This window comes from Bacillus sp. mrc49 (assembly GCF_002803435.1).
The window spans coordinates 346,028-403,698 of record NZ_PHNG01000709.1 but is presented as its reverse complement, the minus strand read 5'-3'; the positions used below and the strand labels follow the sequence as shown (position 1 = coordinate 403,698).

The following is a 57,671-nucleotide window of genomic DNA, read 5'->3' as shown; positions in this document are numbered from 1 at the left end:
AGCAATATATAAAATTGGCCCACCACTATGGGTTTGAACGAATATTCACGTGCTTATTATCGGTTTCAAAACCTTACGAAGTCGTCATGGAAGAATATAAAGATATCATTTCTTATGCGAAAACGCTGGATATGGAAGTCATCCTTGATGTTGCGCCGGCTGTTTTTGCCAACTTTAATATAAGTTATGATGATTTAGGATTTTTCGCAGAAATGGGAGCGGACGGCGTTCGTCTGGATTTGGGCTTTGATGGCTTGAAGGAAGCTAAAATGACGTATAACCCTTATGGATTGAAAATTGAACTGAATATGAGCAATGATGTCGAATATTTAGCGAATATTTTGTCGCATCAAGCCAATAAGAATCAGTTGATTGGGTGTCATAATTTTTATCCGCAAAAATTCACGGGACTGCCTTATGAATTCTTCATCTCCTGCAGCAAGCGTTTTAAAGAACATGGCATTCGGACAGCGGCATTTGTTACTTCACAAACGGGTGACATAGGGCCGTGGAACATCAACGATGGATTGTGCACATTGGAACAGCATCGTGAACTTTCCATTGATGTACAAGCCAAGCATTTATGGGCCACAAACTTAATTGATGATGTGATCATTGGAAACGCTTATGCCAGTGAAGCGGAATTGAAAATGCTGGGAGCTTTACAGCGGGACATGATCGAGTTGAAAGTGGAGCTCCATTCGGATGCATCTCCCATCGAGCATCAAGTCACCTTGGATGAGATACATATTCGCCGTGGGGATATTAGTGAGTATATGGTCCGATCAGTTGAAGTCCGGAAAAAATATGGAAATGAAAATTTTACGATTCGAAAAAGTGTTCCACAGCAAAAAGGGGCCGTTTTCATCGGCAATGATTCCTTTGGAAAATATAAAGGAGAGCTTCAAGTCATTTTACGGGATATGCCCTTGGATGAACGGAAGAACCTCGTTGCACAAGTAGTGGAGGAAGAACGGTTTTTACTGGATTATATTAAGCCATGGAGCTCATTTAGATTGATTGACTAAGCTGGATCAAAGTTTGACAGGAAACAAATAAAACAATGTAATTATGAGGAGGAAAATGGAATGAATATACTATTATGCTGTTCTGCAGGAATGTCAACAAGTCTATTGGTTAATAAAATGGAGAAAGCCGCATTGGAAGAAGGCGTGAATGCGAAAATCCAGGCAGTGGCCACTACCGAAGTAAGAAATCATATTGACGATGTGGACGTGATTTTGTTGGGGCCGCAGGTTCGTTACTTACTTAATGATATTAGGAAAATCGGAGATGAAAAGGGCGTGCCGGTAGATACGATAAATCCGATGCACTACGGATCATGCAATGGCAAGGAAGTGCTGAAAACAGCCATTCAATTAATTTCCAAATAATTCACTTCGAAGAGATGAGAGGGTGCTAATATGGCGAAAACGAAAGAGGCGTTATCTGAACTATCTTTTCAATTGATCCTCCATAGCGGAAATGCCCGAAGCTGCGCAATGGAAGCCATCTCCTTGCAAAAGCAAGGCAAATCCAGCAATGCACAAGAAAAGCTGAAAGAAGCGGAGCAAGAGTTTGTCGCGGCACATAAAATCCAAACCGCCTTGATCCAAGCGGAAGTGAATGGTGAAAATTTCGATATTCCCATGCTGCTGATTCATGCTCAAGATCACCTGATGACCTCCATGACAACAAAAGATTTAGCGATGGAAATCGTGGAATTGCATGAGAAAATACAAAAGGATCATTAAGTGAGGGTTGGCGCTTGATCGTTCAAAAAGTCGCCGGAAAATGATCTGATCTGAGCCAATAATGTTAGACCTATAGTTTAAGCAGCTTCTAAGACCTGAGTTCGGTTTTCTATCGGACTCAGGTCTTTTAATATTCCCTTCATACGTTCGTGGTTATAGGAATGAATATAATCATCTAATTCCTTTTCAAAGTGATCCATAAAAAGCAAATTTGGAATTTAACATGCCAAAGAAATTTTCCATAACTGCTGTTGGCTTGGTTGGAGCAATGGTTAACAAGTAAAGGAAACTTGTCCCAAAACGTTCAAGGATAATTGGTGGGGAACGGACTCGAAGAAAAATAGCTGCAGCCTTGAAATTCAATGTTAATCGGTGGTCTATCTAGATCTAGCTGATAATGGCTATGGAAAGGAACAAAGATGAATTTTTACCAAAATCTGTAGTTGGTGCAACTTCATTGACATGAATCAATAATAATATATAATACAGATAGATGATATCTCTAATTGAAAATCATAAATGAATTTGAAGAATAGGAAGGAAATGAGGAGAGTGAAAGAAATCAAAACTCAATTAAGCCTATAGGACAACGTTTTTTTATCATTAATTATAGATAATGTAGATATCTAATATAATTTTGATAGTATTTAAGAATTTATCAAGATATAAAGCCCATATTGGTTCGGCTTCTGGGAAAATAAAAAACAAATGAGGGAAAAAACAATGTCAAAAATTTTATTTGTAAAAATTAACGATCGTCCTGAGGATCAAGCAATTAGTGTGCAAATGTATAATAAATTTTTAAACACGTTTAAAGAAACGACACGAAATGAAGAGATTATTGAATTAGATTTATTCAATATCAATCTTCCGTATTATGGAAATGCAGCTATTACTGGAGGATTCAAGCGGAGCAAAGGGTTAGAGTTATCAGCGGAAGAGGCAAAAGCTACAGATATTGTTGAACACTACTTAAAGCAGTTCTTGGATGCCGAAAAGGTAGTTTTCGCTTTTCCATTATGGTATTACACAGTTCCTGCTCCATTAATAACCTATATTTCTTACCTTTCCCAAGCAAGGAAAACTCAGGTTAGTAACAAAAAAGTTGCTATTTTATGTGCTCGTGGTTCGGATTACTCTTCTGAACATATGGCATCAAAGGAGATGGCCGTAAATTTTGTAACTAATTGGCTTCATTACCTCGGCATTACTGAACTTGAAACGGTCGTGATTGAAGGTCATACACAATATCCTGGTCTTTCACAAGGAATCATAGAAGATGGTTTGGACATGGTAGTAAAGGTTGCCTCCGATTTCTAATAATGAAGAGAAGGGACTTGGCAAAAAGATGACTCATTCATTGAAACCTGCATTGGTCGTCATTTTAAGATAAGTTCGGCAGGAGGGTCAGCTGCCATATTCAATGTGGTTAAAAAATCTGAAAATATGATGTATTACGCTCTTTGGGGTATGATCCAGTCCTATATAAATATGGATCAATTGAATTGTCTACTGAAGGAGATGAATAAATTTTTCTCATCCGTTTACACCCAAGTGTTTGAAAAGGTAACTTGAAACGATGTTTTTGATAACATCTTACTGGCGATTAATGAAAGAACGGATTTAGCCAAAAAATAGAAAAGATGTTGCCAAAAATATATATAGCAAAGGAGTGTATGGTACATGAATTTCAATGGATTTGATCAAACTGATTTTGACACGTTTACAATAGAAGGACTCGAAACTAGAATGGAAGCAATAAAAGATCGTATTCGGCCGAAGTTTCAAGCGATGGGCGACACACTGACGGATGAATTGTCAATATTGGCTGGAAATGAAATGTTTCTGCATATTGCAAAACACGCACGACGAACCGTTAATGCTCCGAAAGACACTTGGCTAGCGATATCAGCAAACAAACAAGGATATAAAATGCTTCCGCATTTTCAAGTAGGCTTATTCGATGACCATGTTTTCATATGGCTTGCATTCATTTACGAATTACCTAACAAGAAGGAAATTGCGAGTAATTTTCTCAAGGAAATTGATAGTATTCGGGAGCTGATTCCGAGTGATTATGTCCTATCAATTGACCATATGAAAAAAGAATCCGAATCAATTTTCAATCTAGGTGAAGAAGGATTGGAAAAATCGTTAGAGCGCTTTCGAGACGTGAAAAAGGCAGAGTTCCTTGTTGGTCGCCATGTTCAATCTAATGATCCAATCTTGAAGGATGGTGATAAGTTCATTTCATTAGTTGGTGATACATTCAAGACATTATTTCCACTTTATAAAATATCGCTTCTATAAAAAAACGCTTACTACTCGTTTTGAAAGGCTGGAACCAGCCTAAAAAGGGCATATCAAAAGTTGTATCGGCGTACTACAGACCTACACACCATGAATTACAGAAAAACGTTAAAGCATACGGTTAAAAATACAATGTAAATGGGAAACTGTAAAGACATGGCTTCTATGGGACTTTTAACTTTTTGAACAGTTTCCTGAATATATAAGCAACATAGCCAAAAGCTCGTATAGGTACAGGGTCTGGCATCAGTAATGCATTACCATTATAGATATAAAGAACAATCTGTCTGATATATGTTTCATATCTGAACTGTAAATCACGAATGGTTTTAATCCTATGTGACAAAAACTGAACAGATTAAGAAATTCAGTTGTGAAAATTAGGGATATCAACACATCGGTTAAATTTTTTCTTTTCTTGATCATATCCAAACTAGGACAATGAAAATTGATTTTAGACCCTAATTTTTTTAGTCGGAGGTTATTTACATGCAATTCAGCAAAGGAGTCGAATACGCTCTGCATTGTCTATCTTATTTTGTAGATTTACCTACAGGGAGGTCCGTCGGCGTTAAGGAACTAGCAACATTTCAAGGGGTTTCTGAAACGTATTTATCAAAGATCTTTACTAAATTAAAGAAGTCGGGCATCGTACGTTCCATGCCTGGCGTTAAAGGTGGGTACGAATTAGCTAAACACCCAGGTAAGATTGATTTTTGGGATGTTATAGAAGCAATTGAAGGAGAGCAGCCTTTTTTTCAGTGCGCAAACATCAGGCAAAAGTGCATCTTGTCTGAGGGACAAGAAGTTCAAGACTCCATTCATTGTGGACCCTGTACAATTAACGTTATTATGTTAGAAGCTGAGGAGAAGATGAAGGTTTATCTCAAAAGCAAAACCATCTTGGAGCTTAATGATACTTTAAAATTGAAATTGAAGGACAGACATTCAGAGGGAGTAGATTGGTTCCGAAAAGCCCTGGAACATAGATAGGGGGTCCTGTTCACATTTTACCGAGTTTCTGTACTACGGGAGCCTTAAAATTAGCTGTACTGACTTAAATGAATTTTTTTACGTTTAATTACGGATAATAGGTATCTGTAATATATGCAGTGTAGGACTATTTAATAAAGAAAAGGTAGGGAAGAAAATGAAGACTGAATCAGTAAATACCGTTGTAAATGCGAAAAAGCAATTTGATGAGATTGCGCTGCAATTTGAAACATTTAGGATCCTTAATGAAGAAGGTATAGTCATCAATGAAGATGCTATGCCAGATCTTACTGTAGAGCAATTAAAAGAACTAATGAGGCGAATGGTGTACACACGTATTTTAGATGAACGTTCAATCTCTTTAAACCGTCAAGGCCGATTAGGTTTCTATGCACCAACAGCTGGTCAAGAGGCTTCACAGATAGCTTCTCAATTTGCTCTAGAAAAAGAAGATTTCATTTTACCCGGATATCGTGATGTTCCACAGATTATTTGGCATGGTTTACCGTTATATCAAGCATTTTTATTCTCTCGTGGACATTACCATGGAAATCAAATGCCCGAAGGTGTTAACTGCTTAGCGCCACAAATTATTATTGGTGCTCAGTATATTCAAGCTACCGGTGTAGCTTTAGGTTTCAAGAAACGCGGGAAAAATTCAGTCGCAATTGCTTATACCGGTGATGGTGGTGCATCACAGGGCGATTTTTATGAAGGAATGAACTTTGCAGGTGCGTTCAAAGCACCAGCGATTTTCGTTGTTCAAAACAACCGTTATGCGATTTCGACTCCAGTTGAAAAGCAATCTGCCGCAGCTACTATTGCACAAAAAGCGGTAGCAGTTGGTATAGCAGGTGTTCAAGTTGATGGTATGGATCCACTTGCGGTGTATGCAGCAGTTCGGGATGCGCGAGAACGGGCAGTTAAGGGTGAGGGCCCCACTCTCATTGAAACGTTAACATACCGTTATGGACCACATACCATGTCCGGCGATGATCCGACACGTTACCGTACAAAAGAAATAGATAATGAATGGCACGAGGTAGATCCTTTAGTACGCTTCCGTAAATTCTTAGAAGCAAAAGACCTTTGGAATGAAGAAGAAGAAAAAAAGGTAATCGAACAAGCAAAAGAAGATATAAAAGCTGCAATACAAAAAGCCGACCAATACCCAAAACAAAAAGTTACTGATTTGATCGAGAATATGTACGAAAAAATGCCAGGTAATCTACAAGAACAATATGAAATTTATAAAGAAAAGGAGTCGAAATAGACCATGGCTCAAATAACGATGATTAAAGCAATCACCGATGCAATCCGTACAGAGTTAAAGAATAATGAAAATGTTTTAGTTTTTGGTGAAGATGTTGGTGTCAATGGGGGAGTATTCCGCGCAACGGAAGGCTTACAAAATGAATTTGGTGAAGAGCGAGTTTTCGATACACCTCTTGCAGAATCAGGTATAGGCGGCCTTGCCATAGGTTTGGGTCTAACTGGTTTCCGACCAGTCATTGAGATCCAATTCTTCGGTTTCGTATACGAAGCGATGGATTCCCTAAATGGACAGCTTGCCCGCATGCGATATCGGTATGGCGGTCGTTGGACGGCTCCAGTCACCATTCGTGCACCTTTTGGTGGGGGAGTTCATACACCCGAGTTTCATTCTGATAGTTTGGAAGGGCTCCTTGCTCAACAGCCTGGATTAAAAGTCGTTATACCATCAACCCCATATGACGCGAAGGGCCTGTTGATTTCGGCGATTCGGGATAACGATCCAGTTGTATTTTTAGAGCATATGAAATTGTATCGTTCTTTCCGTCAAGAGGTTCCGGAAGAAGAGTATACGATAGAAATTGGTAAAGCGGATGTGAAACGGGAAGGAACAGACCTTTCGATCATTGCCTACGGTGCGATGGTTCACGAGTCAATAAAAGCAGCCGATGAACTCTCAAAAGAAGGGATATCAGCAGAAGTTGTAGACTTAAGAACGATTAGCCCGTTGGATATGGATACGATTATAAAATCCGTTGAAAAGACGGGTCGTTGTATAGTCGTTCAAGAAGCTCAGAAACAAGCTGGTATTGGAGCTCATGTGGTCGCTGAAATAAACGAGCGCGCAATCCTAAGTTTAGAATCTCCAGTATTACGTGTCTCAGCACCTGATACTGTGTATGCATTTACTGAGGCGGAAAACATTTGGTTACCGAATTATAAAGATGTAATCGAAACAGCTAAAAAAGTTATGAACTTTTAATTGAAACGTAGCCACCATGTATCGTAAAAACAATTTCGCCTTGCATAGCGTATTTAAGGATATAAAAAAAGGAAAACAAATAATTGTAGACGGAGGATTGGATATGTCAAAACATATTTTAATTTTAGGCGCCGGGTACGGTGGTTTATTATCAGCCATGGCAGCCCGTCAACACCTAAGCGTGGATGAAGCAAGGATTACGGTAGTGAATCGGTTTGCCACACATCAAATCATTACAGAACTGCACCGTCTAGCCGTAGGAGGCCTTAGTGAACAAGCAGTTGCCCTCCCACTTGATAAATTGCTTAAAGACTACAATGTTGTTTTAAAAATAGCGGCGGTAAAAGAAATTAGACCAGACCGCCGTGAAGTATCTCTTGAAGACGGAGCAATATTAAGTTACGACTATTTAGTGACTGCTCTAGGAAGCGAAACAGCTTACTTCGGTATCCCTGGTTTAGAAAAGCACAGTTTCGTACTTAAATCAGTAAATGATGCAAATCGATTACGTGCCCACGTAGAAGGTTGCATCGCTGCATATAGCAAAACAAAAAATAAAGCGGACGGTACGATTGTGGTTGGCGGAGGGGGCTTGACTGGTATAGAACTTGTTGGAGAATATGCTGATAAAATACCAAGTTTATGCTTAAAATACGGCATTGATCCTAAAGATATTTCTCTTTACTGTGTAGAAGCTGGCCCTTCGATTCTTAAAGGCTTCCCTTCAGAATTAATTGAACGCGCTTATTCAAGTTTATCGAAACGTGGCGTTACAATCGTTACTGGTATACCAATTGTAAAAATGGATGGTAGATCCGTTGAACTTAAAGACGGCAGAAAAATTGAGACAAAAACAATGATATGGGCTGGAGGAGTCCAGGGGATCTCTGCAGTAGCTAAATCCGGTATGGAGGTGAATCGGGGACGCATACTCGTAAACGAGTTTTTACAGTCTACATCTCACCAAAATGTATTCGTTGCTGGTGATAGTGCTATCGTATTGGGTACAGACGGAAAGTCATATCCACCAACTGCTCAATTAGCTTGGCAAATGGGTGAAGTTGTGGGTGTGAACTTAGCTAGGTCCATACGCGGTGGTGCTATGGAACCGTTCATGCCTGTATTCTCTGGCACTTTAGCAAGCCTTGGACGTAAAGATGCAGTTGGTACAATCGGTGGAAATAAAACGCAATTAAAAGGATTGCCGGCAACATTAATGAAAGGAGCTAGTGATGTTCGTTACTTAACTCATATCAAAGGATTATTTAGCAAAGCATATTGATTATTCATTTTCACTTTTCAATTCTATCCATTTTTTAAAAAGAAAAAAATTCCAAAAAAATAAGCTATAGAGGTGTAAATTATGCGAAGAGTGGTTATTTTAGGAACGGGTCCAGCGGGATTAACAGCAGCCATTTATTTAGCCAGGGCCGATATGAAGCCCCTTATCATTGAGGGGGGTCAACCAGGTGGCCAATTGACAATGACTACGGAAGTGGATAATTATCCAGGTTTTGTGGAGGGGGTGATGGGTCCCGAACTCATGGGAAACATGAGAAAGCAAGCTGAGCGCTTCGGTGCCGAATTTAAGACAGGATGGGTGAATAGTGTAGACCTTTCTAGTGGGCCCCCATATAAATTACGTGTAGAAGGATTAGGCGATATTTTAACACAATCTCTAATTATATCTACAGGCGCTTCTGCAAAGTTCTTAAACATTCCTGGGGAAAAAGAGAATATTGGACGAGGTGTTAGTACATGCGCAACCTGTGATGGATTTTTCTTTAAGGATAAAAAGATAGTCGTTATAGGCGGCGGAGATACAGCGATGGAAGAAGCCCATTTTCTTACAAAATTCGGTTCGGAAGTACGTATTGTGCACCGGAGAAATGAACTAAGAGCATCAAAAATCATGCAAAATCGAGCACAGCAAAATAAAAAGATCACGTGGAGTTTAAACAAAACACCAATTGAAATAATGGCGAACAACAAGAATGAAGTAACAGGATTGAAGTTAAAAGACAATGGAACTGGTGAAGAGGAGATAATTGAAACAGACGGTATTTTCATTGCTATTGGCCATTTACCTAGCACTGGCTTTCTAAAAGGGCAGTTGAATACAGATGAAAATGGGTATATTATTGTAAAACCTGGTTCCACTCAAACAAGTGTTCCAGGTGTATTCGCTTGTGGGGATGTTCAAGATAGCAAGTACCGTCAAGCCATTACAGCAGCTGGAACAGGATGCATGGCCGCTTTGGACGCAGAACGTTATGTAGAAGAAAGTGCAGTCCATGATTGGAGTAAAGCATGATAAAAATACGACGATCGAGTAGCGAAGGTAATGATAGTATTCAGCAATAGGTTCGTATTGATCTATAATGAACATATGACCCTTAACACATGAAAATTATTAGAAGCTATATTCCAAAGCTGACAGGTATTTAATATGAAGGCTCTGATAAAGAGTTTCGTTGAAATTGAGGGACTCCAGTCTAGGTGTCCCTTTATCCGCCGAATTCCTATTCCTTCTTAATCTTCAAGTTGCACAAAGCTTCGACTTGCGATATATTTCCATATGCTGAAGGAGTTTGTCTTTTTCAAGGAAACGATTCGAATACTTTAAACGGATTTGTCTTTGTTAATCTCCTTTATAGCCATTCGGTAACATTCACTTTCATTATTATATTTTCATTTCTCCTTACCTGTAATGAAAAATTTACAGTTCGAAATTAAAAAAATATGACAGTTTAAGTAATGAACAATAAACTGTCATATTTTTTGTTTAGAGATTACCGACTAAAGGAATGTGACGATAGCGATACTTTTTGTAACAATAGATTCCTTTAAAATCTTTGAGCTAATTCTTTTGCTTCCTGAATTCCTTTTTCTTTAATTTCCTGTGCACGATCAGGATATTGATTGTGTCCTTCGATAAATATCCCTTCCAATGAAGGGACACCGAAGAATCCCACAAGTAGGTTTTTAATATAACGGTGTCCCATTTCCAGATCAGCTGTCGGTCCTTCAGAATAAATGCCGCCACGCGCTTGAATATGCAAGGCTTTTTTATCTGTCAATAAACCGACTGGTCCGGTTGCCGTATATTTAAATGTCTTTCCTGCTACTGCAACGGAATCAAGATACGCCTTCATAACAGGAGGGAAGGAGAAGTTCCACATAGGTGTAACGAATACATACTTATCAGCGGATACAAATTGTTCACTCAACTCTCCAAGACGATTGACTTTTTCTTTTTCCTGATCGGAGAGTTCTTCAAATCCTTTTCCTGTTTGAAGTTTTCCCCACCCACTGAATATATCGGCATCTAGTGCAGGAATATGCTCCTTATATAAGTCGATATGAACCACTTCGTCGTTAGGATTACTCTGTTTATAGGCTTCAATAAAAGAGCTTCCCGCCGCCAAACTAAAAGATTGTGTATGATCAAGTGGATGTGCTGTAATATAAAGGACTTTAGCCATAATCAATACCTGCTTTCCAAAGTTTATAAAGTAGCCTCGATCTTTAAAATCAAAGCCCTATCATTTATTCTGCTTCACCAACAAGGGTGAATCGTTCATTCACATGTTGTGGATTTTCAATCTCATCCACTACGGCGATGGCATAGTCAGCATAACTAATGTAGCTTTGCCCTTTACCATTTAAAATGACATGATCTTTTCCTGACTGATAGGAGCCGGTTCTTTTCCCTTCCGGATCGAAGAAACCTGCAGGGCTGATATAAGTCCATGTGATGGAATCTGATTGCTGCAACTCCTCAAGCTGTTTCGCTGCGTTGGATGCAGTCGGATATACAAAGTCCGGGAAATCTGGTGTATCCATAAGTCTTGTTGTATGGGTTTCATCAACAAAGAGGCTCCCGGCACCGCCCACGACGACCAGTTTTGTCTGTGGGGCTTCATTAAGGGCTTTAATCAATACTCTACCAGCATCTACATATAAATGTTCCTCGGCTTCTGGTGCCTTATAGGTATTGACCACTACATCAAAGGATGTAAGATCTGATCCGGTTAGCGCAAAAATATCTTTTTCAAGCACATTAACGTTCGTTTCGGTAATTTTTGAAGCATTTCTCACGATTGCCGTTACGTCCATTCCTCTATCTTTCGCTTCTTTCATAATAAGATTTCCAACCTTGCCGCTTGCTCCAATGATTCCAATTTTCATCCTTTATTCCTCCCAAAAGCATTGTTTGATAAAGCATAGTCATATATTATTACTTTAGACGTTACTTTGTAAGTAGTGATTTTTAAATAACATAGTCACAAAAACAAGACCATCAGGAAAAGGAGGTAGTTAGCATGGCTCGTACATCATTTCAGGGGGAAATCCCCAACGAACAGATAGAAGTATGCCCTGTCACGCATGCTCAAAATGCAATAGCAGGCAAATGGAAAATAATCATATTATGGCATTTGAAAGAGACAAGGCGGTTTGGTGAGCTTCAAAGATTGGTCCCCGGAATTTCTAAGGGAATATTGACAAGTCAATTAAGGGAATTGGAAAAAGATCAAATGGTCATAAGGAAAGTATATCCAGAAGTGCCCCCAAAAGTAGAATATTCGCTCGCAGACGCAGGGAAAGGTTTCATGCCCATACTAGAAAGTATGGGTGACTGGGGAAAGAAATATGCCTTCAACAGCAAAAATTCTTAATCCTGCGATACTTAATGGAAAAAAATCAAGCAATCGTGCTCTCGTGACATTTTTGTCTCAAGAGCTTTTTTTGTTCTTCGGTGAGATGTTTATCTTTTTTGTTGATAAAGATAGGTATGTATTTTATAATGGTTGTAATGAATTTTTCGCCATTGAAAATAGGGGGTTCGTACATGCTTAACACGGTCGTTTTATATTTACCCATAGGTAGAAAAACATTTGATATTGAAGCAGCTGAAATATATCGCAGGCAAAGTATGGATTGGTTGGAAGAAAGCTGCAGCCATCTTGTAGCACCAGAACAAACCGTGACTTCCGTTGAGGATCTTCAATATTTTTTAGATTCTATAAAGGATGTGAAAGTCGACACGGTTTTATATCAAAGTGTTACATTTGCAGATGGGGAGTTCATGGTCAAAGTTTTGGAATATTTCAAGCAACCTGTGATCGTTTGGTCAGTACGCGAACCAAGCGTTGGGGGGCGTTTGCGTCTTAATTCATTAACGGGTGGGAACAGTACAAGCAATGTCCTGCGTAATCATCAACATCCTTTTGCATTTGTATTTGGGAATCCGGATGAAGAAGATTTAAGAAAGCGTTTACTAAGACAATTTAATGTTATGCGTGTATTCAAGGCATTAAGTGAACTTAAAATAGGTGTTGTAGGTGAATATCCACCTGGTTTCTTCTTCTCACAAGCGAATGAAGGAGAATTGCAAACAGCACTTGGTGTTACACTTCATAAGATTGATTTGCAAGAGGCATTTGCACAATGCGTGGAACTTCCAGAGCAAGCATGGATCGGTGAAATTGAACGTGCCGAGAGACAGGTCATTGGGTTGAACAGAAATGATGAAACCGTAACAAAATTCGCTCAATTTTCAACATACATCAAAAAACATATCGAGCAACAAGAATTGGACGCATTAGCGATGCGGTGTTGGCCGGACTTTTTTAACGAGTTGGGAGCAGCACCATGCTCGACGCTATCCCAATTCACGGAAGACGGAATGGTAACATCTTGTGAATCGGATATTCACGGTTCGGTTTCCATGTATATTCTACGTGAATTAGCTGGTGGCAATGCCCCGTACTTAGGCGATTTAGTCCATGTGGATGAAAAGAAAAATTCGGTTGTATTTTGGCATTGCGGTGCCGGGGCATATTCACTGGCAAACCCTTCTACAGGGGCAACAGTCGGTGTACATCCAAATCGTAAAATAGGGTTTGCCATGGATTTTGGTTTGAAAGCAGGCGTAGTAACGATCTTTAGAGTAAGCCATACACCTGAAGGCTATCGTTTTTTGGTAATGAAAGGAAATGCATTGGATGGAGAACAGCCTTTTTCAGGGACTTCAGTGGAAGTTGAATTAAAAACAGATGTAACGGACACACTTTACAAACTTATGCATGCAGGCTACGAACCCCACTTCGCGTTAGTTTATGGAGATGTAACGGAACACCTAATTGAATTGGGACGAATGCTTCAAATAGAAACCGAAATATATGTCTAAAAGAAACAGGATCGCCCCTTATAGCAATGGCTGGTTTATGATATATACTTTATCGTAAAGACTGGCTAAAAGGAGTTGGACAACATGAAAAATATGATAGATGCCAATAAAAATGTGGCTCTTTATTTACAGGTGAAAGACATTTTAGTCAAGCGCATTCAGGAAAAAGTATGGAAAGCAAACGCTTTAATACCAACCGAACAAGAGTTGATGCAAGAATTCGATGTTAGCCGTACTACATTAAGGCAAGCGATTTCCATTCTTGTTCAAGACGGATTATTGGAGAAGAAGCAAGGAAGAGGAACAATCGTAAAGCCCCAACCCCTTATCGGCGGGAGTCTAGGAAGACTGAAGGGATTAGCGGAAGAAGTAACCGAGAGAGGTTTAACCCCCAATTCAAAATTACTGCGTGCAAATTTCACACAAGACTTATATTATGAAACATCAATGCTTCAACTGGCAGAGGGAGAAGAAGTTTTCGTGATTGAGAGGATCCGTTTCGCAGATGATGTTCCTATTGCAATTGAACGCTCATGCTGGCCCAAACATATTGGAAAAATGTATGAAAAACATGACCTGAATAGTGCAAAATTTTATGAAATCTTAGAGGGAAATGGAATTTCGTTAAAACGGGCGAAAGAAAAAATCTGTGCAATCAACGCAACGATTTACGAAGCTGATTTATTGGGCATTCGCGGCGGTGAAGCTTTGCTTGAAATGACAAGGCTAAGCTTTGGATTCGATGATAAACCACTTGAGTTTACTATAACCAAATATCGAAGTGATAAATATCATTATGATATTGACCTTTTTAGGTGATTCTTAATAGAGCGGGGGAGTGGAGAAATGACGAATTCAACACAAGTTAAGCAACATGGTTTATTAGTGGCGGGTCATTGGGAGAAAACGTCAGAAACAATGATGGTATTAAACAAATATACACAAGAACCGGCTGCTGAAATCTCGGTAGCGACAAAAAAACATGTGGATATAGCTGTAAAGAGTGCGAAAGCTGCGTTAAAACAGAATTTTTCACCGTATGAACGATATGAGGTATTAATGAAAGCGGCTCAATTGTTATTAGAGCGCCGCGAAGAATTTGCCAGGATCTTAGCGATTGAAGTTGGAAAGTCCATTCGTGAATCACGCGGAGAAGTGGATCGTTCAGCTCAAACCTTACAAATATCTGCAGAGGAAGCAAAGCGCATCCACGGAGAAGGGGTTCCTGTTGAATCAGCTCAAGGTTCAGAGAATCGCATGGCCTTCACCATCCGTGTTCCTGTTGGCGTCATTGCAGCTATCACTCCGTTTAATGCACCGATCAATCTGGTCTGCCATAAAATCGGTCCAGCACTTGCGTCCGGTAATAGTGTAGTCTTAAAACCTGCTGAAGTCACTCCAATCTGTGCCATTAAACTGGCATCCTTATTGGAGGAGGCTGGGCTACCAAAGGGACGCCTTCAAGTGCTGACTGGAGATGGTGCAAAAATAGGTGAATGGTTACTGGAAAATCAAGATGTTAACATGTTTACTTTTACCGGAAGCCCTCGAGTGGGAGAATTAATCCGTTCAAAGGCAGGCTTACGTAAAGTGTCTCTTGAATTAGGGAATAATTCAGCGACCATCGTTCATAAAGATTCGGATTTGGAAAAAGCGGCAACTTTAGTTTCACAAAAAAGCTTTAATAATGCAGGACAAGTTTGTATATCTGTCCAACGAATCTATGTTCATAAAGATATCTATGAAGCTTTTGTTGCGAAGTTAATAGAAAAAACGGAAGAGTTTGTAGTAGGCAATCCATTGGATGAAAAAACAGATATTGGACCGATGATTCGTCTTACTGAAGCGGAGCGAGTGGAGGCATGGGTGAAGGAAGCGGTGGAACAAGGGGCCCGGATTGAGGTTGGTGGCAAACGTGACGGCGCCTTCTATTTGCCTACCATTTTAACGAATGTAAAGGATGACATGAAAGTTTGTCGTCAAGAAGTGTTCGGTCCAATTGTATCGATTGCCACATATGAAGAAATAGACGAAGTGATCGCTAAAGTAAACGATTCTGATTATGGATTGCAAGCGGGGCTCTTCACGAACGATTTACAATTGGCCATGAAAGCAGCTCGTGAAATAGAAGTGGGAGGACTTATCGTTAATGATGCGTCGGCATACCGGGTCGATCATATGCCTTATGGCGGCGTGAAGAAAAGCGGGAACGGAAAAGAAGGTCCCCAGTATGCCATTGAAGAAATGACGGAAGAACGTATCATCGTCCTGAATTTATGATCATGATAAGGACCTAGAGCCGTAAGGATCTAGGTCTTTCCTTTAGTAGATGACAAAACAAAAGGTAATGAAGGTGACAACAATGGAGTTTTTAACTATCCTCCTGCCGGTTTTCGGTATTTTTGCGATTGGGTTTATTGGACAAAAGAAAATCGGCTTTGATACAAAGACAATCTCAACAATGGCACTTTACTTAATGTCGCCAATTCTTGTATTTCGAACTTTTTATACTACCCCATTTACTATAGACTACCTATACCTTACTTTTTACACATTTGCTCTTTGTTTTTCCTTGATTGCGGTTGTGTATGTCATTTCTTATTTTCACGGGTATTCTACTCCGGAAACATGCGGGATGATCTTGGCTTCGTCCTTTATGAACAACGGAAACTATGGTACCCCTGTAGTTCTATTACTCTTCGGTGCCACTGGTCTAAAATCTGCCATTGTGTTAATGGTAATACAACAGGTGGTGATGTGCACTGTGGGCGTGTATTATGCCGCAAAAGGGAGTCCGGATGGTAATGGGATACGCTCAGCTCTTCGGGCAGTTCATCGCATGCCCATCGTATATGGCGGGCTTTTAGGTGCTCTTTTTCAATTGCTGCATATCCCACTAAGCAATTCCGTACAAGAGGCCGTCAACTTAGTGGCTGATGCCGCAATTCCTACTGTAATGATTGTACTAGGCATGCAGCTTGCCAACATTTCAATAAAACATATGGCCAAAGCCAGGATCTCTTGGTCGCTCCTTATCAAGCTTGCAATATCACCTGCAATAGCGTATGTGCTAACTCTTTTCTTGCCGGTAGATGAGATGGTTAAACAAATCATGATCATCATGGCTGCCATGCCAACTGCTGCCAATACGACGATGTACGCGCTTCAATTCAATACCGAGTCAGATTTCGTTTCTAGTACGACACTTATCAGTACTTCGTTAAGTCTTGCCACATTGCCTATTATATTTATGATTGTTTTATAAAGTGATAGTTCCCATAGATGTTTTCATTCAAAATGCAGGCAAACCTGATAAAAATCGAGTTTGCCTGCATTTTTTCATATGTGTGCACCATTTGGAGGTTGCTTTTCGCTCTGAATGAAAACGTAAGTGGACTCCAGATTGCCAATAACTTTGGAGGATCTGTCCGAAATCTAAAAAGGCTTTTTTCGCATGCTTTATTGCTATTCGCTAAGTATTGCCGTATGGTTGATTTCCCCTCCAATGCTCAGCTTTCAAGAGGGCGGGCGAGGAGAGGAAGAGGAATCGAACGCAAGGCAGCGATACTCCTGCGGGAAATGCGTGTCCAATTCCAATTTCCTAACCAGAGATAATTTCTTTTATAATGAAGAATTGTATGATTAGTCTACCATTGGCTTACCTGTATAATTTGGTGAAGGAGAGGTAGCCAGGGTAGGAAAACCTTTAGATATATCGACATCCGTCCCATATACGTCCTCGAGTAAAAGTAGGATTACTTCGCAGACAGTACTATGTACGATGCCTTTTAGTGTGTTGCACTCAATAAATGAAGGGGGATTTGGAGAGTGTCTTTATCAATGCTAGTTCCTTCTATTATAAGGTGCTTGTCAGTGACTTGCCATTTCATAAGCGATGGAGAGGATGGATAGTGGGGGCTACCCCTAAAGTTCAAAAGTAAGAAATATGAAAAATGCGGCCCTACCCGTATAAAGGGTAGGGCCGCATTTTTCATGCTCCTCTGTATTACAAGGTTCTTGTGACCATCAAACGATTAAATGGCGGATGCACCGATTCAATTAATTAGAGACAGTCGCTTTCTCATTATGAACTCTCTTTAACAATTCATCAATGTATACTACTTTTCCTGTTTTAATGGATTCTTCTGCTGCAATCCCGACGACAATGGACCAAAAGCCTTCTTCAACAGTGGCAGTGGTGGTTGAAACGCCTTCCATATTATCAATGAAGTATTTGTGTTCATAATACGTTCCGCCATTATGTCCACTGCTTTGGATAACAGATGGATAACATGGAGTGGAGATTCTTGTAGGTTTACTTTCACCACTTAAAACTTCCAGATGTGTATTTGGTCGATTCACCGGTAAAAAATCATCGTTTTCATAGGCTCTTAGTCTTCCTTCATCTCCACATATCGTAATTTCTTCATAGAACATAGGAGAAAACATGCACAAATTAAAATTCGTGTTCACACCGTTTTCATAGACGATATTGACATTTGCATGATCGATTACATCAGATTTTTGTTCTTTATATTCAAAATCATTAAAATTGACAGCGCTTCCTCCGGTTGCATAAACGAAAGAGGGCTTGGATTGGGCAAATAAGTTTAAAAGGTCAAAATAATGACAACATTTTTCAACGAGCGTACCGCCTGAATATTTAGAGAATTTATTCCATTGGTTTACTTTATCCAGGAATGGAACTCGATGTTCTACAATGCTGATTGTTTTAATATCACCAATTGATTTTCGCTCGATCGCTTCGTGAATTGATTCGTTGTAAATCGCTTTGTAACGATATTGAAGGCCGATTTGAAAGATCCCTTTATAGCCATCGGCAAGTTCTTTAATTTCCAATGCATCATTTAAATTAGTAGCCATTGGTTTTTCTAGTAAAATATGCTTTCCAGATTTGACTGCTTCTCTCACAATCTCAAGATGGGTATAATTCGGCGTACAAATAATTAGTCCATCTACTTGTGAATCATGACAAGCTTCCTCAAGAGTCCGATACTCTACTAGATCATGTCCAGGGAAGTTTTCCGAGAACATCCTTTTCGTATTTTCAATACTTTTCTTATCTAAATCATAAATGCCATGAATGGTCGCTCTTCCCTCTAGCATGGTAACTTTAATATGCTCATGGCCTATCATCCCGGCACCAATTACGTTAAATTTATATTTTTGTTTTTCCTTTTTAAAAATGTATTTATCTTCTTCGGATAAGTAATCAACATTTAAAAAACTCGAGAAAAAATTACTGTTTAATTCTTTTCTTTTTGTACTCATATCAAAAACCTCCATGTAATTTTGTTAATCATAAATAGGTACTACCCGTTTTTTCATGTTCTTTCGAATTTCACTGGTAATCTATAAATATGGAACTAGCGGTAACTCGGGTAAACATAGTTACCTTTAAATAAAAATCAGTATCTTTGTTCATTATAAGAATACGTTTACAGAATTACAAGGGATGATTATAAAAAAAAGAAAAATTCTGAAAAAAACGTTCCTGTGCCGCGAAAGAGGTTTTAGGAACTCTGGTATGAATTATTTATAGAGGTTAGTAGATTTGAAAGCAGTCACGGCCAAGAAGATTGAATTTTTCAAAAAAATGAAAAAATATATGGAAAAGGCTTGCTATTTTGTATGCGTTTTCATAATATAGTAAAACATAATAACTTTTTCAAAAAGATAGTAATGTTAGAAATGAGTTTTTCTAAAACGATGGAAGGGGGCACAGGCCGTGGAAGATTTTCAGCTGACAAGAACGTGAAAGTTGAGTGTGCGCATTTCTTATGAAGGGTTAGTGACGATTAGATAATTGGCATTTCTTTAATTTTAAAATTGGTATTTAAAAGGAGAGAACGTATGGAACAATCAGTCGTTCAAAACATGGAACGTCCAGTTGATACTTCTAAGAAATTAAAGCTTAAGGAAAAAATAGCGTACGGAATGGGGGATGTAGGAAATAATTTTTTATTTGATCTAGGTCAAATCTATTTACTTAAGTTTTATACGGATGCACTTGGACTGCCATCAGCAACAGCTGGGTTAATCTTCTTAATTACAAAAATATGGGACGCTTTTGCCGACATTACTGTAGGCACATGGGTGGACAATCGAAAAAAAATTGGTCCAAAAGGAAAGTTCAGGCCGTTTATCCTTTACACGGCAGTACCGTTAGCCCTTATTACAATCGTTAGTTTCACCAATCCTGATTTTTCACTCACTGGAAAAATGATTTGGGCTTATGCAACCTATATGGCATTTGGTACCATTTATAGCATTTCAAATATTCCTTACGGTTCAATGGTTCCTGCCATGACCAAAGATCCTGTAGAAAGAGCGGAGTTGGCTGCGTTTAGGCAAGCAGGATCAAACATGGGCCTATTGATTACTACGGTTGGATTCATGCCTATCGTTTTACTTTTCAATAGTGAATCCACTGGATACATAGTGGCGGTATCGGTATTTGCTTTTTTAGGTGTACTATTTCAACTATATTGTTATAAGAATGTGAAAGAAAGATATGTGTACGAGAAGCCAAAAGAAGCTCAGGTGAAACTGAGTGAGAGTTATAAAGGGTTGTTAAAAAATACCCCTCTTTTGATACTTTGTTTAGTGAACTTGTTTACTTTTTCAGCTTTCAATGTAAAGCTCGCAGTACAAGTATACTATTGCCAATATGTATTGAAAAATGTTTCAATCGTCCCTTACATGGGCTTTTTCAGCATTGGCTGTGTGTTTATAGGTGTAGCACTAGTTCCGTTCATGGTTAAAAAAATCGGAAAGAAATACACGTACATTCTTGGTTGCGCAATTTGGGCAGTTGGCGATTTATTAGCTTATATTTTTGCTGATAATGCCGTAATATTTATCATTTTAGCTTGTTTTGCCTTCTTTGGAAGTGCATTTGTCAATAGTTTGAACTGGGCATTCGTTTCTGATGCGGTTGAATACGGGGAATGGAAAACAGGCAATAGATCGGAAGGCGTGGTTTATTCATTCTTCACTTTCTGTCGCAAATTATCTCAGGCTCTAGCAGGTTTTATCCCGGGTATTGTTTTAGGGCTAGTCGGGTACGTTCCCAATGCCGTGCAAAATGCTAATGTGGTAGAAGGGATTAGAGGACTTATGTTCATATATCCAAGTACATTGGCCATGGCAACCATTATTGTAATGGCATTCTTTTATAAACTATCAGATGATAAATACAATAATATCGTAAAAGATCTTAATGAGCGTAAATCAGGTATACCTATGTAAAAAGAATCAAGTACATGACTGCCGGATTAAACTGTGATGATTTAAGTTGAAGGGCCCGTAATGTTGGTATAGTGTAGCCTATTTTACATTAAAAAACGAACGGGCACTTGGCATGAAAAATAACTTTACTAGAATTTGTAAAGAAAAAGCTTGAAAGATAGAATACTTTTTTTTATTATAGAATCAAAGGTAGTAACATTTATTAAAAACGTAGATATGTTTAAATGACATGAGGAGGAATAAACTATGAAATATTTTTTGGACAGTGCCATTATGAAGGAAGTGCGTTATGCTTATGAAAATTGGGCCATCGATGGGGTAACGACGAATCCTCGCCATATCATGTCCAGCGGTAAACCATTCCTTACCGTGTTAGATGAATTAGGAAGCGAATTTAAGGGCGTTGAGAACTTTCCTATTTCAGTGGAGATTAATCCTCATTTAGACGATGCAAAAGAAATGGTTGAAACAGGAACGAAGATTGCACAATTGTCTTCCAATTTCGTCATTAAAATTCCGTGTACAGAACCAGGTTTGATTGCGGCGAGGGAATTTGAAAAAGAAGGCATCCCTACGAATGTCACGCTTGTTTTTTCTCCTTCCCAAGCCTTGCAAGCTGGAAGAATCAAGGCTAGTTTCGTATCGCCTTTCGTTGGATGGAAAGAAAATAGCGGGGATGACACGACTCAATACATTCAAGATATCGCAAATATCTATAAAAGGTATAATTTCGAAACCGAAATTATCGTGGCCGCTTTGCGGAATGGCAAACAAATCGTGGATGCCGCGAAAGCCGGGGCTCATATCGTGACCTGTGGCTTCGATGTTTACAAGGAAAGCTTCCATCACGCATTTACAGATTATGGATTGGATAAATTCCGCAATGCCTGGGACAACACGATTACGGAAGCACCAGTATTGAAATGATAATAAATAACGTTGAAAGGTTCCTCATGGATTTTAATTTGAGGGCCATTAAAATGGAGGAAAGGAGCTGAGTGACCTTGTCAAAGTATGAAGCGATTAGAAGTTTAAATAAACATATTTCCATTTTCCATGTTGAAGATAGCAGGTTTGCACCATACGGTAAAATAATCATTGGATATAATTTTCAAGAGCTGCAAACATATATGAAAGAAATGGAGATTCCTCAAGATCATAATATCTATATACCTTCAGTTTCCGATATGGAAAATACGAGCGTGAAAGAACGGATTCAAACTGCCTTTTATGGAGAAATGCCGATTCAAATTGGATATTGTAATGGCCCGAACTCAACGCTGAATGGTTTAGAATATCATAAAGGCAGTGAAATCAACATTGCGGTGACAGATATGGTTCTTCTATTGGGAAGGGTACAAGACATTCACGACAATAGCTATCTTTCTCCTAATGTAGAGGCATTCTTTATACCAAAAGGAACGGCGATAGAGTTATATAGTACAACCTTGCACTTTGCCCCATGTAAAGTAAACGAAGAGGGGTTCAAGACAATCGTTATTTTGCCGGCCGGCACAAATGAGCCATTAAATCAGGAGATAAAAAAAAGAACGGAAGAGGATAAACTATTATTCATGAAAAATAAATGGCTGATTGCTCATCCTGAAAGCAAACAATTGGCAAGTAAAGGTGCATATGCCGGAATAAATGGTGATAATATCTCAATTTTCCATGAAAAAAATAAAATGAAAATCAAATGACTAACTTCATAGCTGCAAAAGAGGTGGGAGCTTTATGTCCCGCCTTTTTTATGTTCTCCAAAGCTTTCTATAAGGAAAATCCGGAAGTAGGCCGAATTAATTCAAGTGGGGTCGGAAAAATGGCGAATACGGACAAAGTTATTCCATGCAATACCGAGATAGCGGCGAAGACGACCCGAATATTCGAGAACAGGATCAAGTCTTGCGAAGGCAGCAGGGTTGTTACTCAATGGAGAAAAATGCTATGGTGGATGGATGAAGTAAGAAAACATGGAGAAAAGAAGTGAAATAAATGGCTGAACCATTAAAGGATTTATATAGCGCTGCTTTCATCCGTGAATTCAGTGAAAAAGTGAGAAGCGTCCATCCCCCCTTTCCTGCTCAATCTTTTCGAGAAGATGTGATGAACGAGGAATGGGATGAGATGAAGTTGAAAGAGCGAATCAGGCATATTTCGCTTACACTGGGAAGGCATCTTCCGAGTGATTATCAGGAAGCCCTGAATATCTTATATCAATTGGAAAAAGATTGTGAAGGCTTCAGATATTTATTTTTCCCGGATTTTGTAGAGGTGCATGGGTTGAATAAGGAGAATTGGCTCCTGTCGCTAGAAGCCTTGGAGCGTTTTACCGTTAGGTCTTCTTCTGAATTTGCTGTGCGTGCATTCATCCTGCTTGAGCCCGTGTTAATGATTGCGAAGATGAAGGAATGGGCACAGAATGAGAATGAGCATGTCCGCAGGCTAGCCAGTGAAGGATGCCGGCCGAGGCTGCCTTGGGGACAATCTTTACCGATGTTCAAGGCAGATCCGCAGCCGGTGCTGGAACTGCTGGAAAACCTGAAAAACGATCCCTCGCTCTATGTTCGTAAAAGTGTGGCCAATAACTTAAATGATATTGCCAAGGACCATCCGGCTGCCGTCATTCAAATTGCCAAGCGCTGGCATGAGAGCGGGGACGACCTTACGAATTGGATCATCCGGCGAGGGTGCAGATCACTTGTCAAACAAGCGGATCCCGAGGTGCTGGCGATGTTTGGGTACGCGGATGTATGGAGTGACCCGACGATGGTAGCTGCGGCTTTTATTGAAAATGAGCCGGCTTCCATTAAGATCGGGGAGACGAGTGAACTTCATTTTGGCTTTCAGGTGGGAGCCATCAGTACGGTGAAGCTTCGGATTGAGTACGCCATCGATTTTGTGAAAGCGAAGCAAAAAACGTCCCGAAAACTGTTCCTGCTGGCAGATAGGAATTTTGCAGCTGGAGAGGGCGTTGATAGAGTGAAAATTCACAATTGGAAGGATTTAACCACACGCCGTCATTATGAGGGCTTCCATAAGATCTCGCTTCTTGTGAATGGAGTGGAAGTTGCAGAAACGAATCTCACGCTTACATTGTCATGAGCAAAACTGCTGTATGGCCCGTAATGCGAAAGAAAACCGAATGATTTTCAAACCTTTTCCCGGCGGAATTCGGGGAAAGGCTTTTTATTTTTTCAAAGGATATAGGATGGTTGAAAAAAAGTGGTTGACACACCTGTACGTACAGGATAAGATGAAAGCGTAACCAAATCTTGTACGTACAGGTTTGGGGGACTAATATATTTTACTTTCTAAGGAAGGGAAGTACTCAAATGGGTAAATATACAGAACCAGCAGGGGATTTGCTCCAATATGTCGGAGGGAAAGAGAATATCGCCACCGTCACGCATTGTGCGACTAGAATGCGATTCGTACTGAAAGATACAGCAAAGGCGGATGTAACGAATATTGAATCAATCAAACTAGTAAAAGGAACCTTTACACAAGCCGGGCAGTTCCAGGTCATCATCGGCAATGAAGTATCATCCTTTTATAATGAATTCGTTTCGATAGCCGGCTTGCAGGAAGCATCGAAAGAAGACGTGAAAGCGGCAGCTAAACAGAATATGAGCTGGCTGCAGCGCTTGGTTGCCCATCTTGCGGATATTTTCACACCGCTGATTCCAGCCATAGTCGTCGGGGGCCTCATTCTTGGTTTCCGCAATATCATCGGGGATATTAAAATGTTCGATGATGGCACGAAGACGCTTGTGGAGATTTCCCAATTTTGGTCAGGGGTCCATGCTTTCCTTTGGCTGATTGGCGAAGCTATATTTCATTTTCTTCCAGTTGGGATCACGTGGTCCATTTCGAAGAAAATGGGCACCACGCAAATTCTCGGAATTGTCCTTGGTTTGACGCTCGTTTCTCCGCAGCTTCTTAATGCATATGCAGTGGCAGGGACAAAAGCAAGTGACATCCCGTTTTGGGATTTTGGTTTCGCCCAAGTCGATATGATCGGCTATCAAGCCCAGGTCATTCCGGCGATACTGGCAGGCTTCGTTTTAGCTTATTTAGAGCGGTTCCTGAGAGATCGAGTGCATAATTCCATTTCCATGATCGTCGTTCCATTTTTTGCTTTGCTTCCAACCGTGATCATTGCCCATACCGTTTTAGGGCCTATCGGCTGGAAAATCGGCACAGTCATTTCATCAGTTGTATACTCTGGTCTGACTTCATCGTTTGGTTGGCTATTCGCTGCCGTTTTCGGCTTTGCGTATGCACCGCTTGTCATCACCGGTTTGCATCACATGACAAACGCAATCGATTTGCAGCTTATGAGTGAATTGCACGGGACGAACCTTTGGCCGATGATCGCTTTATCGAACATTGCTCAAGGAACGGCTGTACTTGCGATGATTTACATCAATAGAAAGGACGAGGAGGAAAGACAAGTGTCGATCCCAGCCACAATTTCATGCTATCTCGGGGTAACCGAGCCTGCCATGTTCGGGATTAACTTGAAATACGGCTTCCCGTTCCTGGCCGGAATGATTGGTTCAATGTTTGCAGGCATCGTATCCGTCGGATCTGGTGTGATGGCCAACTCCATCGGGGTTGGCGGGATACCGGGTATCCTTTCCATCCAGCCAAAGCATATGGGAATGTTTGCAGTGGCGATGCTGGTTGCCTTCATCGTGCCGTTCATTTTGACCATCGTCTTTTCCAAGCGGCCTCAAATGAACTTGAAAACGAGAACGAAACCAACGAAATTAAATGCGTAACCATGCAAAGGGGGAGGAGTCTCCCTCTTTTTTTATCATACTGGCAAAAGGTCGTTTGAAATAGCAGAGGAGGATTTTACAATGAAGGATTTTAAAAAAAGCACCGTGTATCAAATTTATCCGAAATCATTCAAGGATTCCAACGGGGACGGCATCGGGGATATCAATGGTGTGATTGAAAAAATGGATTACCTCGAGTTACTTGGAGTTGATTATATTTGGCTGACGCCATTTTACCGTTCACCGCAAAATGATAACGGCTATGATGTAGCGGATTATACATCCATCGATCCAGCGTTCGGGACAATGGCTGATTTCGAGAGATTGGTGAAGGCTGCCCAATCAAGGAATATGGAAATCATGCTGGATATGGTATTCAACCATACATCCACAGAGCATGAGTGGTTCCAAAAGGCATTGGCAGGCGATAAGGCGTATAAGGATTATTATATTTTTAAAAAATCGCCCGACGGCGAACCGCCTACGAATTGGATTTCGAAATTTGGCGGCCCAGCATGGGAATATGTAGAAGAATTCGATGAATATTACCTTCACTTGTTCGACCGTACACAAGCTGACCTAAACTGGGAAAATCCTAAAGTGAGGCAAGAAATCTATGATGTTGTTAACTTTTGGATGGAAAAGGGTGTGAAAGGGTTCCGCCTGGATGTCATCAATCTCATTTCCAAGCCCGGCTTATTCGAAAATGATTTGGAAGGGGACGGCCGCTGCTTTTATACGGATGGCCACAAAATCCATCAATACCTTAAAGAAATGAATGAAGAAACGTTTGGGAAAGATGAAAAAGTGGTGACGGTAGGAGAAATGTCATCGACGACGATCGATCATTGCATCCAATATTCCGCTCCTGATGAGAAGGAGCTGTCCATGGTATTCAACTTCCATCATCTCAAGGTGGATTACATGGATGGGGAAAAGTGGTCCATTGCCGATTTTGACTTCAGGATGTTAAAGGAAATCCTCAGCAGCTGGCAATACGGCATGCAAGAAGGTAACGGATGGAATGCACTCTTCTGGTGCAACCATGACCAGCCACGAATATTGTCCAGGTTTGGGAATGATGAGAAATATCAAAAGCAATCGGCCAAGATGCTGGCAACAGCGATCCATATGCTCAGGGGAACGCCTTACATATATCAAGGCGAGGAAATAGGAATGACGAATCCGAAGTTCACCGACATTGAACAATATCGCGATGTCGAATCGATTAATTATTTCAATATTTTAAAAGAAGAAGGAAAAGATGAAGAAGAAATAATGGAAATTCTCCAAGCTAAGTCCCGTGACAATTCCCGGACCCCGATGCAGTGGGAAAATGCGGAGCATGCAGGCTTCACGACGGGGACGCCATGGATTGAAGTCCCAGATCATGCAAAGGCAATCAACGTTGAGCATTCACTGAGCGATCAAGATTCGATTTTCTATCATTACCAAAAACTAATATGTTTACGGAAGAAACATGATATCATTGCATATGGGGAATACCAGGAAATCCTTGGCGAACATCCCGAATTATTCGCTTATATCCGCAGTCATGAAGATGAGAAGCTTCTGGTCATCAATAATTTTTATGCAAAAGAAGCGTTTTTCGAGATGCCAAAGGATGCAAACCTGACCGGCTTCAAGTCAGAGCTTCTAATTTCCAACTATGGCGATTCAAAAGAGCTTGCTGATCAATGTGTGCTGAGGCCCTATGAATCGGTGGTCTATTTGTTGGAAAAGGGACAGCCGGTTAACAAATAATATTGTGGTGATGAAATGAACAGCAAATACCTATCACTATATGGTGATATCGTTACAAAGATTGAAGAAAAAACTTTTTCCGCCAATGAAAAGCTTCCTTCCGAAAGCAGCTTCATGGAAGAGTATGGTATTTCAAGGGATACTGTGAGGAAGGCTTTGAATTTACTCGAACAAAATGGGTATATTCACAAAATCAAGGGCAAGGGATCTTACGTGCTCGATATCAACAAATTCAATTTTCCTGTGGCAGGATTGATTTCCTTTAAGGAAATGGCGGAGAAGCTGAATCTGCATTCCAAAACGATCATTCATACGCTGGAGCTTGAGTCCCCGGACTCAAACATGATGAAGCATCTTGACCTAACGAAAGATCAGGATATATGGAAGGTTTTTCGGATTCGGCAAATCAATGGCAAAAAAATCATCCTTGATAAAGATTATTTCAATAGTGAGCTTGTCCCTAAGCTGACAAAGGAAATCAGTGAGGATTCGATTTATCGATATATCGAGGGAGAACTGGGGCTTCAGATTGGATTTTCGAATAAGGAAATCACCGTGGAGCCATGCAGTGACGAAGATAAACAGCTATTGGATATTGAAGACTATGATATGGTCGCCGTCGTGAGAAGTACTGTCCATTTAATGGATGGAAGTTTGTTTCAGTATAGTGAATCCAGGCATAGGCCGGATAAATTCAAGTTCACCGACTTTGCACGGCGGACTTGGTAAAGACTTCAGCCGTATATGCCCAATAGTTCAAGACAAAAGGGGGTTCGGAATTTAACATTTCCGAACCCCCTTTTTACCTGTCAAATTCCGCCTTGAGTTGGCCATTTTGTACCTTTCATCTAGCTGTTTCATTCAGTTAGAGATGATTTCTTTGTTTGCTTCGAAGAATGGGAAGCGTTCAATAAAGCAACTCCGCCAATGATTAAGATTAACCCGCCTAACGTAAGTGTACTAAAGGGCTCATCCCAGAGAATAACGCCTATCAACGCAGTTAAAGCGGTGCCGATTCCAGACCAAATGGCATAAGCCAAGCTTAACGGAATCGTTTTAAGACATAAGGATAGGCAATAAAACGCCGTTCCGAAGCCCAGGATAACCCCTAATGTCGGGAAAAAATTAGTGAATCCATCAGATATCTTAAGCATGGTCGTCCCAAATACTTCGGTTATGATGGATATCCCCAGTGCAATGTACCCTTTCATTCCATTACCTCCAATATAATTAAAAACGTTATTGAGAATCACCAGCAGCAAGCTTCAAAATGACGACTCCGCCAATGATCAAAAGTAAACCTATGAATTTTTTCAGATTGAAGCTTTCTTTATAAACGATTACCCCCACTAAAGCTGTTAATGCGGTTCCAATGCCGGACCATATCGCATACGCCGTTCCAAGTGGAATGGTCATGAGGGATATGGATAGGCAATAAAAGGCTAAACCCATTCCGATTATGACACCCAAGGAAGGGAAAAACCGTTTAAATCCGTTCGATCCTTTTAACATGGAGCTGCCAAACACTTCACTTACAATCGCTATTGCCAAAAATGCATATGGATACAAAATGATCTCCTCCTATATTGCTGTACATGAATTTTTAAATTACTTCCTCAAGCATCTTATCATCTAAGGTAGCCATATAAAAAGTCTCTCAACAAAATGTAACATCTATTATTGTTCAGCATGTCACAGCGGTTCACATGCAATCTTGCTTCCCTATTCCTTTTCGATGCTGTTCAAGGGTAATCTATCATTTCCAAGAACTGAATGGATATTCCATGCTTTTTGCTGCAGCTCTGCTTGAAGAAGCAAGCTAGTGCTCAATATATCACATAATAGAGTGCATAAGAGAAGGAAACACCAAATGAATCAAAACTGTCTGAGTGGTGTTGTCAACTCCGATGTGATGAAAGCCTAACTCGTGCTGCAAACTTTGTTTGTAAAAAAGGTCAAAAAGGGGTTCTTAGGAAATTTGTCGAATAGAGTTTATAAACGAATATCAAGGAGTGGTTTTTCTTATGGAATTTATGGTTAACAAAAACTGCCTTCATCAAGCTCTTTCAGCTGTCGGGCATGCAATTTCCACAAAAACGACACCATCCATCTTAACAGGGATAAAGATAGTCGCAAATGTGGATGGATTAATCCTCCTAGGCAGCAATTCAGACATTATCATCGAAAAAACCATTCCAGTTACGCTTGGCGGTGAAAGAGTATTGGAGGTGTATGATAAGGGAAGTGTCGTCTTACCAGCAAAATATTTAAGTGATATCATCCAAAAATTATCCGATGACATCCATGTTAAGCTCAACGCAAACCATTCAGTAACGATTAAATCGGCTGAAATCGTTACTGATCTTAATGGTTTCAATTCGACAGAATATCCTGATCTTCCGTTCATTGATGATTCCGCATTCATTGAGGTACACAGTGAAGGATTGCAGGAAATCATTAAGCAGACGGCTTTTGCCGTATCCAAAAGCGAGTCCAGGCCTGCTCTGGCAGGAGTCAATATGACATTCAAGGAAAATTTGCTTTGTTGCGTGGCGACGAATTCGCATCGCTTGGCGTCAAGCGAGCTAGCGTTAGAGACCAAAATAACTGGTTCGTTCATTGTCCCAAGTAAGAGCCTGAATGAGCTGACCAAATTAATGAATGATGAAGCGGGTGTCGTACATATTTTTGTTTCAAAAAGTTACGTCGGATTCAAATCAAGTCATATTTCACTTTTTACAAGGTTGATAGAAGGCAGCTTTCCTAATGTATTGGAAATGCTGCCAAGAGATTCGAAAACGACCGTCATCATGGACACTAATAAACTATTAAAAGGGGTTGATAGAGCCTGTCTCTTTGCAAGGGATTGCCGAAATAACAATGTACACTTAGATCTCTTGGAGGGCAATAAATTACAGATTTCTTCCAATTTAACGGAACGAGGCAAAATAAAAGAAATCCAAACTATCAACGGCATAAAAGGTGTAGCAGAGGTAAATGTTTCACTTGATGGATATTTCTTATTGGATGCCTTGAAGGTGATAAAGGAAAAAGAAGTCAAACTAAGCTTTGGCGGTGCCATGAAACCAGTCCTAATCGAGCCTGTCGATGGTTCTTCACAGCTTCATTTCATTTCACCTGTAAGATCACCATCAGCTTGATGGGTACATAGAAGAAAGTAAAAGATGGATACCGCCAATTTTCGCCACGGTATCCATCGTATAAATAATCAACGAGCAGTTACTAGGTTAATGCTGGCAGCTTTATTTCGAAGGAGAATGTCGAGCCTTGTTCACTAGTCTCTTCAAGCCAAATGCTTCCATCCATCATTTCCGTCAATCGTTTACAGATGGAAAGGCCAAGCCCCGTCCCTGTTTTGAATGTTGCCGGGCCTTTTGGATACACTTGATTGAAAGGCTTAAAAAGGCTCGCTACTTGATCATTTGGAATACCGTTTCCTGAATCCTTTACATGGAAAGATAAATGGATGAAATCAGGATTGTTTTCTCCAGTCATTAAGGTGACGGAAATGTTAATGTTGCCATCATCCGTATACTTAATGGCGTTTTCTATTAAATTTACAAGGATTTGACGGATTTTATGATCATCGCCCAATAATACCATCGGAATCTCCGGATCGATATCACTAAGTAATTTCATTCCTTTTTTATCGGCTTCAGCTTTGAATGATTTGAATACTTGTTCTACACAGAAGTGGATATCAAAAGGCTGGATGTTCATTTCCATTTTACCTGTATCCATTTTAGAATAATTCAATATATGACTTACCATCGTAAGCAGCGCCTTGCCGCTCGTTTCGATGATTTCCGTATATTCTTTTTGTTCGTCCGTCATTTCAGTAGAATGCAGCAGCTCCGTCATTCCCAAAATTCCGATCATGGGATTTTTAATTTCTTGACTGAGGACAGCCAGTAAATCGGATTTATCCTTACTGAGTTTATCAATTTGGAGTGATGCCAAACGCAGCTCCATTTCATCCATGACGATCTGGGCAAGGGACCGGAGAATTTCCAGTTCTTGTTCCGTGATGGCACGCGGCTTATAATCAATGACACAAAGCACGCCAAGATTATGGTTGTCATGCGTATTCAAAGGGATGCCGGCATAAAAACGGAACCCGTTTTCTCCTGCCACCAAAGGGTTTGCAAGCGATCGTGGATCTAAACTGGCATCTTTAAGTATATAAGGAACATTGTGAAGTATGGCTGAAGCACAGAGACCTGGCTCCCTTTCGATTTCCTCCACATCCAAGCCATGATGGGACTTGAACCATATCCGATCCTCGTCGACAAGGCTGGTAATGGCGATAGGTACATTCAGGAGCTGTGATGCAAGGGCCGTAACCCTATCGAAAGCGCCATCCGGCGGTGTATCAAGTATTTGATACCGCTGTAGGGCATTTATACGTTCTTTTTCATGTGGGGTAATTTCCATCATGTTCAATTAATTTTCCTCCTATGTCTCAAAGATTGCCATGCGCACAGTAAAGTGGTTCATGACATGAGACATTCCTATGCAGCATATACCATGATTTCATGGAGAATGACAAAAGCCCTATATTTGATGGAAGACTTATCGTCCATTCATGCATTCTTATACTGATGCTCCCATTATATCATTTAATAGGCGGAGCGGTTCGAATAATGTAGGACTTGTCCTTTACTACCCAGCCCGGAATGCTAAGCAATAAAAATCAATACCTTTTCTTAGAAAAGAGAAAAAACAACATGATGGACAACTTCAATGAAAGACTTATTGTGCGTAAAATAAGTAGCTAATAAACCGTAATTGTTACATTCCGGATTTCAACTTATTCTTTATTTAGGCATGTTTTTCAGTATCCATTTTTTAATCAGCTTGGCCACTTGGGGTGGAGAAGTGCTGGATGTATCTATTACTGGGATGGGAGGAGAGGATGTTTGAGCTTCCTGAACCAATTTTTCAGATAGTACATTCATATATTCGATGCTATTTTCCGTCCATTTCTCCCGTGCCGCTAACCGTTCTGTGCGCGCTTTGTCATTACAATAAAGATGTAGATAATGCACAGGACCAAAAAAAGGGAAGTGATCACAGATTTCTACGTTATATGGGTCAGGTACATGGCCAAACAAAACGGTATTCCGCCCGGAATATGCACTATAATAGGCAATCTTTAACCAATTATCACAAGCTTGCTGATAATTTTCATCATTTACAATAAGATCCATATCAAAAACATTTACATTTAAATCAACCATGATTTTCTGTAGTTCCAATGAGGTTGCCGATTTACCGGAACCACTGATGCCAGTCACAATAAAAATAGGGTACGTTATGATCATCACCTTCCAATTTGTTAAAGGGAATGGGTTACTGATATCCCATAAGATAGTTACACCTTATGTATCATATGTTGATGCTCTGGAATTGCATCTTTCGTATACCTAGAGCGAAAAAAAAGCTTGAACGCTTTTTCCAACTTTAAATGGGGGCAGGGCGATAATCCATAATAAAAAACCCCGGATCGGGGTTTTGTTTGTTAATATCTGAACCGGTTCCTCGTAAAATTGCCTGGGGGAGCACCAACCAAGCCTTGGGGGGCATATCCATTCATGCCGTTACAACTATGCGGAAAAAAATGTTTATACGTGATGACATGTTTATTTACGGTAGTGGTATGTGCGGGGTGAAAAACTGGAATGACAGTATTAATGATATTCGTTTTAACATAATGTCTTGTTGGGGAAGCTTGAGACGGATCGTACTGTACAGGCATGGTCTGGGGCGGGCAATATTGCGGTGGGCGCTGGCCGCCATGTGGGTGCCCCCATGGTTTATTATACATTTCAACACCTCCCGTAATTTTTTTGGTCATTATTAGTTTATGAAATGAGATGGCAAAGGGACTAGTATAAACGCCTTTTTCTGAAAAATGTCTGTAACGTTGCTGAATATACGATTTCGTTTATAGGGTTTTAGCAATGGCCAACCATTTTCATCGCTTGCTGAACAAATGACGTGTATCGCTCCCGCATGATTTTTTCTTTGTTTTTTTCCAAGCCCCATTCAAGAAACGAAGATAACCGTAATGCCGCATATAATTGCCAGAGTGGTAAGTTGGCCAAATTCAGGTTTGGCATCATGGATACATAGAGGTCGGTGAAGTCATCCATTGCTGCCGCTCCAAAATGAAATAATATTTCAAGCTGGCTATTGGCAAGGTCAGCCAAAGGATCACCTAAGGCTGCGTCTTCCCAGTCGATTACCGAAGCGAGGGTATCTTCAAAGAATAATATATTTCCTGGCCAATAATCACCATGAAGGATTACATCTCTATTCAATGAGGGAACTGGAATGGCTGATTTTAATACATGGAGCATCAAGCTGTTATTTAAGGTTTCATCCATATTTGACCCTTTTTCGTGGATCATTTTTTCATACAATTCTTTTTGTTTAGGAAGAAAAGAGAGCTCAAGATGTTCACATTCGAGACGATGAATGTGAACTAGATTGGCTGCGAGCTGGAAAATATAATCCGCCAGGTTGGACGGGGCAAACTCCGGCCCGCCCTCCACATATTCAATAAGTAAACATGGCTTGGTAAAAGCTCCCCCAGCTTGCTCAAAATAATAAGGTGTTGGAACGGGCAACCCTTCGTTTGTCAATATTTCCAAAAGCCTGTACTCATCCGCCGCAATATGGGGGTTGCGTTTTAAGTCATTCTCGCCATGCTGACGGACGATCATTTGTACGATTCTTCCTGTAGGTTGTAATACTTCCAACCTTGTAACTTGTGCGGATATTCCCCCTTTTAAATCCCATGAACGAATAAGCTTGTTTGCTTGATCCAACTTCTGCACCAATTGTTCAAACCTAATCGTTTCATATGCTCTGAAGTCCATCACTGCGACACTCCTTTTCGACTGAACGATAGATTGTAAGGTAACCTGACTGACAAAAGCATGGTAGCGTATTCTTTTATGTACTTGCTACTTTTCCGGGCAATATAATGGTAACTTCGGTCCCGGTGCCTACATCGCTTTTAAATTCAATCGTACCTTGATGTAATTCGATTATCCTTCTGCAAATCATCAGTCCCAATCCAGTGCCCTTTTCTTTTGTGGTATAAAAAGGTTCGAACAATCTTTTGAGTCTGTCGCTCGTAATCCCGTTACCTTTATCCGTAATATGGATGAAAAATTTTTCATCGGATGCCTGTCCCAAGGAAATCTTGATCTCTTCTCCGTTTTCCTCAGTAGCTTCAATCGAATTTTGGATAAGATTAATCAATACCTGCTTCATTAGATTTTGGTCGCATACAGCCGTAATTTCCTCCGATTGAGAGTCAAAATTGATCCTGATTCCTTTCAAATTTGACTGTGGTTCCATGAATTTATTGACATCTGCAATAAGCGAGTTGATATTGTTCGTGCTGACTTTCATGGTTTCATCAGGTTTTGCGATAAACATAAATTCATTTACAATGCTGTTGATCCTATCCAATTCCCTCATCATGATTCCAAGATATTCATGTATGCTCGCGTCATCAACACGTTCGCTTATGATTTGGGTAAATCCAATGATGGAAGTTAGCGGGTTGCGGATTTCATGAGCTATACCAGCAGCCAATTCGCCCACTACAGCCAATTTTTCAAGCTCCAGAAGCTTGTTTTCATTTCTTTTCTTATCTGTGATATCGATTGCCGTTCCGATGACCTCGGTTACTTCACCATTCACCATTAAAGGATTCAGTGACGCAACGTAATGAATATCACCGACTTCGCCTTCATAATTCACCGTTTCTCCATTCCATGCTGTTTCATAAAACCGTTGTTTTATAAGAGCTTGTTTCATTGGCAAAAAGTCAGATAATTTTTTCCCGATGACCATCGCGGTTGGCGTGATTGATTTTGTAATGAAATCGCCTTCAACGAAAGTGTGTATGAAGTCGTTATCTTTTTTAATGAATTTGAATAAGAATCCATTTCTCGGGATAAGGTCCCGGTAGTCATTATCCAATGCCTTGTTATCATTCTTTTCCATGTCTCAGCTCCATTATAAGGATATGTACAGTGAAACGGATTTGATCGCACGACCATTATTGATGGAAGTTCTTGTTAAGATTTTACCAAAGTAAAATAATAGAAGGAAGCTTTTTTCAGGTTGTTTCAAATGCATAATGTAAAGCGGCTAAAATACGCGGGGAGGTACAATTTTAAATAAATCCGGCGAGGTGAAGGCATCAGCTGCATGAGCAGAGGCGCCGTTTCGAAACATCAAAAATTTCTTGAACTAGAGATTTTTTTTTAGCTGTTGGTGTACGTGTACAAGCATTTATCAATCCGGTACATAAGATTAATAGAGGTGATTGAAATGGTAAAAATATTTATTGATCCCGGACACGGCGGTAGCGATCCAGGTTCTGTAGGAAATGGCTTGAAGGAAAAAGACCTAACATTATCCATCGCGACTCGAATCAAGGACATCCTGCTGATTGAATATACGAACGTTTTCGTAAAGATGAGCAGGACATCAGATACATTTCCCTCTTTAAGCGATCGGACCAATCAAGCGAACGCTTGGGAAGCCGACTTCTACCTTGCCATCCATATCAATGCTGGCGGCGGCACTGGATATGAGGATTATATCTATACGTCAACGAGCAGCGAGACGAAAACGTATCAAGATATCATTCATACAGAGGTCATGAAGCTGATCAACATTCCGGACAGGGGACAAAAAACAGGGGATTTACATGTACTTCGTGAAACGGACATGCCTGCGCTTCTAACCGAAAGTGGTTTTGTCGATAATGTCAATGATGCAGCCAAGTTAAAAACGGCATCATTTATCGAATCCCTTGCTCGCGGGCATGTAAACGGCCTTGTGAAATGCTTCAAGCTTAAGAAAAAAGATACAGCGGTATATCATACTGTTGTTAGCGGCGACACTGTTTACTCTTTAAGCCTGGCTTATGGCAGTACCGTCCAAAAAATCAAAGAGTGGAACGACCTTGACAGCCAGTACACCATTGTCGTAAACCAGAAAGTAAGAGTGAAATGAAATTGCCGTGGAGGAATTTTAACCTCAAATAGAGTATGCCTCTTAAGCAGGAGGCTCAAACTGCGGACAAACTCGGATGGTAAGGGAGTTTGCCTGCGGTTTTTGTTTTGTCCAGTGAACGTTGCTTTCGACTGCAGAAACTAAGCAGCTTAGCAGTGGGGACCGGCATTCAGTCTTGCGCCCCCCGTACCAATGCCAATCCAAGCTGGAGTAATACGGAGGCAGAATCCTGACAATCACGAAGTCTGGAAAGGGTTTGGATTGCAAGGTGAGGAGACAAGAACATTGAAAGCCATCCTCCATAATGAAGAATGGTTTTCAATGTTCTTGATAAATGCCTCTGACGGTTTCGAACCCACTCTCCTTTCTCCGTCCTATCATTATTTTTGCAATGCTGAAACTCATGTATGGTAGGCCCATTTTTACGAAGACATCTACATATGTACAGGAAATAAAAAAGTACAAACCTCTATAAGATTTGTACTTAGTCGATTGGATGGAAATGAACGAAATGATATCAATCGTATAGTTTGATGGCCTGAACCACTTTTCCTAGAATATTGACTTGATCTTTTTTGAAATGATAGGTTTTTTCCTCATAAAAAGGATCAGTACTGCAAGGAATGAGCGTGATTGTTTCTGCTGCAATTCTCACATGCTTGACTGTAGCTTCATGACCATTTACCAAGACTACACCTATATTCCCGTCCTCAAGGTAGCTTGTTTTTTCAACAAGAATCAAGGACCCGTCGCTGAACTCTTTGTTCATGCTGTTTCCTTTTACTCGGAGAAAAAAATAGTCTTTGTTGTTTTTTAGCATCGAATTCAATGTAGGCATATAGGCTTCTATATATTCGTTCGTGAAATTAGGCTCTCCAGCAGGGATATTTCCATATACACCAATTAATCTAACATTCTTTTCGTTCAAAATTTCCATGGAGGAATCCTTTTTAACGATCGGTGTTCCGTCAACGAGGTGAGAAAGCGGTATGTCAAAGCAAGTGGACATCATGCTCAACTTATCCATTAAAGGTTTATTGCGGCCCGACTCCCAGGCGGAAACTGCCGTCGGGGCGACCTTTAATATCTTTGCTAAATCTTCTTGAGTCATTTTTCTTTCTTTTCTAAGTAATTTTATCCGTTCCCCAATGTGCATTTTTCTTCACCTCTCATTTGAATATACACCATGAGTGAAATTGAGTAAACTCATAGTGCGCGAATTTTACAAAAAATTGATAGCAACTATACTTCAAGTGTGATATCATTTTTTATAAAGGAGGTGACAAGATATGACACAGGTTAAATTCACACTTAAGCAAGCTAGGAAGTATAAAGGTTTAACCCAAGATGAAATGGCGAAAGTGCTAAGGATGGCCAAGAGGACATACATTGACTATGAACAATATAAGATTCCTTTAAGGGTCGATAAAGCGTATATGTTCGCTGAATGTGTAGGTTTTTCAATTGATGACATCATTTTTTTTGACCCGGATGTACACTTCAAATGTAGTTGACGAGACAAGGAAGAACTGTGCTTTTTGACGAAAGAGAGGGCAAGCCGGGAATGGATAAAATAATCATGAGCACCCCTAACGTATCGATGGAGTACAAAAATTCATAGTTACGGCGTTTTGTACGGAGTAACGGAGGCAGGTGAAACAACTGGAAAGAGAAATTGAATCTATTGAGGTCATTGATGGATCTGTTGTTAATACCATTGCGATTGGAAATGAAGTTGGCGGGGAAGTCGTTTCAGATATTATCCAACATGATGGAGTGTTCAAATTATACAATGTTAAAGACGAGCTTATCACTGAAATCAAATTACCTGTCATTAGTGTGAAATATTGAAAAGGTGAAGGGGGATTTGTAGCGTAGTGAAAGAAGGTATCCAAGTATTTCAGCATTGCTTTATCAGAATTCTCCCCAACCATCCTCAGATGAAAGCAAATCAATGGAAAGTTAAAAGACTTTAAGTAGTATCCCATCGATGAAAGCCATTTATTGTTGTGAAAAACTTTTACTGACGGCTTATTTCATGGTGACTGGCTTATTGAAAATACCAAGATTAGGGGTACATGGACAGTGGCACATTCGAAGGAATTGGCAGTTAGCATGCTTAATGATGGTCAAGCCCTCTCTACTTTTTAGGAGAAGGGTTTTTCCTCGTTTTTGAGCGATTCATATCCATAAAAATGCCCTGTTGCGGTTTCATTAATGGAGCTGTTACTCGAAGCACCAAGTATAAGTTATAACGGTAGGTTGTGGAAGAGCCTTGAAATTCGAGAGATAAGCATCGTGCTTTATCACTACGACAATGATTTCGACCTAGTATCTTTTTCCCGTTTTTCAAGGAGATGGCAGGTAATGGGTGGCGAACGTACAAATACTATTTAATGAAAGGGCAAATTGGTAAAGGGGGGATTGTCTGTCGTGTAATTTTTAAAAAAAGCAAAGGAAATAGGAGGAGAACTCAATTGAAAAGCAATGTAATCAATTATGTCGTTTTTCTTATCCTCATCGTAACATTCTTAATTCTGGCAAAGCCCGACATGTCCTCTGCTGGAAAATTAAAACCACCCTCTGAAAGATTCACCCCTGGCGATTGGTTTTTGGGGGGGATTCCTCCCAACCATGACAAAAATAAACCGCCGATTGTATTTGTTCAAGGAAAGAATGGCAGTTCTACCAGCTGGTATGGTGAAACGGATTATCACGGGGTCAATGATATGTATACCAAAGCATATGAAGCGGGCTATCAAACCGTTTTTGTACAGCTTCATGATTCAGCCGGAAACGGTTCCGCTAGTCAATACGACAATGGCAGGCTGTTAGCATCCATGCTAAAGGAAATAAGCAAACATTTCGAGGGTGAAAAAGTAAATATCATAGCACATAGCAAAGGGGGCCCGGACACCCAAGCGGCCCTTGTGCACTATGGAGCACACCAATATGTCGGCAGGGTCATCACATTAGCATCCCCTCACCATGGATCGAACCTCGCTGATTTGGCATATAGCTGGTATGCAGGCTGGCTAGGCTCACTGCTGGGGCAAAAAGATGATGGAACGTATTCTTTGCAGGTTGGGAAAATGGCGGAATTTCGTTCTGCAACAGATAACCATATAAACTCCCGGAAAAACATGTATTTCACCGTTGCTGGAATGAATAGAGGACCAGCGTTGACTGCTTTATCACTTGGAGGAGAGTACTTGTCCTCCTATGGAGAAAACGATGGGCTAGTGAATGTCTGGAGCAGCAAAATCCCTTACGCGACACATTTATTTACCAATTCAAACCTGGATCACGATAACATTCGCATGGGGACTGCCGTATTTTCAAGAATCGAGCCGTATTTAAGAAGTACTTCGATTGCATTGGTTCCTGATATGGATATCCAACATAACCTGCAAGCGGAGGATGAGCCCATCACTTCTGCACTCTCTCAAACCGTTTTCGGAGGCGATCTGCAACAAAATGCTTGGAATGAACATAGTTTCCAAGTAGACGAAGCGGTACCAGGTGTTATTACCATATACACGGCCTCAAAAGATGTCGAAATCGAAGTCGTATCTCCGTCTAATGAAAGGCACTCCCTTTCACCCATAGCACATACCGCAAAAAATGAGACTTCCTTTTTTAAGGGAGCAGCCATCCAAACATTTAAAAAAAGTAAGCTGGAAATGGGTACCTGGCGGGTGCGGATGAAAACGAAGTCCCTTTTGGACGCATACTTATTAACAGCACAATTTAACGAACGTGATCCGATTACATTGAGCATGCCTGGAAAAGTTAAACAAAAGGATGCCGAATTTTTCATAAAGAAACCGCTCAATGGTAAAAAGGAGCATGTACTCACAACCTTTAAGGTTCATCTAATCGATGAATTCGGTAAGGAAATCAGCCCAACAACCTCCATGCATATAAAGGGCAATGAAAATTTTTCTGGAACACTTCCGGAGGTGCCTAAATCCGGTGTATATAATGTAACGATCGATATTAAGGAAAAAGGGGCGAATGGTACCGAACGGATACGTACCCTGATTCGTTCGATCTATATTGAAAAATAGCGTGGATGCTTGGAAGATGCCTTTTCTTATAGAAGGCATTTTTTATTTGAAAAAAAGGCGGCGGGAGAGGAAAAAGACATCCAGTACCTACGAGTTAACAAGCCTATGGTGAATCGAATGAAGGCGAGTCTCCTCGATGCTAGACATATTCACTACGTCTTTTGTTTGGATGATCGATAGGATAATATACCAGTTTTGAGGGCGGCATAATTGCCAATGCTTGCATATCCATAAAACCAGCCCATGAAAATGCCTGCAACCAAATGTTGTCGATGGCTGATGAAAATGGAAATGAATAAACCGAGACCTAATGCAATGGTAGGGATGAATTTAGATGGGATATGGAACATGATCTTGACGACCTGTGTAACGATCATGATGATAGGTATCGCTATCACAGCATCCCAAAAGTTTGTATGGATAGTTGGAAAGTCCATCAGTGCACCACCTTAAGTAAGAAATTCTCAAGCTTATTTTTTACCATGTATAAACAAAATATACTATCGTAATATTGATGATTTGGCTCTAATCTTGCAGGCGTGTCCAACTCGATACCAAATTGGCTAAGACGACCTGTAACCTTTCTCATCGCTCTGAATACGATAAGAGTGAAGGCATGCATTAATCTACTAGAGAATCTTTTCGGGAGGTCGGAATGAGCAAGGAAACGTTTATAAATGAAATTGCACCCTATGCCCTGAGAATTCATGAAGAGTTTAAAATTTTACCTTCCGTCATGATAGCCCAAGCATGTTTGGAGAGTGGATATGGGACAAGCACTTTAGCCAATCAAGCAAAAAATATATTCGGTACGAAAGGTGACTATAAAGGCGAATCTATCATCATGCAAACAATCGAATATGTTAATGGAGCACCTGTCCAAGTAAGGAATAAATTCAGAAAGTACCCGACATGGGAGGAAAGTCTTCGCGATCTTGCCAATCTGTATGCATTCGGGACTTCGTGGAATAGAAATTTATATACGGCCGTCATCGGTGAAAAGGATTTTAAAAAAGCCCTCAAGGCAATATACGATGCAGGCTACGCCACAGATCCGAAGTATATTGAAAAACTGGTGAACCTTATTGAAACGAGCGATTTAACCAAGTTTGACTCCATGGTGGGTGAGGTCTATCATATCGTGATAAAAGGGGATACCGTTTCTGCGCTTGCCAAGGCATATGGTTCAACGCAAGTTCAGATTCAGCAGTGGAACGGGCTGGCCGATCTAAACTTAATCAAAGTGAACCAAAGATTAAGAGTAAAATGAACGTTAATCGGGAGGGAGTGCTATGCACTTGCTTTCTTTTTTTGTCTACCGATTGCATAGTGGAAGGGAAATGTGGTCTATTCTAGTAAAAAATAATCCTATCAAAAAAATTAGTTCCCTACGCATAATGAGAGAGTTCTCTACATAAATTAAGAGACAAACAAAAAAAGCGCGGTTAGCGCTTTTAGTGTATTTGCCTATATAAGCCTATCACTTTTCCAAGTATAGATACATCCCGCAGAATGATGGGCTCCATATTCGAGTTCTCTGGCTGCAGCCTTATGTAATCCGGTTCCTTAAAGAATCGTTTTACAGTGGCTTCATCATCTTCAGTCATCGCCACGACGATATCTCCATTATTGGCACTGCTCTGTTGCTTCACGATGACATAATCACCGTCATGAATTCCTGCCTCGATCATACTTTCCCCCATGATTTCAAGCATAAATACATGATCATCATGCGGTACCATGCTTTCGGGAAGCGGAAAGTATTCCTCTATGTTTTCAATTGCCGTTATCGGCATGCCGGCTGTTACTTTACCAAGTAATGGAACGTTCACGACATTGGCTTTCGGAATATTGTTAGCATCCTCCAAATTCAGGATTTCAATGGCCCTCGGTTTGGTTGGATCACGTCTGATCAGTCCTTTGCTTTCCAGACGGGATAAATGTCCGTGTACGGTCGAGCTTGATGCAAGCCCAACTGCTTCGCCGATTTCCCTTACGGATGGCGGATACCCTTTCAGGCGAACTTCTTCTTTAATGAAATCAAGAATATCTTGCTGCCGTTTTGATAGTTTAGTCATATGTGCACCTCTTCCCCAATGTTCTTTGCTTCATTATAGCATGGAGGCCAATTCTATACAAACATAAGTTCGAATTTTGTTGTTGACTGAAACAGGTGTTCTTATTATAATTTAAATATAAAATACGAACGAACATTCGTGTCGGAGGGATTATTCATGAAAAAATTATACAAAAATTATATTTATACGATTCTATTAGCCGGTTCTGTATTCATATTTTCAATTTTATTCTCTTGCACAATAAACGATGATCAAAAAAAGGATTTCCTTTCTATAGAAGTAAGCGAAGGCGATACCTTATGGGAAATCGCCGAAGAATATGAAGGAGCTGATTTGACAAAAAAAGAATTCATTGGTTGGATAGAAGAGCATAATGGTATCAGTGGGGATTCGATTAAACCCGGACAAGTAATCGTGATACCGGTAAAAGGGGAAAAGCTCGTTCAGAATTTGGCCAGTCAGCAGTGAAGGTAGGGTATTATGAAGGCAGTAATCTATTGTAGGGTCAGCACGGAAAAAGAGACACAGGAAACATCATTGGCAAGGCAGGAAGATGAGCTAGTCAAGTTGGCAGGGAAGATGGATTTGGAGGTGGTTGCGGTAATAAAAGAGCAGGCTAGCGGGTATGAGCTAAACCGTGACGGGATTTTTGATATGCTGGAGCTTCTTAAAACCAAGGAAGCTGAAGTCCTATTAATCCAGGACGAGACACGGCTTGGAAGAGGCAATGCCAAAATCGCGCTTTTCCATGTCATCCTTAAAGAAGGCGTGAAAATTTACACGCTTTCGCATGATGGGGAACTTGAGCTATCGGATTCTGATGCCATGGTCATCCAAATAGTCGGGATTGTGGAGGAATATCAAAGGAAGCTACATAATTTGAAAATAAAACGCGGGATGCTAAGGGCTGTCGAAAAAGGCTACCGCCCTCAAAAAAACCTGCATAACCAAAGGAATGCTACTGGAAGGGACCGCAAGGAAATTCCTGTAGTAGAAATCATTAAACTTCGTGAGAACGGATTGACGTTTGCAGAAATTGCAGCCACCTTAAGGGGTTTTGGCTATAAAGTATCCAAGGCTACCGTGAACCGCCGTTATCTCGAACATCAGCAAAATACAGAGGAAAGTCAATCATAGAACTTGTAATTTCGCTTCTTTTTTAATACCATGACAATATCAGCAGATATGAAGGAGCGAAATTATGCTATCAAAAGAAAAATTGGCCCGCATTAATGAACTTTCCAAAAAGGCTAAGGAAGTCGGCTTGACGGAAGTGGAAGCGAAAGAGCAAACGCTATTAAGAAGCGAGTATTTAGAAACATTCAGGCAATCGATGTCCGATACGTTAGAACACGTGAAAGTGGTCGATCCTGAAGGTAATGACGTCACTCCACAGAAAATTAAAGATATTAAAGAGAAAAGAAACTTACATTAATGCTGGGACTTTCCTGACGGGAACTCTCCATTGTAAGCTTCTTTTGGACAGTAATCCGTAAAAGAGAGTGCATTCATGTATGTATTCTCCTATTTAGTTTAATCTAAATAGGGGAATTCTTTAATTTTGGCTAAAGGATGTATAATATTGGGTATCGAATAGTGATTTTAGTTGTGATATTTAGCGGGTCACTATAATATAAAGAGGTACATTACAGGAAGGGATGTTTTACTATATGTTAGATAAATTAGATGCACTTTCTATCAATACCATTCGTACTTTATCGATCGATGCAATTGAAAAGGCTAATTCTGGCCATCCAGGGATGCCTATGGGTGCAGCGCCAATGGCGTATAAACTATGGACTGAATATATGAATCATAACCCGAAAAATCCAGAGTGGTTCAATAGAGATCGTTTCGTTCTTTCAGCAGGACATGGATCGATGCTGTTGTATAGCCTCCTACACTTGTCTGGGTATGGCTTGACCATTGATGATCTAAAAGGGTTCCGTCAATGGGGCAGTAAAACTCCAGGTCATCCTGAATTCGGACATACTGCAGGCGTAGATGCGACTACAGGACCGTTAGGACAAGGGATCGCGATGGCAGTTGGAATGGCAATGGCCGAACGACACTTGGCAGAAAGCTATAACCGTGATTCTTATAATGTGGTCGATCATCATACATATAGCATTTGCGGAGATGGAGATTTAATGGAGGGTGTTTCTGCTGAAGCGGCATCATTAGCTGGGCATCTCCAACTTGGAAGACTTGTTGTTTTATATGACTCCAATGATATCTCCCTTGATGGAGACTTAAGTCAGTCATTCAGTGAAAGTGTAGCAGAACGCTTCAAATCCTATAACTGGCAATATATCCGTGTTGAGGATGGAAATGATCTGGAAGAAATTGCGAAAGCGATTGAAGAAGCGAAAACGGATGAAAATCGTCCGACATTAATAGAAGTGAAAACAGTTATCGGTTACGGTTCACCAAACCGTTCAGGTAAGTCAGCAGTTCATGGCGCTCCGCTTGGTTCAGATGAGCTGAAGCTGACTAAGGAAGCATATAAATGGACGTTCGAGGAAGATTTCCATGTTCCTGAGGAAGTGTATTCACATTTCAATCAAGCTTGTGTAGAAGCCGGATCGAAAAAAGAAGAAGCTTGGAACGAACTGTTCAAGAATTACAAAGAAGCACATCCTGAATTAGCCGGACAATTGGAACTGGCAATCAAAGGTGAGCTGCCTGCTGAATGGGATCAGGAAATACCGGTTTATGAAGAAGGAAAAACATTGGCTTCCCGTGCTTCAAGCGGAGAAGTTTTAAATGCGATTGCCAAAACGGTTCCTAGCTTCATAGGTGGATCGGCAGATTTAGCCGGCTCGAATAACACGGCCATCAAAGGTGAGACGGATTTATTACCGGGTAATTACAGTGGCCGTAATATATGGTTTGGTGTACGTGAATTCGCAATGGGAGCTGCATTGAATGGGATGACTCTCCATGGCGGACTTAAAGTGTACGGAGGGACTTTCTTCGTTTTCTCTGACTACTTGCGCCCAGCCATAAGAATGGCAGCACTGATGGGCTTACCTGTAACGTATGTATTCACCCATGACAGCATTGCTGTAGGGGAAGACGGTCCGACCCATGAACCAATCGAACAATTGGCTTCATTACGTGCGATGCCGAACCTAGGTGTAATCCGTCCAGCAGATGGTAATGAAACCGCAGCGGCTTGGAAAGTGGCTATGGAGTCTACAAATAAACCAACTGCCCTTGTACTTACTCGTCAAGGATTACCGACAATTAAAGACACTGATAAAAATGCTTATGAAGGTGTTTCAAAAGGAGCTTATATCATCTCCGCCTCGAAAAAAGAAGAAGCTGATGCTTTGCTTCTTGCGACAGGTAGCGAAGTGAACTTGGCTGTGGAAGCACAGCAAGCTTTAGCGGCAGAAGGCATCGATGTCTCTGTTGTCAGCATGCCTTCATGGGATCGATTCGAAACGCAATCGAAAGAATATAAACAAAGTGTCATCAATCCGGCTGTGAAAAAACGTCTAGCCATTGAAGTGGCTTCACCGTTTGGCTGGGATCGTTATACAGGTGATGAGGGTGAAATCTTGGCCATCAATCACTTTGGAGCGTCTGCACCAGGAAACAAGATCATGGAAGAGTTTGGGTTCACAGTCGATAATGTAGTGGCCCGTGTTAAAGAATTGTTGAAATAATGGTAAATGGAGCTGACGCCAACTAGATTGGTGTCAGTTTTTTATTGGAATTTCTTATTGTAAGGGGAATTCTTCGATTCGACAAAAAAAGAAGAAAATTTCTCCAACAAACAACATATACCGTCCGTTTGTCAATATATAATGAGAATAATTAATTTTCGTTTAATTATGTCAATTATAGGGGAAAGTCATCATAGATAGTAAAAAATGGAAGGATTTGGTGTTGCGTTGTCCGTGTTACCAAAATTGGAATGCTAGGAGGCATTGGCTGATGAGAACCTATCAAATTTTTTTAATCGAAGATGAATTTGCCCATCATTATTACGGTCGCGAAAAGCTATTTTTCAATTTGTTTTTGGAGTATATTCATGCAAGGGGCCGACTGAAGAGTATTTTGCAAAAACAAATCGAATTTGTCACCAAGACAGTCCCGACCATCCAATTGAAGTTGGCCATCGAGCACCGTTTGCAAAGAAAGATGAATTTTTGGACGCAAAATGGCAAATACTATCTAGAAAAAACAAATGGATCAAGTAAAGCCGTTTTAATTATCGAGAATGAATCCATTACACTAAAAGCTGATGGAGACTACGAAGCGGAGACTGCCTTTTTTGAATGTATTCGAAAATATGAGGCGAGTTTCCTCGCCATAGATTTTGAACACGAAAAATACGGCTGGTTAAAACCGATAAAAGAAAGAAAATTTGTCTAAATGGGGGACTTTTCGGCAGCGGGTATTGTATAATAACCTTTGGTCTAGTACACTGATGTTAGACAACACGAAGGAGGAAATAGTATGTGGGTTTACATTCTAGTTGGCGTACTGGCATTGATTGCTGGAGTAGTGCTGGGATTTTTCATCGCTCGTAAATACATGATGGATTACTTAAAGAAAAATCCGCCAATTAACGAACAGATGCTGAAAATGATGATGATGCAAATGGGTATGAAACCATCCCAAAAGAAAATTAATCAAATGATGAGCGCCATGAATAAACAACAAACAAAATAAACTCAAGGGTTCATCCATTGATTAATGGCAATTATAAGATAAGCAAATCATAAACTACTTTGAAGAGTGAATCTTTCATCATAAATTTCCATTGTTTTTGCTTTATCTTTCAATTACAGATCCGAAACCCCCTCTCTGCATGAATGAGCCAGAGAGAGGGTTTTTTTGTATTGCAGAAGAAGTCTTTGAGTGGTCTTGTTCCGTTACAAAGCAAGGGGGGGGGACCGGCCTTTCCATGCAAACGGAGTCAAAGGGTCTGCAAGTCAGGGGAATAATATCGCAAATGGTTGGATTGTGGTTGGGGATTATGTAAAAAGGCTCGTTACAATAGCTCAAATCTGGTAAAATAGTTAATTGTAACTACTACAACTGCTAACAGGAGGATCATTGATGAACGATTCAGTAGGTTTTTGGAAACGATTATTCGCAGGAATTCTCGACGTACTAATAATATCTTTGCCTTTAACATTGATTTTCGGTTGGATAACCGGTGATTGGGAAAATGAAGATTTCTCAACAATATTGGACTTGCTATACATGCTGATCGTCCCGATAGTCTGGTATGGCTATACAGTCGGGAAACGGATCATGGGCATCCGTATCGTACGGGTCGATGGCAGGAAATTAGGTATAGGCACGATGCTGTTAAGAACATTTGTTGCAGGTATAGTCTATATCCTTACAATTGGGATAGGTTTTATTATTAGCGCATTCATGGTCGGTATAAGAAAGGATCATCGGTCGATTCATGATTTCATTGCTGGTACATATGTGACATCGGAGAAACCTTAATAAAAGATGAGCGGTATTAGCTACATATATTAAAAGACCTGAGTTCGGTATTCTACCCTACTCAGGTCTTTTAATTTTATCAACATCCGTTTGCGGGTCTCGTACTAATTCTTTTGAAAATGCTCTGGAGCAAATAACGATATTTTTTCCCCTTACAGATTTTGAGGAGAAAAAAATGCTGCTGAAAAAATGCATTTTTTCAATCTAACATACTTGGAATGCTGATTTTTGAAAATGACAATTCTGTTGGAGGCTGCGCGCCTCCTCGATTAATTTTCATCTTTTTCAATCATTTGTATGAAATTAAGCGCAGTTTCGGCAAGTGTATCTTTTTTTCTTGTACATAATGAGATGGGATTTTTTAATTGAATTTCATCCACATATACTGTTCCTACTTCTCCACGGGTAATATATTCGTTTACTTCAAGAGACGAAACAAAGGTAACTCCATAACCTTCAATCACTGTTCTGATTGTTTCATTCAATCCATTAATTTGTAAACCAACGATTGGTTCATTTACATGATGGATTTTACATAAAGAAACCAACTTTTCCCTTGAGGAGCTCCCTTCTTCTCGAAACACAAAAGGCTCTCTTGCCATTTCAGCCAATGTAATATGTTTTGAAGCAAACTTATGATCTTTATGCACGACAAATACCATTTTATCTTCAAGTAATTCCTTACTATGAATGAATGGATTAAACTCTTTTCTTCCACCTATGAAAGCAATTTCTGCTTCATAATTAATTAACTGATCGATTGCACTACGAGAATTAGTTGTTGTGAATTCTACCTCTACCTCAGGGTATCTTTGTTTGTACCGCCCAATCCATTTTGGTAGTAAAAAATTTGCTGGAAGATATGTTGCGACAATACGTAGCTTTCCAACTGCTCCATTTTTGAGTTGATCAATATAAGAGTCTATTTCGGCTTCAAGGGAAAATAATCTTTTAGCTTGTTTAGCAAGTTGAAGGCCAGCTTGGGTTAATAAGATGCCTCTACCCTTAGGAGACAATAAAATTAACCCGATTTCTTGTTCTAATTTTTTTATTTGTGCCGTTACAGCAGGCTGACTTATATTCAGCTCTTCAGCCGCACGAGTAACATTTCCCTTTTCAGCAACAGTATGAAATAGTCGTAATGCATGTAGGTTCATTATTCACCTCTATAATCATAAATAAAACTTATGAATACCATAAAAAGATATATTATATGTATTGGTTTTCTTCCGTTATTATAAGACTATAAAAGTTCCTACTCAAGAAAAATTTCTAAGTAAAGAGGTGAGAGGGCAGCTTGTATGTCCCTAATTTATGAAATTAATATGTGTCGACTGTGGTCAAGGAATGTCTTCTAACAATTTTAACTACCATTGTACATGTGGCGGACTATTAGATATTGTCCAAGATTTTCACAACTATGATGCTGATTTTTTGAAGCATTTATTCAATGAACGCCTTTCTGAACGTATGACACCCTATGCAAGTGGAGTATGGAGGTACAAGGAATTAATTTTTCCTGAGTTACCTGAAGACTGCATCGTTACGAAATATGAAGGAAACACAGGATTATACTCTTCTGAGTTGATTAGGAACTATACTGGATTGAAACAGGTTTCTTTAAAAGCGCAAAGTGAAAATCCTAGTGGTTCATTTAAAGACAATGGTATGACGGTTGCGGTTTCTCATGGGAAATCCTTGGGTTTTAAAAAATTCACTTGCACATCAACAGGAAATACATCCTCTTCTTTAGCTATGTATGCCTCAATCGCTAATGCAAATTCTTATGTTTTCGTCCCAAATAAAGATATATCGATTAATAAAGTATTACAGACAATAGCGTACGGTGCACATGTTTTTAGTATTTCGGGTACTTATGATGACGGAATTCAGTTTTTAGAGGAGAATGGTCGTGATCTTGGTTTGTACGTATGCAATTCAATTAATCCCTTTAGGATAGAAGGACAAAAAAGTATTATTTATGAAATTGCCCAGTATTTAAACTGGAATTTACCTGATTGGATTGTAGTACCTGGTGGAGCTTTAAGTAATGCAACTGCATTAGGTAAAGGATTACAGGATTTATTTGCACTCGGGTTTATAGACAAGGTGCCAAGAGTAGCAATCGTACAAGCTGAAGGTGCCAGCCCATTCCATAAAATGATAGCTCAAGATAAGAGTGAACTTATACCTGAACATCGGCCATATACTAGAGCTTCTGCATTGAATATCGGAAATCCACCTAGTTGGAAAAAAGCAATGCTTTCTTTAAGACAAACAAATGGGACGACAATTTCCGTAACAGATGATGAAATTCTTGACGCAAAAGCTATAATTGATAAAAGTGGTATTGGGTGTGAACCTGCTTCGGCAGCTACTGTTGCTGGACTACGAAAATTAGTGTCCCAGCAGGTTATTGACAAAGAGGAGTCAGCACTATGTATCTTAACGGGAAATATCTTAAAGGATACAGATGCCCTGAATGAGTATCATTTTGGAGAAAGTAATCAGTCAACCTTTAAAAATGCATTGCAACCGACTAGTTTGACATATGACACTATTAAAAAGTATATATTATGAAACCTTATTTTATTCGTAATGAAACCTAGGGAATTGGGGTTATCCCCGACAAGAAGAAAAACATTAAAAGACAGGGCAGTGATCAAAAAACGAAATTCAACCTTTTGGTATCGTTTATAGTTTGAATTAGTAGATATGATAGGTTTTGGTGTAAATATGACCTGTTAGAAACATATCACCTGAATATCCTTTTCATCTATGAATTAAAAGGCGTTGGTCCTCTGGCAAGTTGGACCACGCCTTGTTTGCTTCGAACATTAAATATTTCTCTGGATAACCACTTATTGTAAATGGCTTTTGATTTCGGTAAGCCGTTTAGTCATTGGCTTTTCACCTCGTCCAGTTTGATGCTAGCACTTTCTTCATACACTCTGTTTTTTCAAAGACTCGATATTGTCCACAATTGGAACAGGTTATACTTTTATTGGGAATGACCTTACCTCACTGTGTGATTTAAGCCATCTCTGACAAGCAATGGGTATCTTTTGACGTTTTTTGCTCATCCATTTCTTGAGTGTGGCAAAATGAATGAAATGATCATAAAGTGGTGAAAGTTGACTTTAGCAACTGTAATGATTAAAATTACAGTAATCTCCTTGAGGAGGATGCCAAAAGTGAATAGTGATTTTACGATAGCTGTGCATAGTTTGGTGTATTTGGCTTATTTGCCAGATCATATGGCAAGCAGTGAGTCTATTGCAGAAAACGTTTGTACGAACTCGGCAAGAATTAGGAAAGTGATGAGCTGCTTACGGAATAAAGGGTATGTCAAGACTAAAGAAGGTGTTGGCGGAGGCTATATTCTCGAATGTAATCCTGAAGAGGTAAGTTTAGCGGATATTTATATAACAGTCTCACATGGGACATTGAAACCGAAATGGTGTACGGGTGATCCGGAGAAAAAGTGTGTCATTTCTTCCAATACCCAGGTGGTTATGGATCAAATATTCGATGAAGCCGAGCTATATTTTGAAAAGTATTTAGAAAATATTACACTTAGCACGTTTTTGGAAAAAATTAAGCAATGTCCTCGATATTGATTAGTTTTTTCTTTTACACTTACTGTATCTTTTATTTTTACAGTTACGGGCTGTTCTTAAAATGAATATAAAAGAGGTGTTCCGATATGGAAGGAAATAGACAATTTGAAAACGGTGATTGGGTACAAGGAAGGTCGAGGGAGGGGGAACTCATTCACGGGTTTATCGAAACCATAGGCAGAAATCAAGATATCATGAAAGTGAATGTAGTGGAAAGTGATAATGAAAAGGCGGTTGGTAAATCGATTTGGATCCCAAGTAAATGGACTCAAAAGCTGCCCGATTTGGAAATCAGTAACGAAAGCCATCTATTGGCATTAATTGATTTAGCGTTACTTTCCAAAGATGAGACTTGGTTTATGGAGTTATCAGGTAAATTGGAATCGGTTAAGATACACCCCAAATTAAAGGTTGAAAAATCCGATTTCCTAATGAAGGAAAATCGAATCGCGAATCTTGATTTGAATAAATGAGGTTCCAAAATGGTGATTATAACGGATAAAACGAGGAGGAAATGATCATGGCTATCGAGCATGTTACAGATGGAAATTTTGCTGTTGAAATTAAAGAGGGGTTAGTGCTGGTTGATTTTTGGGCACCATGGTGCGGCCCGTGTAAAATGATTGCACCAGTCCTAAACGAATTGGACGATGAAATGGGTGAACAGGTTAAAATCGTTAAACTCAATGTTGATGAAAATACAGCGACGACACAACAATACGGGATAATGGGAATACCAGCACTTATTCTTTTCAAAGATGGAGAAAAGGTCGATCAGGCAGTGGGCCTGCAACCTAAAGAAGCAATTTCGGCGTTAATCACTAGGCATGCGTGATAATTCAATGACAATCGTTACTTATTCGGTTGGTGGCAACTTACTTATAAATGGAGGATTGGGAAATGAATTCTAAATATACACCGTTATTTGAATCATTCAATATAGGGAAAGGGGTGGAAGTGAAAAACCGTCTGGTGATGGCACCGATGACCAATTTCTCTTCGAATCCTGACGGGACTGTATCCGATGAAGAAATAAGCTATTATGAGCGCCGGTCAAGCGGGGTGGGCATGGTGATAACGGCTTGTACGTATGTGACGGCAAATGGCAAAGGATTTCATGGGGAGTTTGGCGGTGATACGGACGAAATGATTCCTAGCCTAAGTCGTTTAGCTTCGGCGATAAAAGCGAAAGGTGCAAAAGCAATCCTCCAGATTTTTCATGGCGGCCGCGAGGTTCCACCGGAATTAGTGCCTAATGGCGATGTTGTAAGCGCAGGTGATATCCCATCAGTTGGCGAAGGGAAAAAGGTTCCGCGTCCACTGACCGAAAAGGAAATCGAATCGATCATTCTCGATTTTGGTGAAACCACTCGACGTGCCATAGAAGCTGGATATGATGGTGTCGAAATTCACGGTGCCAATGGTTACTTGATTCAGCAATTCTTTTCCCCGCACTCGAACCGTCGCGAAGACAAGTGGGGGGGATCACTTGAAAGACGACTGAGTTTTCCGTTAGCGGTGGTAGATGAAGTCCAAAAAGCCGTTGCAAACCATGCCAAAGCACCGTTCATCGTAGGATATCGCTTTTCACCAGAGGAGCCTGAAACACCGGGAATCACGATGGACGATACACTTGCCTTGATTGACGGACTTGTGAAAAAAGATCTGGCTTACCTTCATGTTTCATTAATGGATTTCTGGTCAAAAGGAAGAAGGGGAGCGGATGCTAACCGGGCACGGATGGAAATCATTAAAGAACGTGTTGGAGGTCAAGTTCCTGTCATCGGCGTTGGTTCGATCTACACGGCAGATGATGCGATCAAAGCACTGCAATCAGGCGTTCCGCTGCTTGCCTTGGGCCGTGAATTGATCATCGATCCGGAATGGGTACAAAAAGTGGAACAAGGAAGAGAAACGGAAATCGTCACAAAAATAAACAAAGATCATCAGCGGCAATTAGAGATTCCTGATCCATTATGGCAGGCCATCATCCATTCTCCAGGGTGGTTTCCAGGGATTGAATAGGCCGACGCCCCATGGAATATACAATGAACCATAGATGAGATTGTAGTTGAATGACTTTTTAAGGAAAAGAATTCACGCATAATTGAGTGAAACCGCGGATATGGGACACACATGAAAAGTGTCCTTTATCCGCGGTTTTTTTAATGTTGGATAGGACTCGTAAATAATTGTGTTTAGAAGAACTTTCCTGCATTAGTACCTTCATCTTTCTCTTGTTCATACGCTTTGCATAGTTATGGAGGAAGGAAACGTTCATTGTTCCTGAACAAGTTAAACGCTATATAATCAGAAATGGGAAGAAACAGGGCCGCGAAATTGCAATTTTACAAGCATTTGTGCATTAAATGATCGTTGTTTGAGAAGTATGACTATGTTTAGTAGCAGAAAAAAACACGGAGTGGATGTATCCGACTCCGTGTTTTTCATCATTATTAATAGCTTAAAAAAGAATGGAATCAAGTGAGTAAGGGCCAGCTCCAGTTAATGCGACACCAATCGCAACTGCGAGGATGGCAAGATTGTATTCATATCCGTTCTGGGTCGCCCAATAGCCATTTGCTCCGTGAACTTTAACAATCGCAGCAAGCATGGTAACGGCTATCAATATCCCAGCTAGAGGTGTAAGCAGACCTACAGCGAATAACGCACCGCCAATAAGCTCCGAAAGACCCGCAAACAGGGCCATCGTAACTCCCGGCTTCATGCCGATCGAGTCAAACCAGCCTCCAGTTCCTTTTAATCCATGACCGCCAAACCAGCCAAACAATTTTTGCGCGCCATGACCAACGAACGATAGACCAATAACCAATCGTATTAGTAATAAACCTAAACCAATCATTTATGATTCCTCCTAAATTTTTATATGTTAGTTAGATATCTTTAATTGGAGATATTGAAGTGCGTAAACTATCTCGAATTAAATTATCTTGAATTAAGAATAAATGATTGTCTGTGATTTGTCAAATTCATTTATTTTATCCATGCAAAATGGTAACAAGATGGCGATGCTGTCCGTTAGGGAAAAAGCAATCACATCATTTCTTTGCTAGTTACCTAACGGCGAAACATTCCATAAACGCTCATTCGACAGGGAATGTTTTGAAAAAACCGGGTGAGCTTTGACTGGAACGAAATAATAGATCAGATACGGTCACGCATTCATATCCGTTTTTATATAGATAATCCAAGGTCGGTTCCAGAGCCATTACAGTTTGGGGACGATCGCTCCAATCATGGAGGAGAATGATGTCACCAGCCCGTAACGAATGTATGATGTGGGAGGATATTTTATTCGGTGCCGGCCGTTTCCAGTCTTGTGGATCCTGATGCCAGGACCATAAAACAACCTTAAATCCTTTTTTTACTGCAGTATTAATGATTATATCGTTATGAAGTCCACCTACAGGCCGGTATAATGTCGGTTTGTATTTGGCAATATCCCAAATCACTTTATCGGTTTTGTCCAATTCGGAAGATAATAATTCAGCTGTCATATTTTTGTCGTAATAATGATGATACGTATGGTTCGCAATTTCATGTCCTTCTTTTATTTCTCTTTTAAGGATGCCAGGATTGCTTTTCACTTTATTGCCTGAAACAAAAAACGTGGCTTTGGCATTATATTTAGCCAATATATCCAGGATTTGAGGGGTATAGGAAGGGTGTGGACCATCATCAAAAGTGATTGCGACAATTTTTTCATTGGTTTTTCCATCCCAAATAACGTTTCCAGTTTTCTCGTATACCGCTCTGCTGGATGTTAAGGCGTCAATATGGTTCACTTTATAGACGAAAAGAAGAAAGAAAACGGAGAAAGTCATCATCATGGTCTTCAAAATAGTCCCCCCTGTACTTGTGTATATATCAGTTAGTATATGGAGTTCCATTTTATTTAGCCGGTGGTGGGTGAGAAAGCATGAAATTCAATGACATTGATGTTACAAAGAGATCATTCCCTTTTAGATAATGAACATTTGCAATATGATGGGTGTTCCTTTAATGGGGGCATCTGCGGTATTCAATGTAAGCTTTCCGGTTTCAACGGTGTAATTATCATGAGGTTGCAGGACGCCATTTATGAATAAATTGATATAAGATACTGTTGCTGGATCTGGTATGACCTGTTTTTCAATGTCTGATATCCCATCTTCTTCAACAAAAACCCGCTGGCATCCATTTGCGACGGCATAAAATTCATATGCAACGATACGTTTTGGGATTTTCGTGCGAACTTCCGTGAAAGAGCATGCAGGGAAAAACAACAAAGGTTTAGGGATTTCTTCATCCTCATTGATAAAACGGCAATATTTATTGTCCATTTTCTTAAATTCTCCCCTTTTTATTATCTCCTATTTATTTTATATAAAATACCGATTATCGTGAGGACCATTTTTGGAATTTGTCTATACACTTCCGTCCTTGAAGTCATAGCATATAGAGAAGAGAGGTGAATATATTGCCGTTAAAGATCATGAAATTAGCCATTGAGGCTACCTCGCTGATTAGTGTAAATCCATTGATTACCCGTTTATTTTATGAGGTGCCTGCAGCATTGGAAGGTCCAACTGAACTGACGATCGATCCTGCAAGCTTTTGGACGGACACTGGCGGTGCGGCAACAGTGCTGCCTGTATTAACTGCTGAAAACAGCTCATTTGAAGTGTTTATTAATGGTGTGCTGCAAATGGAGGATATATCCACATACACTCCAGGTGCTACTGGTGTCGGCAGCCTTGTGCTGACCATTCCTGATGGTTCATCCGTTTTGGCAGGGTCACCTGTCGTTCTTGTCGTGACAAACTACGCACCTACCTCGGATGTCGATATTGTAACGTAAATCCATCAGACCTTCTTTAGGTTAAAACAAGAAAACAGGCAGCGCCGAACGTGCTGCCTGTTTTTATGGAGGAATTTCATCAGGAGAAAGAATGAATAAAGGAGTTCTTCCGGGAAAGGAAGCATATACTTATACTGACAGGAGAGAATACGTCTGGAAATTACCCTCGGTAAAATCCACGATAATAACGATTAAAAACCTGCACCGGTTTTATAAAAGAGTTCATCATATTTATTCAGTAATTGATCTAGCTGCTGGCTGTACTCCACGGCAATAGTTGAGTTCAAACCATCTTCAGCTACGACTTTTATCAATTCATTTCGCTTTAATTCGATTTGTTCAAGGAATTCATTCTGTTTAGCCATTATATTTCCTTTCTGGCCCTAGCATTTTTTTAAGGTACCCTTTAATGTGAGCTGGTTGTAAAATCTGTATGAATATAACAATTATATCGGCTTGGACCAATGAATTCAAATATGTGTTGATCCTATTGATCAAACAGATTTATTTGTTGTGGATCGTAAGTAGCTGTCAACAAATCTTCACAGACCCATACATGTATTCATTTATCTTATTTGTTACAATGTTTATAGGTTGATATACATAGGAGTGAATTCAATTGAATGACATAAATATATTTTTGGCCTTTGGCGCAGGTTTTTTAAGTTTTATTTCTCCGTGCTGCTTACCGCTGTATCCAGCCTTTTTATCTTATATTACGGGTATGAGCGTCGGCGAAATCAAATCGGAGAACGCCATGCTACAAAGAAGGAGTATGCTGCATACTTTATTTTTTCTGCTTGGCTTTTCCTTGGTTTTCATTGCGATCGGTTTCAGTACAACCTATCTAGGATCATTCTTTACCAATTATAAAGAATTAATTCGTCAGATCGGTGCCATTTTGATCATCGTTTTTGGATTGTTCATCGTTGGAATTTTTCAGCCTAAATCCTTGATGAAGGATAGCCGATTCGAATTCAAAAACCGTCCGAGCGGATATGTCGGTTCCATATTAATCGGATTGGCCTTTGCAGCTGGCTGGACACCTTGTGCAGGTCCATTATTAGGGGCGGTCATATCTTTGGGCGCAACGAACTCTAGTGCCGCCATGAGCTATATGGCTGCTTACATTTTAGGTTTTGCCATACCATTTTTCGTATTATCGTTCTTTGTC

Annotated in this window: 61 protein-coding genes and 1 pseudogene (2 of these 62 running past the window's edge); 43 read left to right on the top strand and 19 right to left on the bottom strand. The window is 40.2% G+C overall.

The window, feature by feature from the left end:
* The 3 genes in view from CVN76_RS19070 to CVN76_RS19060 are tightly spaced (at most 30 nt apart) and all read left to right on the top strand, a layout consistent with a single transcriptional unit that may run on beyond the window.
* Positions 1–1,028 carry the 3' portion of a DUF871 domain-containing protein gene (locus CVN76_RS19070; protein ID WP_100532590.1) on the top strand. Its footprint begins 55 nt before the window's first position, so only the last 1,028 of its 1,083 coding nucleotides appear in the window; its start codon lies off the left edge, out of view; the stop codon is at positions 1,026–1,028.
* 27 nt (positions 1,029–1,055) lie between these two features.
* Positions 1,056–1,394 carry a PTS sugar transporter subunit IIB gene (locus tag CVN76_RS19065; RefSeq protein ID WP_269800053.1) on the top strand — a complete coding sequence of 113 codons (339 nt, stop codon included), beginning with the start codon at positions 1,056–1,058 and terminating at the stop codon, positions 1,392–1,394.
* Positions 1,395–1,424: 30 nt separating this feature from the next.
* A complete protein-coding gene (locus tag CVN76_RS19060; RefSeq protein ID WP_100532588.1) occupies positions 1,425–1,754 on the top strand; it encodes a PTS lactose/cellobiose transporter subunit IIA in 330 nt (109 codons plus the stop codon).
* A gap of 77 nt (positions 1,755–1,831) precedes the next feature.
* On the opposite strand, the pseudogene CVN76_RS32465 reads toward CVN76_RS19060, so the two are convergent.
* Positions 1,832–2,003 (bottom strand): annotated as a pseudogene (locus tag CVN76_RS32465) (IS3 family transposase); the annotation flags it as partial.
* Between the two features lie 474 nt (positions 2,004–2,477).
* Here CVN76_RS32465 and CVN76_RS19050 point away from each other — a divergent pair.
* The 7 genes from CVN76_RS19050 (at position 2,478) to trxB (ending at position 9,625) form a co-directional block, all read left to right on the top strand.
* Positions 2,478–3,074 carry an FMN-dependent NADH-azoreductase gene (locus tag CVN76_RS19050; RefSeq protein ID WP_157805708.1) on the top strand — a complete coding sequence of 199 codons (597 nt, stop codon included), beginning with the start codon at positions 2,478–2,480 and terminating at the stop codon, positions 3,072–3,074.
* A gap of 363 nt (positions 3,075–3,437) precedes the next feature.
* Positions 3,438–4,064 carry a YktB family protein gene (locus CVN76_RS19045; protein ID WP_100532585.1) on the top strand — a complete coding sequence of 209 codons (627 nt, stop codon included), beginning with the start codon at positions 3,438–3,440 and terminating at the stop codon, positions 4,062–4,064.
* Positions 4,065–4,553: 489 nt separating this feature from the next.
* Entirely contained in the window at positions 4,554–5,057 is a 504-nt protein-coding gene (locus tag CVN76_RS19040) for an RrF2 family transcriptional regulator (RefSeq protein ID WP_100532584.1), read from the top strand.
* A 157-nt stretch (positions 5,058–5,214) separates the two neighbouring features.
* Positions 5,215–6,330: a pyruvate dehydrogenase (acetyl-transferring) E1 component subunit alpha gene (gene pdhA, locus CVN76_RS19035; RefSeq protein ID WP_100532583.1), complete on the top strand. Its 1,116-nt coding sequence runs from the start codon at positions 5,215–5,217 to the stop codon at positions 6,328–6,330.
* A 3-nt stretch (positions 6,331–6,333) separates the two neighbouring features.
* Complete coding sequence (locus CVN76_RS19030; protein WP_100532582.1) at positions 6,334–7,311, top strand: alpha-ketoacid dehydrogenase subunit beta; 978 nt, start codon at positions 6,334–6,336, stop codon at positions 7,309–7,311.
* A 103-nt stretch (positions 7,312–7,414) separates the two neighbouring features.
* Positions 7,415–8,593 (top strand): NAD(P)/FAD-dependent oxidoreductase, encoded by a 1,179-nt coding sequence (locus CVN76_RS19025; protein ID WP_100532581.1) that lies wholly within the window; start codon positions 7,415–7,417, stop codon positions 8,591–8,593.
* An 81-nt stretch (positions 8,594–8,674) separates the two neighbouring features.
* Entirely contained in the window at positions 8,675–9,625 is a 951-nt protein-coding gene (gene trxB / locus CVN76_RS19020; RefSeq protein ID WP_100532580.1) for a thioredoxin-disulfide reductase, read from the top strand.
* A 532-nt stretch (positions 9,626–10,157) separates the two neighbouring features.
* Here the strand turns inward: trxB and CVN76_RS19015 are convergent.
* Positions 10,158–10,796 carry an FMN-dependent NADH-azoreductase gene (locus CVN76_RS19015; RefSeq protein ID WP_100532579.1) on the bottom strand — a complete coding sequence of 213 codons (639 nt, stop codon included), beginning with the start codon at positions 10,794–10,796 and terminating at the stop codon, positions 10,158–10,160.
* Between the two features lie 64 nt (positions 10,797–10,860).
* Positions 10,861–11,502: an NAD(P)-dependent oxidoreductase gene (locus CVN76_RS19010; RefSeq protein WP_100532578.1), complete on the bottom strand. Its 642-nt coding sequence runs from the start codon at positions 11,500–11,502 to the stop codon at positions 10,861–10,863.
* Between the two features lie 134 nt (positions 11,503–11,636).
* On the opposite strand from CVN76_RS19010, the gene CVN76_RS19005 reads away from it, so the two are divergent.
* The 5 genes from CVN76_RS19005 (at position 11,637) to CVN76_RS18980 (ending at position 16,769) form a co-directional block, all read left to right on the top strand.
* Positions 11,637–11,990, top strand: a complete 354-nt coding sequence (locus CVN76_RS19005) for a winged helix-turn-helix transcriptional regulator (protein WP_100532577.1) — start codon at positions 11,637–11,639, stop codon at positions 11,988–11,990.
* 173 nt (positions 11,991–12,163) lie between these two features.
* Positions 12,164–13,504, top strand: coding sequence for a sulfoquinovose isomerase (gene sftI, locus CVN76_RS18995; protein WP_100532575.1), 1,341 nt, complete (start codon positions 12,164–12,166; stop codon positions 13,502–13,504).
* An 84-nt stretch (positions 13,505–13,588) separates the two neighbouring features.
* Positions 13,589–14,323 carry a GntR family transcriptional regulator gene (locus tag CVN76_RS18990; protein WP_100532574.1) on the top strand — a complete coding sequence of 245 codons (735 nt, stop codon included), beginning with the start codon at positions 13,589–13,591 and terminating at the stop codon, positions 14,321–14,323.
* 27 nt (positions 14,324–14,350) lie between these two features.
* Positions 14,351–15,784 (top strand): aldehyde dehydrogenase family protein, encoded by a 1,434-nt coding sequence (locus CVN76_RS18985; RefSeq protein ID WP_100532573.1) that lies wholly within the window; start codon positions 14,351–14,353, stop codon positions 15,782–15,784.
* Between the two features lie 82 nt (positions 15,785–15,866).
* Entirely contained in the window at positions 15,867–16,769 is a 903-nt protein-coding gene (locus CVN76_RS18980; RefSeq protein ID WP_100532572.1) for an AEC family transporter, read from the top strand.
* Between the two features lie 794 nt (positions 16,770–17,563).
* On the opposite strand, the gene CVN76_RS18970 is transcribed toward CVN76_RS18980, so the two are convergent.
* Positions 17,564–18,796 (bottom strand): Gfo/Idh/MocA family protein, encoded by a 1,233-nt coding sequence (locus tag CVN76_RS18970; RefSeq protein ID WP_100532570.1) that lies wholly within the window; start codon positions 18,794–18,796, stop codon positions 17,564–17,566.
* A 582-nt stretch (positions 18,797–19,378) separates the two neighbouring features.
* Here CVN76_RS18970 and CVN76_RS18965 point away from each other — a divergent pair.
* The 8 genes from CVN76_RS18965 to treR all read left to right on the top strand — a co-directional run bounded on the left by CVN76_RS18965 (position 19,379) and on the right by treR (position 28,053).
* The gene (locus CVN76_RS18965; protein ID WP_100532569.1) at positions 19,379–20,776 is read left to right on the top strand and encodes an MFS transporter; all 1,398 of its coding nucleotides are present in this window, start codon (positions 19,379–19,381) and stop codon (positions 20,774–20,776) included.
* A gap of 246 nt (positions 20,777–21,022) precedes the next feature.
* Positions 21,023–21,703, top strand: coding sequence for a transaldolase family protein (locus CVN76_RS18960; protein WP_100532568.1), 681 nt, complete (start codon positions 21,023–21,025; stop codon positions 21,701–21,703).
* A 77-nt stretch (positions 21,704–21,780) separates the two neighbouring features.
* Entirely contained in the window at positions 21,781–22,476 is a 696-nt protein-coding gene (locus tag CVN76_RS18955; protein WP_100532567.1) for a DUF4867 family protein, read from the top strand.
* Between the two features lie 119 nt (positions 22,477–22,595).
* The gene (locus CVN76_RS31130; protein WP_157805707.1) at positions 22,596–22,763 is read left to right on the top strand and encodes a hypothetical protein; all 168 of its coding nucleotides are present in this window, start codon (positions 22,596–22,598) and stop codon (positions 22,761–22,763) included.
* 5 nt (positions 22,764–22,768) lie between these two features.
* Positions 22,769–23,878, top strand: a complete 1,110-nt coding sequence (locus CVN76_RS18945; protein WP_100532565.1) for a DNA alkylation repair protein — start codon at positions 22,769–22,771, stop codon at positions 23,876–23,878.
* A gap of 230 nt (positions 23,879–24,108) precedes the next feature.
* On the top strand, positions 24,109–25,560 hold the full coding sequence (gene treP / locus CVN76_RS18940) for a PTS system trehalose-specific EIIBC component (RefSeq protein ID WP_100532564.1): 1,452 nt from the start codon (positions 24,109–24,111) through the stop codon (positions 25,558–25,560).
* A gap of 81 nt (positions 25,561–25,641) precedes the next feature.
* Positions 25,642–27,324 (top strand): alpha,alpha-phosphotrehalase, encoded by a 1,683-nt coding sequence (gene treC / locus CVN76_RS18935; RefSeq protein WP_100532563.1) that lies wholly within the window; start codon positions 25,642–25,644, stop codon positions 27,322–27,324.
* A gap of 15 nt (positions 27,325–27,339) precedes the next feature.
* Positions 27,340–28,053 carry a trehalose operon repressor gene (treR, locus tag CVN76_RS18930; protein WP_100532562.1) on the top strand — a complete coding sequence of 238 codons (714 nt, stop codon included), beginning with the start codon at positions 27,340–27,342 and terminating at the stop codon, positions 28,051–28,053.
* 128 nt (positions 28,054–28,181) lie between these two features.
* On the opposite strand, the gene CVN76_RS18925 is transcribed toward treR, so the two are convergent.
* Positions 28,182–28,535 (bottom strand): DMT family transporter, encoded by a 354-nt coding sequence (locus CVN76_RS18925; RefSeq protein WP_100532561.1) that lies wholly within the window; start codon positions 28,533–28,535, stop codon positions 28,182–28,184.
* Positions 28,536–28,563: 28 nt separating this feature from the next.
* Entirely contained in the window at positions 28,564–28,893 is a 330-nt protein-coding gene (locus tag CVN76_RS18920) for a DMT family transporter (RefSeq protein WP_061141718.1), read from the bottom strand.
* Positions 28,894–29,348: 455 nt separating this feature from the next.
* Here CVN76_RS18920 and dnaN point away from each other — a divergent pair, with 455 nt between their 5' ends.
* Positions 29,349–30,485 carry a DNA polymerase III subunit beta gene (gene dnaN, locus CVN76_RS18915; RefSeq protein ID WP_100532560.1) on the top strand — a complete coding sequence of 379 codons (1,137 nt, stop codon included), beginning with the start codon at positions 29,349–29,351 and terminating at the stop codon, positions 30,483–30,485.
* Positions 30,486–30,567: 82 nt separating this feature from the next.
* Here the strand turns inward: dnaN and CVN76_RS18910 are convergent, their stop codons facing one another.
* The 5 genes from CVN76_RS18910 to CVN76_RS18890 form a co-directional block, all read right to left on the bottom strand.
* Positions 30,568–31,782 (bottom strand): GAF domain-containing sensor histidine kinase, encoded by a 1,215-nt coding sequence (locus CVN76_RS18910; protein WP_232732349.1) that lies wholly within the window; start codon positions 31,780–31,782, stop codon positions 30,568–30,570.
* A gap of 380 nt (positions 31,783–32,162) precedes the next feature.
* Positions 32,163–32,669 (bottom strand): AAA family ATPase, encoded by a 507-nt coding sequence (locus CVN76_RS18905; protein ID WP_100532558.1) that lies wholly within the window; start codon positions 32,667–32,669, stop codon positions 32,163–32,165.
* Positions 32,670–32,866: 197 nt separating this feature from the next.
* Positions 32,867–33,172, bottom strand: coding sequence for a CotD family spore coat protein (locus CVN76_RS18900; protein ID WP_157805705.1), 306 nt, complete (start codon positions 33,170–33,172; stop codon positions 32,867–32,869).
* Positions 33,173–33,302: 130 nt separating this feature from the next.
* On the bottom strand, positions 33,303–34,229 hold the full coding sequence (locus CVN76_RS18895) for a phosphotransferase family protein (protein WP_100532556.1): 927 nt from the start codon (positions 34,227–34,229) through the stop codon (positions 33,303–33,305).
* Between the two features lie 76 nt (positions 34,230–34,305).
* Entirely contained in the window at positions 34,306–35,370 is a 1,065-nt protein-coding gene (locus CVN76_RS18890) for an ATP-binding protein (protein ID WP_100532555.1), read from the bottom strand.
* Between the two features lie 330 nt (positions 35,371–35,700).
* Here CVN76_RS18890 and CVN76_RS18885 point away from each other — a divergent pair, with 330 nt between their 5' ends.
* Complete coding sequence (locus CVN76_RS18885; protein ID WP_100532554.1) at positions 35,701–36,390, top strand: N-acetylmuramoyl-L-alanine amidase family protein; 690 nt, start codon at positions 35,701–35,703, stop codon at positions 36,388–36,390.
* Between the two features lie 517 nt (positions 36,391–36,907).
* Here CVN76_RS18885 and CVN76_RS18875 read toward each other — a convergent pair.
* Positions 36,908–37,546 carry a LexA family protein gene (locus CVN76_RS18875; RefSeq protein ID WP_100532552.1) on the bottom strand — a complete coding sequence of 213 codons (639 nt, stop codon included), beginning with the start codon at positions 37,544–37,546 and terminating at the stop codon, positions 36,908–36,910.
* 133 nt (positions 37,547–37,679) lie between these two features.
* Here CVN76_RS18875 and CVN76_RS18870 point away from each other — a divergent pair, with 133 nt between their 5' ends.
* From CVN76_RS18870 to CVN76_RS18860, 3 genes are all read left to right on the top strand, one after another.
* Positions 37,680–37,904 carry a helix-turn-helix transcriptional regulator gene (locus CVN76_RS18870; RefSeq protein WP_057913529.1) on the top strand — a complete coding sequence of 75 codons (225 nt, stop codon included), beginning with the start codon at positions 37,680–37,682 and terminating at the stop codon, positions 37,902–37,904.
* 139 nt (positions 37,905–38,043) lie between these two features.
* Positions 38,044–38,241, top strand: a complete 198-nt coding sequence (locus CVN76_RS18865; protein ID WP_100532551.1) for a hypothetical protein — start codon at positions 38,044–38,046, stop codon at positions 38,239–38,241.
* Positions 38,242–38,942: 701 nt separating this feature from the next.
* Entirely contained in the window at positions 38,943–40,460 is a 1,518-nt protein-coding gene (locus CVN76_RS18860; protein ID WP_157805713.1) for a hypothetical protein, read from the top strand.
* 152 nt (positions 40,461–40,612) lie between these two features.
* Here CVN76_RS18860 and CVN76_RS18855 read toward each other — a convergent pair whose 3' ends face one another.
* On the bottom strand, positions 40,613–40,897 hold the full coding sequence (locus tag CVN76_RS18855) for a hypothetical protein (protein ID WP_100532549.1): 285 nt from the start codon (positions 40,895–40,897) through the stop codon (positions 40,613–40,615).
* A gap of 218 nt (positions 40,898–41,115) precedes the next feature.
* Between CVN76_RS18855 and CVN76_RS18850 the strand changes: the two genes are divergently transcribed.
* A complete protein-coding gene (locus CVN76_RS18850) occupies positions 41,116–41,730 on the top strand; it encodes a glucosaminidase domain-containing protein (RefSeq protein ID WP_100532548.1) in 615 nt (204 codons plus the stop codon).
* Between the two features lie 184 nt (positions 41,731–41,914).
* Here the strand turns inward: CVN76_RS18850 and lexA are convergent, their stop codons facing one another.
* A complete protein-coding gene (gene lexA / locus CVN76_RS18845) occupies positions 41,915–42,538 on the bottom strand; it encodes a transcriptional repressor LexA (protein WP_061141706.1) in 624 nt (207 codons plus the stop codon).
* 156 nt (positions 42,539–42,694) lie between these two features.
* Here lexA and yneA point away from each other — a divergent pair, with 156 nt between their 5' ends.
* The 7 genes from yneA (at position 42,695) to CVN76_RS18810 (ending at position 48,016) form a co-directional block, all read left to right on the top strand.
* Complete coding sequence (yneA, locus tag CVN76_RS18840) at positions 42,695–43,006, top strand: cell division suppressor protein YneA (protein ID WP_100532547.1); 312 nt, start codon at positions 42,695–42,697, stop codon at positions 43,004–43,006.
* A gap of 12 nt (positions 43,007–43,018) precedes the next feature.
* Entirely contained in the window at positions 43,019–43,675 is a 657-nt protein-coding gene (locus tag CVN76_RS18835; protein ID WP_100532546.1) for a YneB family resolvase-like protein, read from the top strand.
* A 64-nt stretch (positions 43,676–43,739) separates the two neighbouring features.
* Positions 43,740–43,973 (top strand): DUF896 domain-containing protein, encoded by a 234-nt coding sequence (locus CVN76_RS18830; RefSeq protein ID WP_100532545.1) that lies wholly within the window; start codon positions 43,740–43,742, stop codon positions 43,971–43,973.
* A 235-nt stretch (positions 43,974–44,208) separates the two neighbouring features.
* The gene (tkt, locus tag CVN76_RS18825) at positions 44,209–46,212 is read left to right on the top strand and encodes a transketolase (protein WP_100532544.1); all 2,004 of its coding nucleotides are present in this window, start codon (positions 44,209–44,211) and stop codon (positions 46,210–46,212) included.
* A 271-nt stretch (positions 46,213–46,483) separates the two neighbouring features.
* Complete coding sequence (gene sirA, locus CVN76_RS18820; RefSeq protein WP_061141701.1) at positions 46,484–46,924, top strand: sporulation inhibitor of replication protein SirA; 441 nt, start codon at positions 46,484–46,486, stop codon at positions 46,922–46,924.
* A gap of 84 nt (positions 46,925–47,008) precedes the next feature.
* Entirely contained in the window at positions 47,009–47,224 is a 216-nt protein-coding gene (locus CVN76_RS18815; protein WP_034312934.1) for a YneF family protein, read from the top strand.
* 390 nt (positions 47,225–47,614) lie between these two features.
* Positions 47,615–48,016 carry an RDD family protein gene (locus CVN76_RS18810; protein ID WP_100532543.1) on the top strand — a complete coding sequence of 134 codons (402 nt, stop codon included), beginning with the start codon at positions 47,615–47,617 and terminating at the stop codon, positions 48,014–48,016.
* A 269-nt stretch (positions 48,017–48,285) separates the two neighbouring features.
* Here the strand turns inward: CVN76_RS18810 and CVN76_RS18805 are convergent, their stop codons facing one another.
* A complete protein-coding gene (locus tag CVN76_RS18805) occupies positions 48,286–49,173 on the bottom strand; it encodes a LysR family transcriptional regulator (RefSeq protein ID WP_100532542.1) in 888 nt (295 codons plus the stop codon).
* 157 nt (positions 49,174–49,330) lie between these two features.
* On the opposite strand from CVN76_RS18805, the gene thrC reads away from it, so the two are divergent.
* The 5 genes from thrC (at position 49,331) to CVN76_RS18780 (ending at position 53,661) form a co-directional block, all read left to right on the top strand.
* Positions 49,331–50,596, top strand: a complete 1,266-nt coding sequence (gene thrC, locus CVN76_RS18800; protein WP_100532541.1) for a threonine synthase — start codon at positions 49,331–49,333, stop codon at positions 50,594–50,596.
* Positions 50,597–51,210: 614 nt separating this feature from the next.
* Positions 51,211–51,636 (top strand): RrF2 family transcriptional regulator, encoded by a 426-nt coding sequence (locus tag CVN76_RS18795; RefSeq protein WP_061141698.1) that lies wholly within the window; start codon positions 51,211–51,213, stop codon positions 51,634–51,636.
* Between the two features lie 86 nt (positions 51,637–51,722).
* The gene (locus tag CVN76_RS18790) at positions 51,723–52,109 is read left to right on the top strand and encodes an IDEAL domain-containing protein (RefSeq protein WP_100532540.1); all 387 of its coding nucleotides are present in this window, start codon (positions 51,723–51,725) and stop codon (positions 52,107–52,109) included.
* A gap of 47 nt (positions 52,110–52,156) precedes the next feature.
* Complete coding sequence (gene trxA / locus CVN76_RS18785; RefSeq protein ID WP_100532539.1) at positions 52,157–52,471, top strand: thioredoxin; 315 nt, start codon at positions 52,157–52,159, stop codon at positions 52,469–52,471.
* Positions 52,472–52,536: 65 nt separating this feature from the next.
* Complete coding sequence (locus CVN76_RS18780) at positions 52,537–53,661, top strand: NADH-dependent flavin oxidoreductase (protein ID WP_100532538.1); 1,125 nt, start codon at positions 52,537–52,539, stop codon at positions 53,659–53,661.
* A 439-nt stretch (positions 53,662–54,100) separates the two neighbouring features.
* Here CVN76_RS18780 and CVN76_RS18775 read toward each other — a convergent pair whose 3' ends face one another.
* The 3 genes from CVN76_RS18775 to CVN76_RS18765 form a co-directional block, all read right to left on the bottom strand.
* Entirely contained in the window at positions 54,101–54,499 is a 399-nt protein-coding gene (locus CVN76_RS18775) for a DoxX family protein (RefSeq protein WP_100532537.1), read from the bottom strand.
* Between the two features lie 241 nt (positions 54,500–54,740).
* Complete coding sequence (locus CVN76_RS18770; protein ID WP_232732347.1) at positions 54,741–55,487, bottom strand: polysaccharide deacetylase family protein; 747 nt, start codon at positions 55,485–55,487, stop codon at positions 54,741–54,743.
* Between the two features lie 132 nt (positions 55,488–55,619).
* Positions 55,620–55,979 carry a DUF4183 domain-containing protein gene (locus CVN76_RS18765; protein ID WP_081092350.1) on the bottom strand — a complete coding sequence of 120 codons (360 nt, stop codon included), beginning with the start codon at positions 55,977–55,979 and terminating at the stop codon, positions 55,620–55,622.
* Between the two features lie 128 nt (positions 55,980–56,107).
* Here CVN76_RS18765 and CVN76_RS18760 point away from each other — a divergent pair, with 128 nt between their 5' ends.
* On the top strand, positions 56,108–56,497 hold the full coding sequence (locus CVN76_RS18760; protein WP_332850651.1) for a DUF4183 domain-containing protein: 390 nt from the start codon (positions 56,108–56,110) through the stop codon (positions 56,495–56,497).
* Positions 56,498–56,688: 191 nt separating this feature from the next.
* On the opposite strand, the gene CVN76_RS18755 is transcribed toward CVN76_RS18760, so the two are convergent.
* On the bottom strand, positions 56,689–56,862 hold the full coding sequence (locus CVN76_RS18755) for an aspartyl-phosphate phosphatase Spo0E family protein (RefSeq protein ID WP_100532536.1): 174 nt from the start codon (positions 56,860–56,862) through the stop codon (positions 56,689–56,691).
* 254 nt (positions 56,863–57,116) lie between these two features.
* Between CVN76_RS18755 and CVN76_RS18750 the strand changes: the two genes are divergently transcribed.
* Positions 57,117–57,671, top strand: the 5' portion of a protein-coding gene (locus tag CVN76_RS18750) for a cytochrome c biogenesis CcdA family protein (RefSeq protein ID WP_100532535.1). 153 nt of this gene lie beyond the right edge of the window; 555 of the gene's 708 nt are visible here — the first part of the coding sequence; it begins with the start codon at positions 57,117–57,119; its stop codon lies beyond the right edge, outside the window.

Excerpts from the sequence above, each read along its gene's own strand:
- CVN76_RS18765 (WP_081092350.1), bottom strand. The coding sequence starts at position 55,979 with ATGGACAATAAATATTGCCGTTTTATCAATGAGGATGAAGAAATCCCT.
- sirA (WP_061141701.1), top strand. The coding sequence starts at position 46,484 with ATGAGAACCTATCAAATTTTTTTAATCGAAGATGAATTTGCCCATCAT.
- CVN76_RS18895 (WP_100532556.1), bottom strand. The coding sequence starts at position 34,229 with ATGGACTTCAGAGCATATGAAACGATTAGGTTTGAACAATTGGTGCAG.
- CVN76_RS18905 (WP_100532558.1), bottom strand. The coding sequence starts at position 32,669 with ATGATCATAACGTACCCTATTTTTATTGTGACTGGCATCAGTGGTTCC.
- CVN76_RS18910 (WP_232732349.1), bottom strand. The coding sequence starts at position 31,782 with ATGATGGAAATTACCCCACATGAAAAAGAACGTATAAATGCCCTACAG.
- CVN76_RS18860 (WP_157805713.1), top strand. The coding sequence starts at position 38,943 with ATGTCCTCTGCTGGAAAATTAAAACCACCCTCTGAAAGATTCACCCCT.
- CVN76_RS18925 (WP_100532561.1), bottom strand. The coding sequence starts at position 28,535 with ATGAAAGGGTACATTGCACTGGGGATATCCATCATAACCGAAGTATTT.
- CVN76_RS18850 (WP_100532548.1), top strand. The coding sequence starts at position 41,116 with ATGAGCAAGGAAACGTTTATAAATGAAATTGCACCCTATGCCCTGAGA.
- CVN76_RS18890 (WP_100532555.1), bottom strand. The coding sequence starts at position 35,370 with ATGGAAAAGAATGATAACAAGGCATTGGATAATGACTACCGGGACCTT.
- thrC (WP_100532541.1), top strand. The coding sequence starts at position 49,331 with ATGAAATTAATATGTGTCGACTGTGGTCAAGGAATGTCTTCTAACAAT.
- sftI (WP_100532575.1), top strand. The coding sequence starts at position 12,164 with ATGCTTAACACGGTCGTTTTATATTTACCCATAGGTAGAAAAACATTT.
- CVN76_RS18885 (WP_100532554.1), top strand. The coding sequence starts at position 35,701 with ATGGTAAAAATATTTATTGATCCCGGACACGGCGGTAGCGATCCAGGT.
- CVN76_RS18805 (WP_100532542.1), bottom strand. The coding sequence starts at position 49,173 with ATGAACCTACATGCATTACGACTATTTCATACTGTTGCTGAAAAGGGA.
- CVN76_RS18875 (WP_100532552.1), bottom strand. The coding sequence starts at position 37,546 with ATGCACATTGGGGAACGGATAAAATTACTTAGAAAAGAAAGAAAAATG.
- lexA (WP_061141706.1), bottom strand. The coding sequence starts at position 42,538 with ATGACTAAACTATCAAAACGGCAGCAAGATATTCTTGATTTCATTAAA.
- treC (WP_100532563.1), top strand. The coding sequence starts at position 25,642 with ATGAAGGATTTTAAAAAAAGCACCGTGTATCAAATTTATCCGAAATCA.
- treP (WP_100532564.1), top strand. The coding sequence starts at position 24,109 with ATGGGTAAATATACAGAACCAGCAGGGGATTTGCTCCAATATGTCGGA.
- CVN76_RS18960 (WP_100532568.1), top strand. The coding sequence starts at position 21,023 with ATGAAATATTTTTTGGACAGTGCCATTATGAAGGAAGTGCGTTATGCT.
- treR (WP_100532562.1), top strand. The coding sequence starts at position 27,340 with ATGAACAGCAAATACCTATCACTATATGGTGATATCGTTACAAAGATT.
- CVN76_RS19030 (WP_100532582.1), top strand. The coding sequence starts at position 6,334 with ATGGCTCAAATAACGATGATTAAAGCAATCACCGATGCAATCCGTACA.
- yneA (WP_100532547.1), top strand. The coding sequence starts at position 42,695 with ATGAAAAAATTATACAAAAATTATATTTATACGATTCTATTAGCCGGT.
- CVN76_RS18900 (WP_157805705.1), bottom strand. The coding sequence starts at position 33,172 with ATGTATAATAAACCATGGGGGCACCCACATGGCGGCCAGCGCCCACCG.
- CVN76_RS18810 (WP_100532543.1), top strand. The coding sequence starts at position 47,615 with ATGAACGATTCAGTAGGTTTTTGGAAACGATTATTCGCAGGAATTCTC.
- CVN76_RS19045 (WP_100532585.1), top strand. The coding sequence starts at position 3,438 with ATGAATTTCAATGGATTTGATCAAACTGATTTTGACACGTTTACAATA.
- CVN76_RS18770 (WP_232732347.1), bottom strand. The coding sequence starts at position 55,487 with ATGATGATGACTTTCTCCGTTTTCTTTCTTCTTTTCGTCTATAAAGTG.
- CVN76_RS18775 (WP_100532537.1), bottom strand. The coding sequence starts at position 54,499 with ATGATTGGTTTAGGTTTATTACTAATACGATTGGTTATTGGTCTATCG.
- trxA (WP_100532539.1), top strand. The coding sequence starts at position 52,157 with ATGGCTATCGAGCATGTTACAGATGGAAATTTTGCTGTTGAAATTAAA.
- CVN76_RS19040 (WP_100532584.1), top strand. The coding sequence starts at position 4,554 with ATGCAATTCAGCAAAGGAGTCGAATACGCTCTGCATTGTCTATCTTAT.
- CVN76_RS18970 (WP_100532570.1), bottom strand. The coding sequence starts at position 18,796 with ATGAGTACAAAAAGAAAAGAATTAAACAGTAATTTTTTCTCGAGTTTT.
- CVN76_RS19050 (WP_157805708.1), top strand. The coding sequence starts at position 2,478 with ATGTCAAAAATTTTATTTGTAAAAATTAACGATCGTCCTGAGGATCAA.
- dnaN (WP_100532560.1), top strand. The coding sequence starts at position 29,349 with ATGGAATTTATGGTTAACAAAAACTGCCTTCATCAAGCTCTTTCAGCT.
- CVN76_RS19025 (WP_100532581.1), top strand. The coding sequence starts at position 7,415 with ATGTCAAAACATATTTTAATTTTAGGCGCCGGGTACGGTGGTTTATTA.
- CVN76_RS18980 (WP_100532572.1), top strand. The coding sequence starts at position 15,867 with ATGGAGTTTTTAACTATCCTCCTGCCGGTTTTCGGTATTTTTGCGATT.
- CVN76_RS19060 (WP_100532588.1), top strand. The coding sequence starts at position 1,425 with ATGGCGAAAACGAAAGAGGCGTTATCTGAACTATCTTTTCAATTGATC.
- CVN76_RS19005 (WP_100532577.1), top strand. The coding sequence starts at position 11,637 with ATGGCTCGTACATCATTTCAGGGGGAAATCCCCAACGAACAGATAGAA.
- CVN76_RS19010 (WP_100532578.1), bottom strand. The coding sequence starts at position 11,502 with ATGAAAATTGGAATCATTGGAGCAAGCGGCAAGGTTGGAAATCTTATT.
- CVN76_RS18815 (WP_034312934.1), top strand. The coding sequence starts at position 47,009 with ATGTGGGTTTACATTCTAGTTGGCGTACTGGCATTGATTGCTGGAGTA.
- pdhA (WP_100532583.1), top strand. The coding sequence starts at position 5,215 with ATGAAGACTGAATCAGTAAATACCGTTGTAAATGCGAAAAAGCAATTT.
- CVN76_RS19015 (WP_100532579.1), bottom strand. The coding sequence starts at position 10,796 with ATGGCTAAAGTCCTTTATATTACAGCACATCCACTTGATCATACACAA.
- CVN76_RS18780 (WP_100532538.1), top strand. The coding sequence starts at position 52,537 with ATGAATTCTAAATATACACCGTTATTTGAATCATTCAATATAGGGAAA.
- CVN76_RS18755 (WP_100532536.1), bottom strand. The coding sequence starts at position 56,862 with ATGGCTAAACAGAATGAATTCCTTGAACAAATCGAATTAAAGCGAAAT.
- CVN76_RS18870 (WP_057913529.1), top strand. The coding sequence starts at position 37,680 with ATGACACAGGTTAAATTCACACTTAAGCAAGCTAGGAAGTATAAAGGT.
- CVN76_RS18945 (WP_100532565.1), top strand. The coding sequence starts at position 22,769 with ATGGCTGAACCATTAAAGGATTTATATAGCGCTGCTTTCATCCGTGAA.
- CVN76_RS18835 (WP_100532546.1), top strand. The coding sequence starts at position 43,019 with ATGAAGGCAGTAATCTATTGTAGGGTCAGCACGGAAAAAGAGACACAG.
- CVN76_RS18855 (WP_100532549.1), bottom strand. The coding sequence starts at position 40,897 with ATGGACTTTCCAACTATCCATACAAACTTTTGGGATGCTGTGATAGCG.
- trxB (WP_100532580.1), top strand. The coding sequence starts at position 8,675 with ATGCGAAGAGTGGTTATTTTAGGAACGGGTCCAGCGGGATTAACAGCA.
- CVN76_RS18985 (WP_100532573.1), top strand. The coding sequence starts at position 14,351 with ATGACGAATTCAACACAAGTTAAGCAACATGGTTTATTAGTGGCGGGT.
- CVN76_RS31130 (WP_157805707.1), top strand. The coding sequence starts at position 22,596 with ATGGCGAATACGGACAAAGTTATTCCATGCAATACCGAGATAGCGGCG.
- CVN76_RS18790 (WP_100532540.1), top strand. The coding sequence starts at position 51,723 with ATGGAAGGAAATAGACAATTTGAAAACGGTGATTGGGTACAAGGAAGG.
- CVN76_RS18965 (WP_100532569.1), top strand. The coding sequence starts at position 19,379 with ATGGAACAATCAGTCGTTCAAAACATGGAACGTCCAGTTGATACTTCT.
- CVN76_RS18990 (WP_100532574.1), top strand. The coding sequence starts at position 13,589 with ATGAAAAATATGATAGATGCCAATAAAAATGTGGCTCTTTATTTACAG.
- tkt (WP_100532544.1), top strand. The coding sequence starts at position 44,209 with ATGTTAGATAAATTAGATGCACTTTCTATCAATACCATTCGTACTTTA.
- CVN76_RS18830 (WP_100532545.1), top strand. The coding sequence starts at position 43,740 with ATGCTATCAAAAGAAAAATTGGCCCGCATTAATGAACTTTCCAAAAAG.